Origin of the sequence: Alteromonas sp. KS69 (assembly GCF_003989595.1) — a bacterium.
GTDB lineage: Bacteria > Pseudomonadota > Gammaproteobacteria > Enterobacterales > Alteromonadaceae > Alteromonas > Alteromonas naphthalenivorans.
On the sequence record NZ_PYHU01000017.1, the window covers coordinates 115344 to 173014 of the forward strand.

Here is a 57671-nt window from a genome sequence, read left to right on the forward strand (position 1 = left end):
CCTGTGAAGTAGGCTCCATGTCTAAGCTTCTACATCAAGCTCGCACCTATTCGAAGGTAAGAATGCTGCATCAATCACGTATGGTTGAAGTGGCAGAGGTAAAACCAATGATTAAAGAACAAGAATATCCATCAGGTGCATTGGAAAAACTAAGATCTGTTGATATTTTCACCCTTCCTTTATCAAGGGAGGAAGAAAACAGCTAATTTTTTGTGGATATTCATGCAAATTAGCCAAATATCTCCTTTTACCCTCATTTGACCCACGCCAGATCAACGCGCTCTGGCTGTGAGATTACACACCTAATTCACCTTTTAATTACACTATTCCTAAACAATATGGCTTAGTAGTAAATAGTTATTCACTTTTCCTGCAAATTAAGCCAGAGTCCTTGTATATAAAGGGCTGCAGCCATTCACAAACAAGACAACTCCTTAAAAAAATGGCATACTCTCCGGTAATTTCGTTTATTTTTCCGCCTGCTCGAGGTCTATTGTACCGACACGGGCGCTTAAAACAGAGGTAACAAAAATGACAGTAACTCGCGCAACGTTTGATGAAGTGATGGTGCCTAACTACAATCCTGCGGGCATGGTACCCGTACGCGGAGAAGGTTCGCGTGTATGGGATCAAGATGGTGCTGAGTACATCGACTTCGCTGGCGGTATTGCCGTGAACGTACTAGGTCATTGTCACCCTGAACTCGTTAAGGCGCTTAACGAACAAGGCAGTAAGTTGTGGCACTTGAGTAACGTATTCACCAATGAGCCAGCCCTTCGCTTAGCCTCTAAACTGGTCAATGCCACGTTTGCAGAGAAAGTGTACTTTGCTAACTCAGGCGCAGAAGCCAATGAAGCCGCATTAAAATTAGCACGTCGTTTCGCATTAGATAACTACGGTGAAGATAAAAACCAAATTATTGCCTTCAACAAAGGGTTCCACGGCCGTACTTTCTTTACCGTAACCGTTGGCGGACAGGCCGCATATTCAGATGGTTTTGGTCCTAAGCCTGGTGCTGTTGAGCATTGCGACTATAACGATTTAGCCGCTTTCGAAGCATTAATCTCAGACAACACATGTGCCGTTATGATGGAACCCCTTCAAGGCGAAGGCGGAATCATCTCTCCTGATATTGAATTTATCAAAGGCGTGCGTGAGTTGTGTGATAAGCACAATGCCTTGCTCATTTTTGATGAAGTGCAATCGGGTGTTGGCCGTACTGGTCACCTGTATGCCTATATGGGCTTAGATGTGACACCTGACATTTTAACTACCGCAAAATCGTTAGGCGGTGGCTTCCCTATTGGCGCTATGCTAACCACTACTGACATTGCCGCGCATTTAAAAGCAGGTACGCATGGAAGTACCTACGGCGGTAATCCACTAGCCTGCGCTGTAGCTGAAAAAGCCTTTGATATTGTTAACCAGCCTGAAGTACTTGAAGGCGTGCTACACAAAGAAGCCTTGTATCGTGAGCTTTTAACAGCCATCAACGACAAGTACGAGGTATTTTCTGAAGTACGTGGGCAAGGTATGTTGCTTGGCTGCGCGTTAAACGAAAAATACCAAGGCCGCGCTCGCGACTTTATGATGGCCGCAACAAAAGAACACCTTATGTGTTTAATTGCTGGCGCTAACGTTATTCGTTTTGCTCCTTCTTTGGTTATTCCTGATGAAGATATTAAAGAAGGTCTAGCCCGCTTTGAACGTGCCGTTGCCGCTGTTGTGAACGCCGAATAAACGCCAATTTAGCGAGTAGCGAACATGAATATAATTCGCCCTATTACACAAGCTGATTACCAGGCTTTGTACGACATTGCAGTAGAATCAGGTATTGGGTTTACCTCGTTGCCGGTTAACGATGATCTGCTGCATAGAAAAGTCGACCGTGCGCAAGAAGCTTTCACCAAAGCTAACGTGACCCAACCCGGTGATGAGTCGTACCTGTTTGTTATGGAAGATACGACCACCGGCGAAGTAGTGGGCACTTCAGGTATTGAAGCCGCCGTAGGCATTGATGATGCGTTTTACCACTATCACTTGAGTAAAGTGGTACATGCCTCTCGAGAGTTAAACATTCACAATACGGTTGAAATTCTGACCTTTTGTAATGACTACACTGGGGTTACTGAGATTTGTACGCTGTTTTTAAGAGAACAAGCCCGAGGCGGAATAAACGGGCGTTTTCTCTCGAAAGTACGCTTCTTATTTATGATGGAGCACCGTGAACGCTTCTCTGAAACGATTATTGCCGAAATGCGTGGTGTAAGTGATGAAGAAGGCCGTTCGCCTTTTTGGGAATGGCTTGAAACCCACTTTTTCTCAATGGACTTTCCTACTGCCGACTACTTAACCGGTATTGGTAATAAGGTGTTTATTGCAGAACTGATGCCTAAATACCCTATTTACGTCAATCTATTAAGTAAAGAAGCACAAGCGGTTATTGGTCAGGTTCATGACAAAACCCGCCCTGCCCTGCAGCTACTTGAAGGTGAGGGATTTAGCTGTCGCGGTTACGTCGATATTTTTGATGCAGGTCCTACGGTAGAGGCCAATCTCAGTCATATCCGAACAGCACAGTCTAGCTTAAAAATGCCAATTGTTATTGATGACGCGGCGGCGGCACAAGGCCAAACCCACTACATCATTAACACCTCTGTTGCAGACTTTCGCGCGGTAGCCACCGAAATAGGGGTTAACGAAGAGCAAAATATTGCCGTGCTTTCGCGTCAGGCTGCAGCCGCTCTGAATGTGCAGGAGGGCGACCATGTTCGTCTTGCACCTGTAAAATTCAGAGACTAATTGAAGGACACTTTTTTATGTTACATACACACTTTATCGACGGTCAATGGGTGACCGGTGAAGGGCACAACCTAGCCTCAATCGACCCCGCTAAAAACCAAGTTATTTGGGAAGGTAAGTCAGCCTCTCCTAGTCAAATTGACTTAGCAGTGAAAGCCGCTCGTGCCGCTGCCCCTGCATGGGGAATGATGACGGTTGAAGAACGTTTAAGCATTATTAAGGTATACGGCGAAAAGCTAGGCGAAGCGAAAGCGCACCTAGCTAAAGTGATGGCAAAAGAAACCGGCAAACCTGAGTGGGAAACGGCCACAGAAGTGGGCGCCATGATGGGTAAAATTGCTATTTCTGAAAAAGCATATTTCGAACGTACCGGCAATGTGGAAAACCCTATGCCTGTAGGTAAAGCCTTCATTCGCCATAAAGCCCATGGTGTTGTAGCCGTATTCGGCCCGTATAATTTCCCTGGTCACTTACCCAATGGTCACATTGTACCTGCGCTTATTGCAGGTAATACCGTGGTATTTAAACCAAGCGACTTGACCCCTATGGTTGCCGAAGAAATGGTTAAACTATGGGAACAAGCAGGCTTACCAGCTGGCGTACTAAATTTAGTACAAGGTGAAGTTGAAACCGGTAAAGCGCTAGCGTCACACAATGGTATTGATGGGTTATTCTTTACCGGAAGTTCACGTACGGGCAAAATTTTACACGAACAGTTTGCGGGTCATCCAGGTAAAATTTTGGCCCTTGAAATGGGCGGAAATAATCCGTTAATAGTGAAAGACGTAGCCGATATTGATGGTGCGGTTCACGATATCGTGCAGTCGGCCTTTATTACGTCGGGACAACGCTGCACCTGTGCACGCCGTTTGTTTTTGCCTGCCAATGCACAAGGTGATGCCACATTAGCCCGTCTTCTTGAAGTCACTAAAAACATCAAAATTGATGACTATGACGCAGAAGATCAGCCTTTCATGGGCGCAATGATTTCAGCCAATGCTGCAGCATCTATGGTTAAAGCGCAGCAAGAACTTGAAGCTCTAGGCGGCAAGGTGTTGTTGCGATTAGAACAGCCTGATCCCCAAAAGGGTTTCGCCACCCCAGGTATTATTGATGTCACTGACATGCTATCTAAATTGCCTGATGAAGAGCACTTCGGCCCATTGCTTAAGGTTATTCGCTACACCGACTTTGATAGTGCAATTGAAGAGGCGAACAATACCAGCTTTGGCTTATCAGCAGGATTGCTAGCTGATAACGAAGAAGACTACCGTTACTTTTTTGCACGTATTCGTGCAGGCATTGTTAACTGGAATCGCCCTATTACGGGTGCAAGCAGTGCAGCACCGTTTGGTGGCATTGGTGAAAGTGGAAACCATCGCGCCAGTGCATTTTATGCCGCCGATTATTGCGCATTCCCTGTCGCCTCGGTAGAGCTTGAAAAAGTGACCTTGCCGGGCAAGTTAAGCCCTGGCCTAACACTTTAAATAAACCAATACAGACAAAGCCGCTATCAATAGCGGCTTTATTTATAGGACACACCCCATGCATAACAATATCGATACGCTCTTTGCCAATATGTGGGACGATTATGTTGCAATTACCCCTTCAGCTCACAAAATTCATGCCCTGCTTGCGGATGAAGAAAGCACAAATAACATTGTTAACGACCATGTTGCTTTTAGAACCTTTGCATTAGATAAAACTGCGCTTGAAAAATTGGCCGCTCACTTTCTTGCCCTCGGATATACCGAAATGGGTAATTATAATTTCGAAGCGAAGAAGCTAACCGCCAAGCATTTCGAACACCCTGATGACACAAAACCAAAAGTCTTCATCAGCGAGTTGAGAGTGAACGAACTGTCCGACAATACGCAGGCCATAATTCAAAAGCTTGTAGCGCAAATGGATGCCAATGTCGTGACTGCTGATAACTTCCTTTATTCAGGCCGTCACTGGGATATCAGCAAAGCCGATTACGATGCTCTGCTCAATGAATCAGAATATGCAGCGTGGTTAGCGGCATGGGGATTTCGCGCTAATCACTTCACAGTTAGCGTGAATCATTTAGGGCAAACTGATGAGCTTTCAGATGTAAACGCGCGCCTTAAAGAAGCCGGTTTTGTGCTAAACACCTCTGGCGGCGAAATAAAAGGCGGGCCTGAGGTCTTCTTAGCGCAGTCGTCTACTATGGCCGATCGGGCTCCTGTGAATTTTTCTGATGAGACCGCTGCCATTCCAAGTTGTTTCTACGAATTTGCTCAGCGCTATAACATGCCTAATGGCAAACGCTACCAAGGCTTTGTGGCAGCTTCCGCAGATAAGATATTTGAAAGCACTAACGCCAGTTAACGTTTTGATGCGTTGAATCGGCGCAGTCTGAACAAAAAAGAATTTAAATGCGATGAATAAAGGGGCGAAAGCCCTTTTATTTTCTGCTAGGGAACGTATCTGACACGTTTGTGTGCCTTGCAAGGAACTGATCATAAGGCATAGGTTTATCGAAATAAAAACCCTGCATGAGGTTCACGTCAGCATTTTCCATAAAGGGTAAGTAAGACTCCTGCTCTACCCCTTCCACCACAATTTCAATCTGCAACCTATTGAGCATGGCCACCAAACCACAGAAAAGCGCATTCGCTTTACTGTTGTTATGGATATCCTTAACCAAGCTCCTGTCCACTTTAACGACTTCAAAATGAAAGTTTCGAAGGTAACTTAAGGAAGAAAAGCCACTGCCAAAATCGTCAAGTGAAAGGCGGAAGCCAACTTCACGCAGACTATTTAGCGCGGCAAGCGCGGCTTTTTCATCACGGATAAAAATAGACTCGGTGAGTTCAAGTTCAATCATGTTGGTTCGCACCGAACTATCATTACAAATTTTCGTGGCTTGGGCGGGGAAATCGGTGTCTAGCATTTGGTTAACACTGATATTAATTGAAAGCGGAATGCTCTCCCCTTGCTGCGCTTCCATCATAGCAATGTAGTCACATGCAGCTTCCAGCGCTTGCACGCCAATCTGGCGGTCAAGGTCGTGCGCTTCAGCGATGGGGATAAATACCAGAGGAGGTACAACACCGTGCAAACCAGATATCCACCTGCAAAGCACTTCTCCGCCTTTCAAATTGCCCTGTAAGTCATACTTGCCTTGAATATAATAATCGAGCAAGTTATTTTCGATAGCTTTACGCAAGTCGTTAACCATACTGACCTGTTGCGACATTCTCTCATAAAGCCCATCCTCATAGACATTCACTTGGCCTTTACCAAGTTTTTTGGCGTGATACATTGCCGCATCTGCGCATTGTACAACGCCTTCAATACTGTCATTGTGTTCGGGAAATTTGGCAATACCGATACTTGCGGACAGTTTCAATTCGACCTTTTTAGTTACCACAACATCTTCTTCGATGAGCCGAATGAGCGCTTCGGATTTCTCCACCGCCCATTCAATATTTTGTCTTGAAAGTACCGCAATAAACTCATCGCCTCCCCACCGCGCCACATCACCAAACGGACCAAATGAAGCGGTTAGCAATGCGGCAACACGCTGAAGCTCAACATCGCCTTTCTCATGACCCGCGGTATCATTAATCGCCTTGAAACCATCAAGGTCGATGAACACGACTAAAAAGTCGCCGTGGCTGTCGAAAAGTTGTTGGAAAATATCACGCAGGGCGCTGCGATTATTTAACCCAGTTAATTCATCGTACAGGGCAAGTTGCTTTAACCGAGCTTCATTGCGTTTGCGTTCACTAATATCCCGCATAGTGGCAATAAGCGATGATGAGGCTTCTAGGTAATTGTCAAACACCGATACGGATATATCAACCGCGGTATTCTCCCCCACTCTGGGTACAATAACAGACTCAAACCTAAGCTGTTTTTTATGCTCCAAGCTATTGGTATTTACCTTTTCACCCTTCAACAAATCATTAAGATTAAGATTGATACAGGCCATTTTATCTGGCGCACCCACCAGCTTCACAAACGCCTCATTGCATTCGTTTATGCTTAAGCTAGGAGATAATACCAACATGGGTTCGCGAGAATTCGCAAAGGCTGATGCCATGAGTTGAAAGGATTGCTCTGCTTCCCTTTGCTGCGTTATATCTCTCGTGGTTCCCACTATTTGTAAGGCTTCACCACTACTACCACGCTTAAGTACACGCCCTCTTAGGCGCACCCACTGCAACTGGCCTTGTATGCTCATACGAAAGGAAAGTTCTATGCGTTCGCGCCCACCATGAAGCGCCATCGACCATTGAAACTGTAAGTTTTCCAAGTCACCTTCATGCACTAACGCCATTAAGTCGATTGGGGTTCCGGACCAGGTAGACTCACTTTCTGAATTAAGTGAAAACGCACGAATATCAATGATGTCGTGGCTCGCCTGCCAATCCCAAAACGACTCTTGCGATGCCCATAATGCGAGTTCTAACTTTTTCTGGGATTGCTGACTGAAAAGGAGTGAATTGTATAGCTCGTCAGCTTTTAGCAACAGCAAGGATTCTGCATTTTCTCTTGCTGTTTTTTCACGCTGAAGCCGCCTTTCTAAGCTTTTTAATTTTTCTTCTAGAGGATCTAGATCGGCGCCCACCGGCTACACAACCTGAATACTAAATTCGTAAGTATGAGGGAATGACATTTGATGAGTTTCGCGTTCTAGCGTGCAATCGAAGTACGCAGCTGCTGCATCCATCAACCCTTCAGCAAGGGGATACAATTCTCGTTCCGAGAAGTAGCGCAAGCGCATACTATTATCGGTTCTAGATATAACGGTAAACCTAGGCAAATCAGCATCTGGATAGAGTTTGCGCACTTGAACATGAATGTCACCATCAAGGTGTTCTAGCAACTGTAAAATGTCTTTCGTGTCTGCAAGTACATTGCCATGTACTGCCGCTAGCTTACCAAAAAGATAAACCCCAAAATCGTACAGCAGTTCATTAACCGACTTACCGGTTTTCGCGGTAAGGATAGTTAATATTTTCTGCATTTCTTCAAAAGGGTAATAGCCGACCGCAGTATAGGCTCCATCATTTGTTAACTCAGCTTCAACAATCACTTCGTCAGCAAATTCAGGCGATACCTTTTCTTCTAGCATGTCTATGAGCGAAGTAAATACAATCCCTAACATACGGTCTCCTTATACAGTTAATAATAGTGTAGTTCAGTCACACCCAACGACAACCATTGTTTAGGAAATATCATTCTCTTGGGCGTCTGAACTATCGTCACTTGAAGCGCTTTGATTTTGCACCACTTCAACACTATCCACCCGCTGTAAACCTCGAGGTAACTTGTTTCCTCTTCGTCCTCGCTCTCCATAATAGTGTTCTAAATCTGAAGCAGACAAGGTCATATTACGTTTACCCGCGGTCACTTTTAATGAAGCGCCATCAGGCACTACCGCCAATACAGTCACAAACTCTTCGCGGGATTGCGCTTTGGCACCAGGAATATTAATCAGCTTATTCCCTTTTCCTTTACCTAGGCTTGGCAAGTCTTTAAGTGGGAACAGCAACATACGCCCCTCGTTCGAGATGGTTAAACACCAATCTGACTCAGGGTTAGTGACAGGTTTAGGCTTCATTACCTTGGCGGCCTTTGGCAAAGAAAGATATGCTTTCCCCGCCTTATTTTTGCTCACCATATCTTTGAATGTGCCTACGAAGCCGTAGCCAGCATCGGAGCCAACCAAAAACTTAGCCTCGTCGGATGCCATAATAACGTGTTCAAACGACTCACCACCTACCAAGGCAAAACGCCCTGTCAGCGGTTCCCCCTGACTCCGCGCCGATGGCAATCCATGGGCATCACAGGAGAAAGTACGTCCCGAGGTATCCATGAATACCGCAGGTTGATTACTTTTCCCTTCTGCACTTGATAGATAGCCATCACCCGCTTTGTAGCTTAATCCCTCTGCATCAATGTCATGACCTTTGGCGCAACGTGCCCACCCTTTTTCTGATAACACCACGGTAACTGATTCAGCTGGCACGAGTTCTTTTTCAGACAATGCTTTCGCTTCGCCACGCTCAACAATGGGTGAACGTCTATCATCACCATACTTTTCAGCATCGGCGAGAATTTCTTTCTTGATCAGGGTTTTTAAGCGGCGATCTGAGCCTAGCAAGGTTTGCAGTTTGTCACGCTCTGCAGCCAACTCGTCTTGCTCGCCCTTAATTTTCATTTCTTCAAGCTTGGCTAAATGACGAAGCTTTAATTCTAGTATTGCTTCTGCCTGCTTATCGCTAAGCGAGAACCGCGAGATTAACTCTTGCTTGGGTTTTTCGTAGGTACGGATAATCTCGATAACTTCATCGATATTCAAAAAGGCAATGAGCAAGCCTTCTAAAATATGTAAACGAGCCAGCACTTTGTCTAATCGGTACTGAAGACGACGGGTAACGGTCTCTTTTCGGTAAACCAACCATTCAGATAGGATAGTTCGAAGATCTTTAACCTTAGGACGACCATCCAAACCAATCATGTTTAGGTTTACGCGATAGTTCTTTTCTAAATCGGTAGTCGCAAACAAATGCTGCATTAACTGGGCAGTATCGATACGGTTTGAACGCGGCGTAATAATTAATCGGGTAGGGTTTTCGTGATCTGACTCGTCGCGTAAATCGCTAACCATTGGCAGCTTTTTAGCCTGCATCTGCCCTGCGATTTGCTCTAAAATTTTACCACCTGATGCCTGGTGAGGCAGCGCAGTAACAACAATATCGCCATTTTCTTCGTGGAACACCGCACGCATTTTAATTGAGCCGCGGCCGGTTTCGTAAAGTTTACGAATATCAGCTTTAGGCGTAATAACTTCAGCTTCGGTAGGATAATCTGGCCCATTAACGTGCTCTAGCACATCGCTAAGCTCTGCTTTGCTGTTGTCGAGCAACATGGCACAGGCATAAGCCAATTCACGCACATTATGTGGTGGAATATCTGTTGCCATACCCACAGCAATACCGGTAACGCCATTAAGCAAGATATGCGGCAAACGAGCGGGTAGCACACAAGGCTCTTCTAATGTGCCATCGAAATTGGGGGTCCAATCGACGGTGCCTTGACCTAATTCATCCAATAAAACTTCTGAAAAACGAGAAAGTTTAGCCTCGGTATATCGCATGGCAGCGAAAGATTTAGGGTCGTCTGGCGCTCCCCAGTTTCCTTGCCCATCTACCAAGGGGTAGCGATAAGAAAAGGGCTGCGCCATCAATACCATGGCTTCATAACACGCGGAATCTCCATGAGGATGAAACTTACCTAATACATCCCCTACCGTTCTAGCTGATTTTTTGTACTTAGCATTAGCGCTCAGTCCCAAGTCAGACATGGCGTATATAATGCGTCGTTGTACGGGCTTTAGGCCGTCAGCAATATGAGGTAGGGCACGGTCCATGATGACGTACATGGAATAGTTTAAGTAAGCGTCTTCGGTAAAGCGCCTTAAAGGCAGTTGTTCTACACCGTCGCGGTTAATAATAATCTCGTCGCTCATGATAATTTTTTCGTTTTGTTATTTTCACAATACAGCGTTAATGCCAAGCATTTAGTTTATTTAAACAGGTAGCAGCGTTAACGAACGGCGTGTTTATGTGGAAGTGTTTACCCACAAAATAGGACTTTTTATTAAGCCTTCAATGTTTCTATTGTGGGGCAAACTAGGGGCTAGTGCAATAATCACTATTAGGTTAACTCAGTATAGCGATAGACGTAAATGCCTCAATCTTTTGTACAATTGTCCGCCAGAGTGGTTTAATAAGAATAGAAGAAGATTAAGAAGCTATTCAGGATGTATTTGTTTCGAATTTTTACACTGCTGTGCGCATTACTTTGGCTTATCGCCCCTCAATCAACACACGCTCAGCATATTGAGCAACTTTTCGATGAAGATGCTTCTTTAGACCTCTCCGACTCCCTGTACTATTTATACGAAACCAATCTGCCACTCACAATAAACGATGTGAGTAGACGGCGCAGCGACTTTCGAATGCATCCCTATAGTAATCCCAATTTTGGATTCAGAGATAAAGGAATGTGGTTATTAACGTCATTTTCCAACGTGTCAAACCAAGAGAACTGGGTATTTTCTATCAATTTTAGCCAACTCGACAAAGTCGATTTCTATTTGGTTAAAAATGGAGAAGTATTGCAGCAAAGCCATCAGGGGAAATCTCAAAAAGAGCAAATTTTTCGCATTCCTACATTACGGGTAAAGCTTGCCAACGCTGAACGGGTAGATTTATTCATACGTGTTGAAAGCCAATCATCAAGTCTTATTACGCCACTACGAGTGCAACCTGAGCCAGTTCATAGCAGTTCGTTCCAAATGGACAGCCTAATGTGGGGTTTGTTTTACGGGGGGTTGCTGATACTGGCGGTCTATAACCTTGTGCTGTATTTCGGGGTTCGCGAGCGCAGTCTTATTGCCTACGTGGGCTATATATGCGCCGTTATTCTTTGGCAATTTATTTGGGGCGGCCATATCCACCTGCTGTTTTCAGGGGGAATACCCTATTGGCTTGTTGGCCACACTGAACTGATATTTGTGATCATAGGTATCTCATCCGGGTTATTTACCGTGAGCTTTCTTGAGACCAAAAAGAACGCCAAGGCTGCACATCCTGTCATTGTTTTGTTATTGGCAGTACAAATAGTTATTGGGGTAGTTTGTTTTCTAGGTGTGCTTCCCTCAATCTGGAAGAATAATCTGGTGTACGGTGTGGGTCTAATCGCAATTTGTAGTTATATATTTGCCGGTATAGAAGCCTTCATTAACCGCTTCCAACCTGCCCGATACTTTATATTTGCTTGGGGAATGCTGGCATCAGGTGCCATTATTGGCATGCTAAGTTTAATTGGCGTACTCCCCTCAAACGACTTCACCACTTACTGTTTCCAAGTGGGTGTGTTCTTAGAGTCTGGACTGTTTTCATTCGCGCTAATGGAAAAAAGTAGAAGCCAACTTGAGCATGAGGTTGAGCAAGCCACCGATGATTTACGCAATAATATGGAACTCATTGAAGAGCAAAATGCGCGCTTAGATATTGCCCGTAAAGACGCAATTAAAGCCAGTAATGTGAAATCTCAATTTCTTGCCAATATGAGCCATGAGATACGTACGCCTCTTAACGGTATTTTAGGGTTTAGCCGAGAGCTTACCCATGCTTCTTTGCCGTCTGATCAACAAGAGCAAGTGCGAATTATCAATACTGCCGCTGATAACTTGCTGACTATAGTGAACGATGTTTTAGACTTCTCTAAGATTGAAGCCGGTAAGCTGCAAATCAACAACCAACCATTTTCACCCAATACTTTATTGGAAGAAATGGTGACAATTATGGCGAAGTCCTCCCACTCTAAAAAGTTAGAATTTGTTTTCGACCTAGCGCCCTTGCCAGAAAAGTTAATAGGTGATGTGTTCAGAATAAAGCAAATTTTGAACAATCTGCTTGGCAACGCCTTAAAATTTACCCCTTCCGGTACGATTACCCTGGCAGTTAAAGGCCGCCCGCTGTTGCACGGAATCCATGAAATTGAAATCACCGTTGAAGATACGGGTATCGGTATAAACCGGCAGGACAGAAAGAAACTCTTTAATGCTTTTTCTCAAGTAGATGACTCGATAAACCGAAACTACCAAGGGACAGGATTAGGCTTGGTTATTAGTCGAGAGCTAGTTCGACTCATGCGAGGCGACTTAACCCTCAAAAGTACGCCAAGACAAGGTTCCACCTTTGTGGTTACCCTTAGAACCAATCACTTAAGCCAGAAATATGCGTTGAGTGCTGATACCGAGTGGCATGGAAAAAATGTGGTTATCTTCGACCCCATTCCGGCTACACGCCGTGCCAGCGCCTCTATGTTGAAGCAACTGGGTGCTAACGTAACCACGGTTGAATCCGTTGATTACCTTTCCAGACTATCGCTACAATCATCTTCCACTGATTTCTTTATGGCAACAGTGCCGGTATCAAAAATGGACAAGCGGGATGAATTCTTAAGCCGCTTTGTACAGTTTAATGCCACCAAGCGCGTGCTTTGGTATTCAGGCCCAGAGCCTTTTACTCAATACCCAAGTTTGTCTCAGCACTTTCATACTCAAATACGCATGCCGATGACGCTAAGTAAGCTCGATGGCTTAGTGAATAATAAGAAAGCGGTGCCAAGAAATCCGCTTCAAGATAAGTTGAATTCCCTTCCACCGGCAAGAATTCTAGCCGTGGATGATATGGATATGAACCTCAAGTTACTGCATACCTGGCTTGATAACTCACCTATATCATTAGTGACCACAACCAGTGGCGAAGACGCGGTTAATCAGTGCCAAACCCAAGAGTTCGACTTGATATTAATGGATGTTCAAATGCCTATTATGGATGGGCTTCAAGCGTCTCGAGCGATAAGAAAAACGACGCTGAACATGGGCACACCTATTATTGCGGTAACCGCCCATGCCTTTAAAGAAGAGCAAGAAAGATTACTCGCTTCGGGCATGGATGACTATTTGCCCAAACCCATTGAGATAGGTTCTCTAGTAGACCTTATTCGTTCGTGGTGCCATGCAGCTGAGCCTGGGCACATATTACTTCCTTCTTTAGACTGGCAGCTTGCGCTAAAACGCGCACACCAGAACCATGAAGCAGCAAAAGAATTACTTGAAGACTTTATTACTATGGCGCCAGAGATGCTAATGAGCTTGAAGGCGCTGTGGAATAAAAAAGATTACGCAGAGCTTAAACTCGAAATTCATAAGTTACATGGGGCATGCTGTTATATAGGCGCCCCGCGATTGCAAAGCTTGGCAGATGAGCTCGAAAGCGCCCTTAAACTAGGGCAACATTTTCTAGTTGCTGAGAATCTGCCGTTGTTACTTGATGAAATTGAGCGAGTCTGCTCTGAAGGGCAGACGCGCACAGGCTAGCTTAACCTAGGTTATTGGACGTTATTGGTTCTGCGGGCGGCTTGGCATTGAGAAATGAGCGCAGCAAATTCTTCTGGGGTTCTATCTATGTCAGAGGTAGCAATAAACACGTCATAGCCTAGGCGCTTGCGAAGCTCTGCCATACGGTTTGCCAACATGGCTTTTACCCCAGTCAGAACCGTGCCATCGTTCAACGTGAAATGATTGTCATCGAACATAGACTCTTCGTAGCAACTTCCCGTTGCACACCCTTCATTTGTGTTATGCAGCAACAATGGTCGCTGTTCCATAAGCAAATGGGTGGCTAAACGTGGCGATATACTGGAGAGAAACTCGGTATAGTCTTTTAATTTGAAGCCTACGGTTTCAAGCCCTACATGATCTAAACCTTGTCGTACTCTAGGGCAGTCTGCCCGTTGTAGGTTTTCCCAATGTATTCGCCAACTGCCCAACCGGTGGCGATAGGTAATTACCTCTGTGGTCATTTCTAGGCTGAATTCAGGCTCTCGAATTTTAAAGTAGCCCACCAGCAAGGTAACTAATGCGGCACTGGTGATCAGAATACCCGCAAGGAAAAGCCAATCAGGGAGCAATACAAACCAAAGCGCTGCAAACACTAGCCCTGCACAACCAATAACAATACTGGTTATGCCATTACTCTTTGACGCGGCTCGAATAAGAATAGGTTCAGGACTATTGCCAGACATACAGGTACACAACCACCATAATTAAGGCCCACAGCACATAAAGTCGAATACGCTGGCAGACGGCACAGCCTGTCTTCCACCAGCTAAAATGGCGTGTTGGCGCATTTTGTTTATTCTGATTTTTACGCATAAGCAGGCAAACAGATTAATAATAAATACAGTTTACCTGTTTATAACGCGTGTTGTTAGGCCATATGTCGATAGCGGTATCGCTGAAATGCTGCCACCAAGGTGGGGGTAAACACTAACGATAATATGACAGAAAAACCCACACCACCGGCCAGCACGACAGCAAGAGGCGGCCAGAAGCTTCCTTCACTGAAGAGCAATAACGGGATTAACCCACCCACCGTGGTAAAGGTGGTGGAAAGTATGTGTCGACTACACCCCATGGTTTCTTGCACGATTGCAGCGATATTTCCATGTTTAGCCTCTGCGTTTGCATTTATCGCCGCAATAACCACGATGGAGCCATTTATCGCGACCCCGATTAACCCCGCAGAGCCTAATAGGGGGTTAAAGCCAATCGGTAAGCCCGATAACCATAAACTAAACATGCCAAGCCCTACTGACAGTATAGCTACCAATACAATCACCCCCGCCATACGCAAGCTCGTAAAGGTTAGAATGAGAGTAGTCAGCATGAGTACAAGGAGCACCGGTGCATAAGTCCCTAACTGCCCCATTGCGCGTTGTTGTTCATCTGCATCACCTGCAAGGTGAATACGATACCCTTCTGGCAACACTAAGCTGTCGTTTAGCTTCTGTCTTAACGTGTTACTGGCATCAACGGGGGGCACATTCGGCAAAAGGTAAGCCTGAATACGATTGACCCGCTCGCCATCTTGTCGAGTAATGCTGCTGATAGACGGTGCTAGTGTTAACGAAGCCACTGCACCTAACGACGACCAGTTTATAGCGCTATTTGCCGAACCGTCTCCTGCCACCGGAATAGGCATGGAGTTTATGCCCGCCACATCTTGTCGGAAACTATCTGATAATCTTACGCGCACAGGAATTTCTTCCGTGCTTTCCAAAACTGAACCACCAGCAAGCCCTGAAAAGTTAATTTGCATCTGACTCGCTAAATCGGAAAGGCTCAAGCCAAGGTAAGACAATGTATCGCTTGAGGCATCTACATTAAGTTGTGGCTCCCCCATGGTGATACTGGCTGTAGATTGGGAAATACCGGGCACTGATGACATTAAAAATCGAACTTGCTGACCTAATTCATTCAATATGTCTAAATCGGGCCCGAAAATTTCTACTTCTACCGGCGCAGCAATAGGCGGACCTTGTCCAAATGCACGCACCACAATTTGAACTTCAGGGAAGGTATCATCAAGATGATGTTGCAAACGGCCAATTAATTTGGCCGCCTCTTCTACCGTATGCGTTGTAACAACGGCGTTGGAAAAGTTGGGTAAATTATCACGTGTCATGATTTGGTTGTAATACACTGAAGGAGCAGAACCTCCTACTAACCATGTCACCTGTTTAACCCCTTCGCTTTCGCGAATAACATTGTCGACTTTGTGGGTGTAAGCAAGGGTATTACCTATGCTACTACCCTCTTTCGTCCACATATAAACTTCGAACTGATCTCTATCAGCGCTGGGGAAAAATACGTTTGCCAACGTGCCTGAAAGCACAAAACCAGAGATACAAAACACTAGCACTAGGGGTAGGACTAAAATCGGTCGAGCAATCCACGCGGCTAAATGTACGCGAAACGCTTGGCTTAATTCAGGGGCTTGTAACCCCACTTGCCACCAATGTTTATTCGCGATATTTTCAGCTTGTTCACCTTTAGGCAGAAAGCGAGCGGCTAATGCCGCTATTACTGTCAACGATATAAACAACGAGCCGATTAGTGCCATCACCACGCTAATAGCAATAGGCCCAACAAAATCCCCAATGTTGCCGTTCAGCAGGAAAATAGGCATGAAGCCCAATATGGTAGTAAGTGTAGAGGCCAATAAAGGCGCGAAAAGGTGAGAAACACTTTTGGCCATTGCACCAACCCGAGTAGCTGATGGGTCTTGTAAATTGATCCTAATTTCATCGGTAATAACAATGGCGTTATCGATTAATAGTCCGATGGCGATGATCATGCCGAAGATGGACATTTGGTGAATTTGCTCGTTGTAAAAGTTAAGAGAGAACAACGCAAAAGACGCACATAACGGAAGCGCCAACCCCACTATCCAAGACGCTTTAAAACCCATAAAGAGTAATATAACTAACATGACTACCGCACAACCCATTAATAGGTTGCCTGATAGTTCGGCTAAGCGATTGCCGGTATATTTATTTTGCTCAAAAGCAATGTTGGCTGTTACCGTGCCTTTAAATTCCCGATTGAAACTATCAACCACGGTTAACGCATCGTTGGTCCACACATCGGCACGTAGCGAGGTTTGCATTCGGGCAGCAACGAAGATAACTTCTTCTCCGTCAAGCACGCCAATGTCAGAACGAGGGGTCACATACCCACGAATTACCGTTGCAACGTCTTCTACACGTAAATAACGACCATCTTGATTAACCAACGGAATAGCAGACACCATCGCCACCCCATCCAACCCTTTCGCGACAGTGAAGCGTAAATTTGTGCTTTCAGTGTCCAGCACACCTGCAGGAAGTTTAGGATCTGCGTTACTAATAATATTGCTTACTTGCCCAAGGTTTAGGCCAGTTGCCGCAAGTTTATCAGGGGAGATACTTACGCTAATTTCTTCTTCGGGGGCACCATAAATACGTACTAACTCGGTGCCATGTACATTCCGAAGTCTATCGGTGAGTTCTTCCGCTAAACGCCCCGTAAGAGTAAGTGATGTGGTATCAGGGTGCGACGCTTTTAATGCCAACAATAATGTAAATGCAGTGGCACCGCGCTTTTCATCGAATATAGGCGAACCTGCGCCTTCTGGGAAACCTGCTGATGCTTCGCCTATAGCGTCTCGTATTTCACTGAATAACTGTTCGTTACTGCTGCTATCAATCCAATCTTGGGTTTCAATATTAATGACTGAAATACCAGCTCTTGAGGTAGATTTAACTTCCTTTATTTCAAAGATTTCTCGTAGCTTATCTTCTATTACATCACTGACAAGCGCTTCCACCCGTTCAGCCGAAGCCCCTGGGTAGGACGTGATCACAAGGGCATTTCGGGTATCAATTCTAGGGTCTTCTAAGCGCGGTAAATTACCTAACGCAGACATACCCGCAACGAGCAATATCACTAAGCTTAAAACGAGTAAGTGAGGTCGTCGGTAGAATAAGGTATACCATGGATATTTTTTATCGGTATCAAATAGCATAGGGTTCATCGCGTTGCTCCATCAGCGCTATTCACATCACCCTCACTCAATTTAACCGCTTGCCCTGGCGATAGCTTATGCGTTCCACTTGTGACTAAGCGGTCGCCTTCACTTAATGCGCCGCGTACAAAGGCACGCTCACCGTCGGTATAAATAACTTCAACGGTTCTACTCTCAAGGTTAAGCCCTTCTTGTTCTGACACTACGAACACGCGCCATAGCCCTCGTAAACCATTGCTAAGTGCACTAGCAGGTATCCAACTGCCGTTGCTATCGCCGTGACGTTGCCCTATCAAGGTGGCAAGATCGCCCGGTCTTAAGCCAGCATTACTCGATAAATTAACCAAGATATCAACAGTACGGGTTTGTCTGTTGCGTACAGGAGAAAGTTGGCTCACCATCGCTTCAATATTTAACGCATCAACATTCAGGGCTACCTTTTCACCTACACGAAATAGAGAAACCATATCCGCTGGCACCGCAAAGCGGGCTTGTAAAGGGGCATCGCTGGTAAGACTAAGCAAAGCAGCCCCTGCAGCGACAACACTACCTTCATCAAAGTAACGCGCACTGATTGTGCCTGAAAAAGGCGCGAGCAATGCTGTTTTAGTTTGCTCTACATCTAAACTTTCAATACTCGCTTCAATTTCTTTTACCTGTGCGCTCGCTGCAGCCGTATTGGCTTTCACTTCATCTAAACGTTGCGACGATTCTAGTTTTTTCTCTACCAGCACAGTCACCCGTTTTTCACTGAGCTCTGCTAACGTTAAATCTGCACGGGTACGTTCTAACGTTGCGTTTAATTCCACAAGACGCGCAGACAACCTGTCATTGTCTAGCTTCGCGAGTACATCACCTTTTTGAACCCTATCGCCTTCATCAGCGAAAATTGCTATGACTTGGCCACTGGTATCAAAAGACACATCCGCCGCTTTGGGAGATTCAATGAGTCCATAAATTTTTACCGGCATTTCAAAACCGTTTTGTAGCGTGACTCGCTTAGTTGAAACCGCAGTAGGTGGATGCTCAGCAAGTTTTTGTGTCGCGCCATTAAGCCCGGCAGCAAACAGCAGAAGCGTTAATCCAACAACGAAGATAGCGATAGCAGCATACAATGCTGTCGATGCCCCTTTTCCTTGTTCAGTAGACTCAATTGTCATTTCATTTTCCTTGCTTCTGCAGGCTTATTCGCCTAGGCATATTTGGTATACTATTTTTACTATGCTAGATTATAAATACTAGACCGTCTAGTTTGATATTAAAATTTAAGTGAGATTCCATTGCCCGAACAAAAAAGCAAACGACAAGGCCGCCCAAAAAGCGAAGAAAAACATAACCTTATTCTTCATTCAGCGTCGTGTTTATTTATCGAAAATGGTTTCGCTAATACCTCAATGGACAATGTTGCTAAGGCGTCTGGGGTATCAAAACAAACGGTTTATTCCCACTTTGATAATAAAGATGCCTTGTTTAAGGCCGCTATTACGAAGAAATGCCAATCTTACCAACTAGATACCAATCAATTGATGCAAGGCACGAATGCTAACCTTCCGCTAAACCATTATTTGAAGCAGGTAGGTACGCAGTTCATCAGGTTGATACAAGATCCAGAGGCAGTTGCTGTTTTCCGATTGGTCATTGGTGAAGCGCAAAGCACACCTCATGTGGCAAAACTATTTTATGATGCTGGACCTGGTGCATCGATAGAGGCCTTCTCTGAAGTGTTCTTCTTTTATGGTAAAGGCGCGCTAACGAAAGCTAACAGTGTGCAGTTGGCCATAGACTTTTGCTCATTGCTACAAAGTGAGTTTCACAACAAATTGCTGTGCGGTGTTCAAGAGGCAATGCTTGATGAAGCAATTAGCGCTCATGTAGAAATTGCTGTCGAGAAAACCTTACTGCTATTTAATACTTATTGTACAAATAAAGACGAATAACTCACCATCTAGACGGCGACGAAGGATTACTTATTTCCTCGTTTGTTATACACTACAGCCGTTTTCGTTGATGATTGAGTGACACATGTCTGACTTTACCGGTAATCATATTCTTTCGGTTAATCAATTCGATCGTGAGGCTATTGAGAAAGTATTCTCAGTTGCTGATTCCATGCAGCCCTATGCGAAACGCCAAAAGCGCACTACTGTGCTTGAAGGCGCCATCCTTGGTAATTTATTTTTCGAACCTAGCACCCGTACCCGCGTCAGTTTCGGTACTGCGTTTAACCTTTTAGGTGGCGAAGTGCGTGAAACCACCGGCATGGCCAGTTCAGCCTTAGCGAAAGGCGAATCACTTTATGATACCGCCCGTGTACTTAGCGGTTACTCAGATATTATTGCTATGCGTCACCCTGCTGCGGGTTCGGTAGCCGAGTTTGCAGAAGGCAGTCGTGTTCCAGTGATTAACGGTGGTGACGGTGCTAATGAGCACCCCACTCAAGCCTTACTCGATTTATTTACCATTAAACGTGAATTGGAATACCATGGCCATGGGATTGATGGTTTGCATATCGCAATGATTGGCGACCTTCGTTACGGTAGAACCGTGCACTCGTTGTCTCGCCTTTTATGTTTGTTTAAAAATGTGCGCTTCACGCTAATATCGCCTAAAGAATTAGCCATGCCACAACCAATTATCGATGCGATTGAAAATGCGGGGCACCAGCTTAATATAACCGAAACATTTGAAGGCAGTTTAGATGCCGACATTTGTTACCAAACCCGTATTCAGGAAGAGCGTTTTCCTTCTCAAGAAGAAGCCAATAAATACCGTGGGAAGTTCCGTTTAAACCACTCTATTTATACTCGCCATTTTCAGTCCAAAACTGTCATTATGCATCCACTTCCTCGGGATTCTCGTATAGAGGCTAACGAGCTAGATAACGACCTAAATTTAAATCCAAACCTTGCCATATTCAGACAAACCGACAACGGCGTTCTCGTACGCATGGCGTTATTTGCGCTTACGTTAGGCGTTGAAGAGTTATTGACCAAATATGAACGTGAAGTGGTATGGTTCAGCAACAAGAGCAATGAATTACATGCAAAAATCTGAAGTCCTTTTTACCCGCGCCCAAAAAACCATTCCTGGCGGTGTTAATTCTCCCGTTCGCGCTTTTAAAGCTGTGGGTGGCACACCTCGTTTTATTACCAAGGCTGATGGCCCTTACATGTGGGACGCCGATGGTAAACAGTATATCGATTACGTGCAATCGTGGGGTCCCATGGTATTGGGCCATAATAATCCACAAATTCGTCAAGCAGTCATCGATGCCTCTGAATTCGGCCTTTCATTCGGTGCACCTACCGAAGCTGAAATTATTATGGCTGAAACGGTAAGTAAATTGGTGCCGTCAATGGAAATGGTACGCATGGTAAATTCAGGCACTGAAGCCACCATGTCCGCTATTCGTTTATCTCGCGGCTACACGGGTCGCAATAAAATCGTTAAATTTGAAGGCTGTTACCACGGTCATGCAGACTCGTTGCTAGTAAAAGCGGGGTCAGGGGCATTGACCATGGGTGTGCCGAGTTCTCCTGGTGTACCTGCTAACGTGGCCGAGCACACCTTAACGGTTGAATATAACAATATAGAAAGTGTAAAGAATGTGTTTAAGGCACACGGAAACGACATTGCCTGTATAATTGTTGAGCCAGTTGCTGGTAATATGAACTGTATTCCACCTGTTGAAGGCTTTTTAGAAGGTCTTCGTGATGTGTGTGACGAATACGGTAGCCTTCTGATTTTTGATGAAGTGATGACAGGTTTTCGGGTATCACGCGGCGGAGCTCAAGAACGTTACGGCATAAAACCAGACCTAACTTGCTTAGGTAAAGTGATTGGCGGCGGAATGCCAGTTGGCTGCTTTGGTGGTAGAAGAGACATTCTTACTCATATTGCTCCTACAGGCCCTGTTTACCAAGCTGGTACACTTTCTGGCAACCCCGTGGCGATGGCAGCAGGTTTAGCCGCCATGGAGCAAATTCAAGAAGAAGGCCTTTACGAAGGCATCTTTGAAAATACCCAAGCACTTGCTGATGGCATGCAAGCCCTTGCCAACAAGCACGGTATTAAACTAAGTACTAATGTTGCCGGCAGTATGTTTGGGATATTCTTCACGGACATTGAGCGCGTGACTAATTATCAGCAGGCCATTAACTGCAATACAGAGCAGTTCAACAAATTTTATCACGGCATGTTGGAGCAAGGTGTTTACTTGGCACCTGCCTCATACGAAGCTGGATTTGTATCTAAAGCGCATGATAAGGACATCATTGCGAAAACTTTAGAAGCCGCTGACAAGGTGTTTGCAATGCTTAAATAATAACAATGGATAGGTATTTTGACGTCGACGGATTGGTTACTACTAAGTGTATTATTTTTAGTTTTTGCTTACAGTGTTGTCGTTACCGCTGTGCTGGTAAAGTATCGCCGGCACAGACTTAATAGACTTATTTACCGACAGCGACGTAAAGCAAAGTTAAAATCAGATTCCTCAGCCGAACAGCATAATCAACACGTTGCTGATGAAGCGTTAAGATTATCTCAAGCCTTTCAAAAATTTGTTCCTCAACAGTTTATCGACCATATCACTAAAACCGGCTCAGGCCATATTGAGCTTGGTTATGCCGATGAGCAGGATGTAGCTATCCTTTTCTGCGACATTCGCGGTTTTACCGGCTTATCAGAAAAAATGCGCCCACAGGAGCTTATGGGGTTTCTCAACTCGTATTTCCTACGTATGAATAAACCAATTCACGAGAACGGCGGGTTTATTGATAAGTTTATCGGCGATGCCATGATGGCATTGTTTGATCATCCAGGTGGTACCCCGCAAGATAAAGCTATTGACGCAATTAACGCTGCGATGGAATTACGCAAAACCCTCGATTTTTACAATATTCGTCGTAAGCGTAAGGGCTTTGTTCCCATTAATGTGGGTGTGGGAATACACTATGGGCCTGTGGTAATGGGAACGGTAGGTTCTGATGACAGAATGGATACCACTGTTATTGGCGACAGCGTTAATATTGCTTGTCGTTTAGAAGCACTAGCGCCAAAGTACGGGGCTGACATTATTGTCAGTGCACAAGTACTTGAAGGAATGGGGGACAAGTTCCCTGTTAAAACGCGGCTTCTTGACTGGGTTCGGGTAAAAGGCCGCAAAGCCCCAATCCAAATTTATGAGGTGCTAAGCCATTTACCACATCAACAGCAGGAAGAACGGTTTTCAGTTCAATCTAAAATTGCCGCCGGCCTAGCCTGTAGAATTGATAAAGAGTGGGATTTGGCTATAGCGCACTTTGAAGCGGCGTTAGCTATTTTTCCTCAAGACTCCTTGGCGAAGCACCATATCGATGTGTGTCGTATATATCAAAACATGCTGCTGCCAGATGACTGGGATGGCGCCTTAACTATACAGTAAAGCCTCACCGACCCTATTCAGATTCTATATTTTTCGCCTGTTCGCGAATAAAGGTAACGGATGGCGCAAAAAAGGCAGCGCCAGTTTCCGCGTTGGTGAAATCTAACCAGCGGTCATAATCTCCATCACCATTGCCGTATATTTGGCTATGTAGCATGGCTTTAAAGGGCCTAGCACTGGCCGAACAACTCACGAACATTAGCCCTTGCGACACCATATCGCCATATGGCATACCTTGTTTAATCAGCCCCGCCTTACCACTTTCAGTGGTAATTATATTGGCGCGAACACTATGAGAAGATTCAGACTGTTCAGCACTCACCAAGTTATGCTGCTGAGTGGTCCCCATCACCTGTTCTTGCTGCCGTGATGAAAGACTGTGCCAACGGCGTAAGTCATGCTTGTAGCGCTGTACGTGTAGATAACTTCCACCGCTAAAATCAGGATCGTTTTCATTGACGATGGCAACCTCTCTGCGCTTCATTCCACGAGGGTTATCTGCGGCATACAAGTACCCGGTAAGATCCCGTCCATCAAGGTAACGAAAACCACGAATTTGCTCTACCATTTCTACATGTAATCGGAGTAAATCCATGACCTCGATGCCGATAGCATGGCAGATATCTAAACGGTCAGCCCTAATTTGAATAAACAAATCACAGGGCATAGTAGGCGCACTTCTATCTTCACATTGCATATCAGGGAAAGGCATCAATTCTACTGGAATTAAGCCTGGGTACACTTCAGTCCAATAGCCAGTTCCAATAGCCACAACACCGGTCACCATAGCTTCGTAATGCTCAGACTCAAAGTGTTCGAATATATCTAACACGCGGGCAAGCTTCGCCCTTACCGCCTCACTATCGTCATCAATAACGTTAAGCAGTAAATATTGCGCATGTAAATTAGGTTCTGCGCAAATCCCTTTTTGTGGTTGTGTCATGGGCACTCTTATTGTTATTTAACCATGGCGAACAATGATACGAGTGTGTATTAGTAACCCGCAGCTTGTCCATCTTTTCGGCTTTCAGAAGCCCCAAAGTAAACGTTGCGCTTATCATCCCACATAATTGCCTGATAGCCCCCAAAAGCACCAACAACGCGACGCAATGTGTGACCTCGCTCCATTAACTCTCGCTGTACTGTCTCATCAAATCCTGATTCTAGACTGATATAACCGCCATCAAGCATTAACTTACCTGTTGGCGAACTAGAGCCGCTGTGCAAAATACGCGGAGCATCACCCGCTTCTTGTAAATTCATACCAAAATCGAGCATGTTCACAATAATTTGCGCATGCATTTGAGGCTGAGTACCTCCGCCCATTACACCGAAGCTTAAAAATGGTGCACCATTACGAGTAACAAATGCAGGGATAATGGTGTGAAATGGACGCTTTTCAGGCTTAAGTTCGTTGAAATGACCTTCTTCTAAGGTAAACATTTCACCACGATTTTGTAGTACAAAACCAAGCCCTGGGGGTGTCATTCCTGACCCCATACCGCGATAGTTACTTTGAATTAGCGATACCATATTACCGTCTTTATCGGCTACCGTTAAATAAACTGTATCGCCATCGTAAATACCTGCGTCTACACGTTCTGCGGCTTTAGCGCCGTTAATAAGCTGCTGACGTTCAGTGGCGTAATCTTTGGAAATTAACCACTCAACTGGAATGTCGTTAAATGCGGGATCAGCATAGAACTTTGCGCGATCTTCAAATGCTAACTTTTTCGCTTCCACAAAGGTATGAATATACTCGGCAGAATTAAAGCCCATGCCTTCAATGTCATAGCGCTCTAATATATTGAGTATTTGTAATGCCGCAATACCCTGCCCATTAGGGGGAAGCTCCCATACATCGTAGCCGCGATAATTTGCTGATACCGGCTCTACCCATTCTGACGTATGCGACGCTAAATCAGCATAAGAAAGGTAGCCACCTTGCGACTTCATGTAAGCGTCAATATTTTGCGCAATGTCACCCTTATAAAAAGCATCTCGCCCGCCGGTGGCAATTTTTTCGTAGGTTACCGCGAGACCAGGGTTCTTAAAAACATCCCCTTTTTTGGGGACTTTCCCATTAATAAGAAACGTTTCTGCAAACCCATCGTAATGACCTATTCTTTCGTTGTTCATTGCTAAATAATAAGCAACCAGTTCAGAAACAGGAAAGCCATTTTTGGCATATTCAATGGCCGGCGTGAGCAACGCTGTCATAGGTAACTTGCCAAACTTTTCATGTAGCATAAACCAGCCATCTACGGCCCCAGGCACAGACACAGGCAGTGGCCCAAATTTAGGTATTAGCGCTAAACCTCTATCGTTAAACACTTGTTTGGTCAGCAGCTTAGGAGAGCGACCCGATGCGTTTAACCCAACTAACTTATTTTCCTTAGCATCCCATACTATTGCGAATAGATCGCCGCCTACACCTGCCCCTGTAGGTTCAACAAGCCCCAACATCGCGTTTGCAGCAATGGCGGCATCTACAGCACTACCGCCGCGTTTAAGAACATCGAGAGCCACTTGGGTAGCAAGAGGCTGGCTGGTCGCAGCCATACCATGTTGAGCAATAACTTCTGAACGACTCGCAAACGGCGCGCCGGTAACCCTATCGTACCCATAAGCCATTTGACTGACACACAGTAGTAACAAACATCGCAACAGCATGATTTACTTTCCTAATAAAAGAACAAACCTAATGTAGCATTATTGCTAACTAAGTAAATTATCAATAGTTTAGCGTTATTTTTAACTTTATGAAAAACGAAAAAAGCCCCGCAGATGCGGGGCTTAAGATTGGTGATACAGGCATTATCGTTATTATAAGTAATTTTGCCTGTTCAGACTTCCTTACGTACGGCCGTTGGTGAAGTCAGGATAAGCTTCCAGACCACATTCACTCATATCAACACCGTCGAATTCTTCTTCTTCAGTTACACGAACACCAATAACGGCTTTAATCGCTAACCAAACAACTAGGCTTACTACAAACACCCAAACAAAGATGGTAGCAGCACCAATTAACTGACCCACAATGCTTGAACCGTCGTTAGTGAATGGAACAAGGATAAGACCAAGTAAACCAACCACACCGTGAACAGAGATAGCACCTACTGGATCATCAATTTTAAGTTTATCTAACGCTACAATGCTTAGTACTACTAAGATACCACCAAGGCCACCGAATAAGGTTGCTTGTAGTGGCGTAGGCGTTGAAGGCTCAGCGGTAATTGCTACCAAACCAGCTAGTGCACCGTTAAGGGCCATAGTTAGGTCAGCTTTGCCAAACATAATGCGTGCTAAGATAAGCGCTGCAATACATCCGCCAGCGGCTGCGGCGTTAGTGTTCATAAATACAATCGCAACCGCGTTTGCACTTTCAACTGTAGCAGTAGCAAGTACTGAACCACCGTTAAAGCCAAACCAACCCATCCATAAAATGAATGTACCTAGCGTAGCAAGTGGAAGGTTAGCACCTGGAATAGCGTTAACTTTACCGTCAGCAGTATATTTGCCTTTACGAGCACCTAGTACTAATACACCAGCTAATGCTGCAGCAGCACCTGCCATGTGAACAATACCAGAACCTGCAAAGTCAGAGAAACCAAGGTCACCAAGGGTGTACATGCCAAATACAGCTTCACCGCCCCACGTCCAAGCACCTTCCATCGGATAGATGAAACCAGTCATCACAACAGCGAATGCTAAGAAAGCCCAAAGCTTCATACGCTCAGCCACTGCACCAGAAACAATAGACATTGCCGTTGCAACGAATACTACTTGGAAGAAGAAATCAGCAGAAGGTGCATACGTTGCCGCATCTTCAGCAACACCTGTTGCGCCGTCACCCATAATTCCACCAAGGAACGGGCTCCACTCGCCGCCACCATACATGATGCCGTAACCGCAAATCATATACATGGTGCTAGCAATGGCAAATAACGCGATATTTTTAGTTAGAATTTCTGTCGTGTTTTTAGCGCGTACTAAACCAGCTTCTAGCATGGCGAAACCTGCCGCCATCCACATAACTAGTGCACCGCAGATTAAGAAGTAAAAGGTATCTAGTGCATACCCGAGTTCAAATGTAATTTCCATTATGCTTTTCTCCGCAAATTAATCGTTGTGGCTTACAACGCGTCTGTGTCTGACTCGCCAGTTCGAATACGTACGGCTTGTTCAAGGTCGTAAACAAATACCTTACCGTCACCAATCTTGCCAGTCTTGGCTGCGCCAACGATGGCTTCTACCAAGCGATCTACCTGGTCGTCCTGAACGGCAATTTCCAGTTTGACTTTAGGTAAGAAATCCACTTGATATTCCGCGCCGCGGTAAAGTTCAGTGTGGCCTTTTTGACGTCCGAAACCTTTCACTTCGGTAACGGTTAGACCGTCAATTCCGATTTCTGAAATGGCTTCACGAACATCATCTAGCTTGAACGGCTTGATGATAGCTGTGACTAGTTTCATGAGTTGCTCCAGTTTTTTTAATGGTTGTTTTGCACATTTCGTGTCTTGTACAGGGAAGTAAACCAAGAGATGTGCCACAAATAATTAACGATTAAAAACAACGGGTTAACTAATACGTGATGCATTTTGTTTACATTTATCGCACCAGACTGGTGCATAGCGCCATCAATGCCCAACTTTAGAGCGCGGTGAGTTAAATTAACTGAAAATAGCGATGAAATTAGGATGGAACTAATTAGTAATGCTGCGGGTCAGTTACTAGGTATGACAATTATCACTCCTATTATAGAGCCTGAGTATGTGCCTGAACGTGCGCAGGTTTTTCATGCGAGCAAGAAGGGTAAACTCGCAAAAGGCCTACTTATCTCAACCCTTTTACACCTAATTGGGTTAGTAATAGTGATTTTCTTTACTACGTTTGAAAGCGGTGTAAAACCAGCACACAAGCCTGCACCCATTAGTGCAACCTTGTATTACCCCCACGTTAGCGTAGAAAAAACCATTACTGATGCACCTGAGCCGGTAGAAGTTACTCCTCCCGTTGTTGAGCCTAACGTACCAGAAAGCCCCAAAGCAAAAGTGACTGACACTGCCGAGCAAATAAAAGCGGTAGAGACTAAGCCAGTAGAAGCTAAACCCACAGAAGTAAAACAAGACAAGACTGCACCAAATACAGAAAGCACAATTACAGAGAACTACTCAACTGAAACACCCTTGCCTGAAGCACCCGCGCCTACGATTTCCAATACCCAAGCTACTATCAACGCCTCAACGAGGAACCAGAAAGCTGGTAGTTTAAACTTGTCTCCACGGGCCAGTGCCTCGCAATTTTTTAATCGAAGAGAGCAAGAAGAAATTGCTGAGGAAGGCTTAAGAGCGGCTGAAGCACATAGGCGGAAAATAGAAAGCCCAGATATTGTTGATACTCGAAAAGGTGAGGAGGACACGTCATATGAAGAACGACCAGTGAAAAAAGTAAATTGCTCTGGCACCACCAACAAAGCGCTTACCGTTTTAAGTGGTTTTGCCGGCGGTACCCTTGAATGTAGCAAGGGCAGCGACTACGACCGCTTTATTGAGGCTCGCGTCGCTAAAGAGCCAGTGAAAGACTAGCCGCTTAGACTCTAAGACCCTTTGAGTCCTTCTGATTAATTAGGCATTTGCCGCTTGGCGTAGACGACGTTTCATGATGAGCGCTGGCACAGCATTGCTAATTAGCGCGCCTACCATAATAAGTACAATTGCTATTGAAATGGCGGTGGACAGTGTACTTATTCCAAACAAAAATAGCGCAATACTGGAGATAACAGGTGTAGCAAAGCTTAGGCTCGCCAACAACTGGCGATTACCAAATTTAAGCCCAATATCCCACAAGTAAAACGCGCCACCTACAGGCCCAAGTCCTAGTAATATTGCACTTGCCCAAGCGTTAAATGAAAGGTCCCAATGGCTCGACTCTAGAGTTAGGTGGGAGCCCAGCGCTAGCACTGCTACTGCAATAGATATCCAGCCAATGTCTTCAACATCGCTTTTTGTGCCCGCCATAAACCACGAATAGCCCGACCAAATTAAGGCGCAAATAAATGCCAACCCGTAACCCAGTGTAAATTCGCTATTAAACTGAATGCTTTCCCCCCCTGTAACTAAAATTCCGCAACCAATAAAACCTAGTGCACCTCCAATTACAGCAAACAACCGTTGGTGCGCGTTAGCCACTGCAATACCCAGCAGTAACGGCCATAGATAGGCAATAAGACTTGCTTCAATAGGCGGTGCATAACGAAGGGCTAGAAAATAGCAAAAGTGAAATCCGAAGAGACCGCTGGTAGCCACTATCCATTGGGTAAGTGTTAGTTTAGGTAATGTAAATAACGGCTCTCGCTTAATTAATCGCTTTAAAAAAAGCAATAGCGCAGAAACTGAAAAACAGATAAAAAGCAGCTGAAAAGGCGGCACTGACGATGCGTAAACACCCAACACAGCTAATACGCCCCACGAAATTATGGCCACAAGCCCTATAAACGTTGCCATTACTTGCCTATTTTTAAAATTCAAGAAGCCTAAGCATAACTGTAATTGTATATTCTATCTGTGCAGAAAAGACGGTGTGGTTGATTTAAAAGCCTGATTTTCAGTTAAACTTTGCTGCGTTAATGAATACTGCGCTTTCACATATTTTGCGGGCCATTATTTTTCGGGCAAATACTACGGGAATAAATACTTAGCTTATGAAAGGAACTGATCATAGTTACCTTCCTGGCTATCGACGCTTAAAGTGCGTGGGTGGCATACCCACATGGTGTTTAAACCGACGGGTAAACGCAGACACATCGTCATACCCCACGTTTACCGCCACGGCAATAACAGGCATATCTGTATTGCTCAGTAAGGCCCGTGCTTTCTCCATACGCACATTAATGAGGTATTCCCTTAGCCCCATCCCAGTAGCGGCTATAAAGCGCTTTTTAAATTGTGTTGCGCCCACACAGGCAATTTTAGCAAGGGACGTGATAGTGTGTGGGTAGGCGACATCTTGGTGAATGCAAGAAAGCACTGGGATTATACGCTTATCAGTGGCGACACCGCGTTGCTGCTGGGCTAAAAGTGCCGAGAACAAACTTAACATGGCGTCATTCTCATCATCAGTGATGTGATGCGTTAATTGCACTTCCACATACGCTAAAAACGCCTGCATGGGTGTGCTTATTTGAAAAATGGGAGCGCCTTTAGCGGGGTCAGAGGCATTAGCGGATAAGGAGCCTTTAACGGATAAGGAGCCTTCAGCGGGTAAAGAGCCTTCTTCAAATAAATTGCCGCCAGCAATATTGTCCGGCACCGATTGCAAGTCCGCTACAATGAACTTCGCCTGCTCATCAGCAGTAAAGCCATGAATGGCACCAGGTGCTATACAAATCCCCTCTCCTACTCCAACGCACCCACTGAAAGTATTAAGCGATATATCGATATGCCCGTTAAGTGGCAATACTAACTGGTAATAGTCATGAGCGTGCATACACATAGTGCGAGTATAAGAACGAATAGATAATGACGGCTTCACGATACCTCACAGTCATACATAGTGCTTTAAGCTTACGTGCCTCTTATAAAAGTCATTAGGGCGCAAAAACTCAATACGTTAAAAATTAGCTATTACTTTTTATACCTTAACATTGCCAACCTATGACAGTGCAACGTATGCTGCATTTTTGGTTTTTGAAAGGAATGTGACGTGGCCGCTGCGAACTTATTAGCCCTTCTCGATGATATCGCAACATTAATGGATGACATTGCTGTTATGTCGAAGGTGGCAGCAAAGAAAACTGCTGGTGTTTTGGGGGATGATTTGGCGCTTAACGCTAACCAAGTACAGGGCGTGAAAGCTGACAGGGAATTACCCGTTGTGTGGGCCGTAGCAAAAGGCTCATTGCTAAATAAAGTTATATTGGTTCCTGCCGCCCTTCTTATTAGCGCTTTTGTGCCCTCGTTAATCACCGTACTTCTTGTACTAGGTGGACTCTATTTGTGCTTTGAAGGGGCTGAAAAGCTGCTTCATAAATATTTACCTCATGATGATGAGTCAGCAGAACGTGAAGCCAGAATAAACGCCCTTGCTGATGAAAAAGTGGATATGGTCGCGTTTGAAAAAGAGAAAATTAAAGGCGCTATTCGTACCGACTTTATTCTTTCAGCGGAAATTATTGTGATTGCACTAGGGAGTGTAACGGATGCCACTTTTACCACTCAAGTAGGTGTATTGGTGGCGCTTAGCATTGCTATCACATTAGGGGTATACGGGCTGGTTGCTGGTATTGTCAAAATGGATGATGTAGGGCTGTATTTACTGCGTAAATCACTCACGGGTACCATGAACACCCTCCAACGCTTCTTTGGCCGTGCACTGTTAATAGCCGCGCCCATTTTGATGAAAACCCTTGCAATAGTTGGCACCATTGCCATGTTTTTGGTGGGCGGCGGCATTCTTACTCACAACATTGGTTTTCTGCATCACGCCGCAGTGTGGTTCAGCGAACTCGCGCCATCAATAACGACCGTAATGGCGATTGCTGCCGATGGTCTTGCAGGTCTAGTCGCTGGCGCCGTTTTAGCCATCATCTTCACCCTAGCTTCTCGCTTACGCAAAAACTAAATGGTGTGTTTAAGGGGTAGAATCACTGCCCCTTACGTTTATTTAGCCAAATATGTATCTACTTACCTTATCCATATTCTCTGCTTTGCTGTGTCCCGCTTTAATTTTCATTTCACACAATGATCAGCGTTAGTTATTTTGACCAAAACACATCTACAAACTAACTAAATATTAGTTAATTCGTTAATTGCGAAAACCTACCTTAAAAACAATGAAAATAAAATATAATAACAATCAACAACTTAACTAATTATAAAAAGATGGCACATCCCTCGCTATAAACTAATTGTTAATTGATAACGACTTAATAAATAACTGCCAAGCAGTCCGATTTAGTGCAGTGACTTACTTTTACTCATAGGAGATGAACCATGTTTACCAACAAAAAATTACTTACTGCGCTGATTCTAAGTACTGCATTTACAGCCACCACTGCAATGGCGGATGAACCAACAAGTAACCTACTATCGCAAACCGATTATTTAGTGGCTAGTGCAATGGCTGATGTAAAACAAGATATGACGATAGGCATCACGTATGACGTATTAACGGCCAGTCATACTTTTGAACCGGATGCGGCAGAAGCCAGCACTTTAATTGCAGATATTACGATTACGCCAATGAAAAGTGATGAGTTTCAAAACGATAACGACGCGTAAGGAGGCAGGTATGCTAACCGCTAGCGCATTATTTATGTTGGTCTTGGCACCCGTAGCAGCATTTGCACTTAGCGCTGTAGTGTTTTCAACAGCGCGATATATGTTAGACCAGTTTTAGTACTAATTTTAAAGTTTAGCCTACTCCCTGGGGCTTTTTCAGGAGGCAATAAAAAGCATATTGAGTTGGATGCTTTTTACTGCCTACCTGTTTTTTTATCCAAATATTCTTTCCCACCAGCTTTTCTTTTCGCCTTCTTTTTCTCCATCAGGCTTCACTGCTTTACCAGAACAATCTTGTTGCGCAGGCGGTAACGCATCTAGAATAGCAGGTACACTCATGCTTCCGGCACAACCGGCAATCACTACCGCGCCGGTCTTCGCGTCAAAGTGCGCAATACCCAAACCATCTGGAAAGCGGCGAGATAAAGACTTAGGTGACTGAGACTTCATATAATTAATAAACACCGGTAAGGCACCACTGGCACCGGTTAAATTTACTGGCAAGTTATCATCATTGCCGACCCACACAGTCACCACGTTGTTACGGTCAAAGCCGCTGAACCAACTATCACGATAATCGTCAGTAGTACCGGTTTTACCCGCCATATTCACGTTACCAAAGTTGGCACCTATTTGTTTTGCGGTTCCATCTATCGTGACTTTGTAAAGTGCATAGTTCAGTAAGTAAGTAGCAGCTTCATCGGTTCGCTGCGCATAAAATTCGGCCTTTTTCCATAACAGTGCATTGTCAGCGGTTACGACTGAGCTCACTGTATGAAGGGGAACATAGCGCCCGCCGTTCGATAATGTTTGGTACATTTGGTTGGTAACAAACGGCGTTAACTCTACCGCCCCTAACGTAAGAGAAGGCACTAAATTGACCTGAGAGGTAACGCCTAGTCGTGCAATCGTGTCAGCAATAACATCCAGCCCCACTTGCATGCCTAAATTAACGGTAGGCACATTCAAAGATTCAACCAATCCTTGAATAAGCGGCACTTGCCCTCTGAATTCTTTATCGTAATTTAACGGTGACCATTGCTGCCCATTACGGCTTTCTAGCGTAATAGGCTCATCTTCAAGTGGCGTGGCTAAATTAAACTGGGTTGGATCTTCAAGGGCTGATAAATACACCGCAGGTTTAATTAATGAACCGATTGGACGCTTCGCTCCTAACGCTCGGTTAAACCCTTTAAATGAGTAGTCTTTACCGCCAACAATGGCGCGCACTTCGCCTTTGGCACTGTCGGTCACAACCATCGCGCCTTGAAGGGGATTTTTTCTGTTCGTTTGTAAACTTGCAATCGTGCCAGAGAGGGCTTTTTCTGCCCGGCGCTGAGCCACGATATCTAACGTGGTAAACACTTTTACACCGGAGTCACGCAAGCTTGAGTCGGCTAGAATATCTGCAAGCTCTCGTCTTACCTGCTCCATAAAAGCAGGATGTTTGCCGCTGGCCAAACTAGCGCCACTGGCCAAACCTAACGGCATATTAATCGCCCGCTCATATTGGCTGCGGTCGATTTCATTTTCGTCAAATAACATACGCAACACCAAGTCTCGGCGCTCTTTGACGCGCTCGGGGTGTTTACGTGGATTGTAATAAGAAGGGCCTTTGATAATAGCCACAAGCGTTGCTATTTCAGTTGTGCTTAGTTCATTTGCTGGGCGGTCGAAGTAGAAATAACTAGCCAGCCCGAAACCGTGCACCGCCATGTCTCCATTTTGTCCTAAGAAGACTTCATTTAAATAGGCTTGAATGATTTCCGACTTGGAATACCTGGCGTCTATGATCACCGCCATAATGGCTTCTTTCGCTTTACGCACAATCGAGCGCTCACGGGTTAGAAACATATTTTTGACTAATTGCTGGGTAAGCGTGCTACCACCTTGTACGGTTCTGCCCGCCGCAATATTTGCTAATAGCGCCCGTAGTATTGATAAAGGCGCTACACCGTGGTGATTATAGAAATTGCGATCTTCCACCAGCGTTAACGCTTTTGGCAGCATATCGGGAATAGTATCCAGTGTGACCAACATTCTGTCTTCCTGACTACCGCTGACCATGCGCGTAACTAACCATGGCTCAAGTTTTACAGTGCCAAATGGGCGAGTTTGCGTTCTGTCTTGAATCAGACTAATCCGACTGCCTTGCCAAGTTATCTCTAAGTGACGAAGCCCTTCTGCCCCTTCAGGGAAATGAAACGCACGGCGCTGAATATTTAAAATGCCATTTCGAAAACTGTATTCACCGCTACCATCTGCTTCATTAACTTTGCGATACCCCAACAAGGTTAATTCATCAATTACTTCGGTGGGGGTAATTTCCTGCCCTTTACTGAGTTCTAAGGGGCGGGCAAAAATCTGTGCCGGAACTTCCCATTTATTACCTGAGAACTCATGTTTAATCTGCGCATCTAAATAAAAAGCATAGGCTCCAAGTACCACAACGCCTACTAAGAATAAACGTAAGAAGAGTTTCATTATTGAAAAAGATTTAGGCTTGGATGCCGCTTTAGTCTGTTTTTTTGCCACTTTTTTAGCCACTGAAAATGCCATGATACGAAGCTGAAAAATTGTGCAGCTTTCTGCGCACAATTTCCAGCGAATGCTGAAGAATATTGGTGAAGCATATAAACAACTGCATGCTACACACTCTGAAGTTAGCGAACACTACCACTGCTCCTTCTTGGCAACAACTACAAAAATAGCGCCACGTTAAAATCAATCGTTTCAATGACGCCATACGTAGTAATGTTGAATATCTACACTCAAGGAGAAATTATGACATCTGAAAATAAGGCGAGCTCTATTGCCAATATGGAAGGGTTACAATCGGCTATCGTAGCGGGAGAAAAGGCCAGAGTGAAAGAGCTGTTAGAGGGTCGTTCGTTAGATGAACTTCAAAAAGGGTATTTAATCGAGCTTGCTGAATTAAACAACGATGGCGACATTGTTGGTATTTTAAAACAAGCGCCTACAGCATAACGCCCCAAGGTAGGTTTACATATTGTTACGTATCATCTGCCATAAACCTTAGCGCATCATTGAATTATACTCGCGTTTTACAGTCACATTGAGATAGCATGTGTGCTCGCAATACAGGAATTGAATTATGGGTTTAAAGGGTAAAGGGAATCAGTGGGTCACTGCAGCATCAATGATGTCAGCACTGCTATCAGGGCTTTGCAGCACGACTGCAATGGCCGATGAGGCGTTTTCCGTGTGTACCTCTCAACTTGCCAACAAAGCACTTGAGCAAGGTGTCAGTCAAGACACTGTCGATACCATTTTCCCCTCATTAGTATACCAAGCTCGTGTAATAGAGCTTGATAGAAGCCAACCAGAATTCGTGCAAACCTTTCCGGGCTACTTTAGTAAACGTGTAACCGATTGGCGCACGAATAAGGGCAAGGAAATGTACGAAAAGCACAAGGACTTGTTGCACAAATTAAGTGACAAGTACGGTGTGCCGCCGCACTATTTGCTTGCCTTTTGGGGGCTTGAAACTAATTTTGGTAATTACAAAGGCAAAATGCCTGTTCTTGATTCATTAGCCACGCTTGCTTGCGATCCCCGAAGAAGCGAATACTTTACCCAAGAGCTTTTGGTTGCAGTGAAATTATTTGAGCGTGAGTCACTCACCCGTGAGGAAATGGTAGGTTCTTGGGCTGGCGCTATGGGTCATACCCAATTTATGCCGTCAGCTTATACCCATTACGCGGTAGATGGCGACAATGACGGTCAAATTAACTTATGGAATAGTGAAGAAGATGCACTAACCTCTGCGGCCAACTTTCTTGCAAGTTTAGGCTGGCAACGAGGCTTTCGTTGGGGTCGGGAAGTGCAGCTTCCAGAGAACTTTGATTATCAACTCTCTGGTTATAAAAACCGCCGTACTCTAGCCCAGTGGAATGAACTTGGCGTGAAACAAGCCGATGCTAGCCCATTAGGCGACGACGATACCAAAGCATACGTGGTGGTTCCTGCAGGACATGCCGGCCCCGCGTTTGTGGGTTACCAAAATTTTCGCGTGATCATGCGTTGGAATAATTCAGAGTTTTACGCTATTGCGGTAGGCGTATTAGCCGATAGAATTTCAGGCGCATCCGGGATTATTGCTCCCCTTCCTGATTTACCCGCTTACAGCCGCAACGATATTATTGGCTTACAGAAAAAACTGAATGACCGTGGCTTCGATGTTGGTACCCCCGATGGAATAATTGGCCCTGCTACCCGCGAAGGTATTCGCAACTATCAAATAGCAAACGATATGATTGCTGACGGCTTCCCGGGCCTTAACGTGATGCAGTCTTTAAACTTAGTTGATAAGAGTGCTTAGCCGCTTTTAAAAGGCTTTACTTGCCCCCGTTAGCCCATCGCCTTCTTTGTTTTGGCGGTGGGTTTAGCGGTAGCTGGTTCGTCTGGCCAAAAGTGCTTGGGGTAGCGTCCTTTCATTTCTTTTTGAATCGCTAAATAACTGCCTGTCCAGAACCCCGCTAAATCTTTAGTGGTTTGAAGTGGTCGTCCTGCTGGCGACAATAGCTCATAAACAATATTGGTTCTGCCACCCGCCACCGTCAGTGTGGCAGTTTGGCTATACATCTCTTGCATCCTAACGGCTAACACCACATCACCGTTATCGCGATACTCAAGTGCAGCATCACGCCCTGTGGGTATCGGTAAATGAGTTGGTAATAGTGAAGCAAGGGCATCTTGCTGCGGCCAACTAAGTGCATTATTTAGCGTATTTTTCCATGGCAACTTTTGTAGTTTCGCCAAAGACTCACATCGACTTAAAGGCTCAATTAATGCCTCTTTTGCATTGTGCATTAATGCCGGCAAAGACTGAGGCCACGGGTCTGGTTTATCGAACGCCTGCGGCTGAGGTAAATTCAACGAAGCAGCAAGTTTAAGTCTGTTCCACCATTGCCAGTCACCTTCAGTGAGTGGCCACTCACTTACTGGAATGTTCTCTAAATATTCAAACCATGCATAAGCAGTCTGTTTTTTCCAAAAGCGATTATCTTGCTGTTTCTCTTGCCCTGATACGGGCTCACTGGCTAAGTCGATGGCATGAAAACCGGTAATCACCCGTGCTTCCATAGCCTTTTTTGCCACGTTGTAACGTACTTGCTTTTTGCTAGTAAACTCATTTGGGAACACGGCACGAAGCAGGGCTTCATTAATCGGCTGGACTAACCTGAACTTCACCGTATTTCCGGTTTGCTGACCATGTAAAACGGCCAACCACTGTTCAGGGGAATGCTGCTCTAATTCGCCCCCCTTGCCACTGGCGAGCTTATATCCACTTTGCTGAGGCTTTCCTTGCATATTTCCTTGCAGGGTCCCTCGTATAGCACCTTGTGTAGCCCCTTGTCCGCTTTGCTTTCCATTTACTTTTCCGTTGGCCTTATCAGGTGCTTGCCCCCGATAAAACGCCACCCGCTGAGGAAAGGCAATGGCAATACAAAGCGCCAATGCTTCTTCGTCTATACCGTTAATGTCCAAATCGTTCGCCGTAAGACCAACATATCTTGCATATTTAGATGCTTGCTGATGAAGCTGTTTGCGCGCTTGACCATCAAGATTCAACAGCGCATCAATGACATAGGTTTGTGTAAACTGTCCAGCTAGGTTTTCGGCCAATGCCACCACAAAAGGCGCAGCACATTTAAGTTTCCTTTGCAGTGCAGGCTCTACCCCTTCAACACCTTGCTCGCAGCGTATTAACAAATTCGCCAAATTCGGATGGCAGGGTATGTCGGACAGTTTACGCCCATAGGAGGTAATTATTGGGTTGTCATCAAGATCTCTAAGAGCATCTATGGCGGTTAAGTTATTACTAGCCACCTTCAGCTGTGCATTAGTTGGCTGGGTTAACATCGCCAACGATGAGGGCGTAGCGCCCCATTGCAAGGCATCGAGCAATAAGGACGAAACATCTTCTCGTAATACTTGCGGAGCATTATGCTGCGCCATACGTTCAAAACTACTTTGGCTACATAGACGGTAGCAATCGCCCGCGCTAACGCGTCCCGCTCGCCCAGCCCGTTGAATAGCCGATGCTCGGGATATACGCTGTTGCATTAACTGGGTAAAACCACTGGAAGGGTTATATTGCGCTTGATTCTCCCACATACTGTCTACCACCACCTTAACCCCTTCTATGGTTAAGCTTGTTTCGGCAATATTGGTGGCAAGAATAATTTTACGTCGTCCTTGTGGATCAGGGTTGATAGCGGATTGTTGGGCTTCTTTGCTCATCGCCCCAAAAAGTGTGTGCAATGCCACATCATATTTATCTTCCAGCGTAGAAAGTCGTTGTGCCACCCCTCGAATGGCTCCGCTTCCTGGCAAGAAGACCAGTACATCACCTTGGTGTTGAGAAAACGCTCGGGTAGTCATTTCTGCGGTGGCGCTAACCACCTCATGGGCGAGCACATCTTTGCTGTAATGCATAGTAACGGGGAAAGTTCGCCCTTCTGCATCGAGGTTGATTGCGGGCACAGCCCCGTGATTATTCATTAATGCAGTAAGCGGCTCTACATCAAGGGTGGCCGACATCACCACTAGGCGGAGATCTTCTCGCAAGCCAGCTTGTACGTCGAGGGCTAGCGCTAAACCGAAGTCGCTATGAATGCTGCGCTCATGAAATTCATCAAATATAATGGCCGATACCCCAGCAAGTTCAGGGTCAGACTGAATCATTCTGGCGAGTATACCTTCGGTAATGAGTTCAAGGCGGGTGTTCTTTCCTACCTTACTTTCACCTTTAATACGGTAACCTACTGTGTCGCCCACTTTTTCATTAAGTATGCCTGCCAGATAATTCGCCAAATTCCTTACGACTACGCGGCGAGGCTGCATCAACAACACTTTGCCCTGTGGTATCGCGCTTAACAGAGAAAGTGGTAGCACCGTAGACTTACCTGCACCCGGCGGTGCACCTATGATAAGGTTGTTTTCACTAATCGCCTTATTAACGGGTTCAATAAGCTGGGCGGCGGGTAAATGTAATAACGGCTGTAACATAAAGGTTTGCAATACCTAGATAAACTTCTCACACTATTGTACTTGAATTTACCTGTAGCAGAAGTTTTGCATTGCGTTAAAACAAGCACTGCTAGACTAAGCACAGCTAAATAGAGACACCTGACGATATGTCCATTTGGGTTTAAACAATTTTCTATTAACTAGGGCGTGTTGACTTCATTACACGTAGATAGAGGAGTGGGTATGCGTTGTTTCATTGGTTTAGATTTACATTCAACAGAAAAGTTAGCCCTTGATAGTTGGCGGCAACAAGCCCTCCCAGAGGTGACAGCCCGCAACATGTTCAATCTTTCTGAGGGCCGAGCCCACAATGAAGTTAGAGGGAGCGAAAGCAGGCGAAGCAAGGGTAAAGAGAGCAAAGGTAAAAGGCGTGACTCAGGCGCATCCCAACCTTATGCGGTTAACGCAGCCAATTACCATATGACCTTAAGTTTTCTCGGTCACATTACTCACCGACAACATGAGGCGTTAGTCGCCGAACTAGATACGCTAGTTCATGCACCTTTTTCACTAACGTTAGACACTACAGGTATTTGGAACGGCCCTAAGATTCTCTTTGCCGCACCACAATCACCGCCAGCAGAGCTCATGGCCTTAGCAAAATCTACCCGCAAGGCCGCCAGATCAGCAGCTATAGAGGTTGATGGTAAAGCTTTTTCGCCCCATGTTACTGTTATTCGAAAAGCCACGGCAGCGCTTCCTGTGCCTTTGTATACACCTCATATAGAGATGCACGCCTCGGCGTTTCACCTTTTTGAATCCGTCTCTACACCGCAAGGGGTTACATACCCCGTTAGGCAAAGTTGGAATTTAAAGCACAATATGTCAGTGCGTGAGAAGCTACGCCGAGGGATTAATGATGAGTAGTTAGTTAACGATCATTCATCGGGTGATATTATTTATAGCTAAATAGCCTATTTCAGTTAGGTTTTTTCACCCCAAAAACCTTTACTTCACTGGCGTAGCTGGGTAAAAAGGGGGTCTTATTTAGTGAGACCTCAATTCCATGCAACAAACGTTTCGATTAGTAATAGATTGCCCTGACCAAATTGGCTTAGTTGCCAGTGTTTCTCAGTTTTTAGCTAGCCATGGTGCCACCATCGTTGAAGCTAACCATCACACCGATTTACAAACCGGTAGATTCTTTATGCGCCATGAAATTGGTGCCGATTCTATTGGGTTAGATTACGACAGCTTTTTAGCAGAATTTGCGCCTTTGGCGAACGAATTTCAAATGAATTGGAAACTCTCTGATTCGGGTAAGAAGCAGCGCGTTGCCTTACTGGGTAGCGTGGAATCTCACTGTATGGTTGATTTACTGCATCGCTGGCACACCGGTGAGCTTGATTGCGATATACCGTGCATTATTGGCAATCATCCACAAATGAAGCAATTTGCCGATTGGTATAAAGTGCCGTTTCATTGGGTAGACTTTAAAGCGCTGGGTAAAGAAGCGGCTTTTGCGCAAATCTCAACCTTATTGGAAGAGTATAAAATTGACCTGACAGTACTTGCCCGCTTCATGCAGATTTTGCCAGATACGCTATGCCAACAACTCCAAGGTAAAGCAATTAACATTCATCATAGCTTCTTACCGAGCTTTGCAGGGGCTAAACCCTATCAACAGGCATACGATCGCGGCGTTAAGTTAATTGGGGCAACCTGCCATTACGTCACCAAAGACCTAGACGAAGGCCCAATTATTGAGCAAAGCGTTAAGCGCATTAGCCACAGTGATAGCGCGGTTGATATGGTTAGAAAAGGAAAAGACTGTGAAGTAACTGCTCTTGCCCATGGCGTGCGTTACCATTTAGAAGATCGCGTAATTATTCATCGCAATAAAACCGTGGTGTTTGCGTAAGACACTGCTTTATAAATATCGCAGCAAGATAAAAAAGCCAGACGAGAGTGACTCGTCTGGCTTTTTTAATTCTGACAGGCATGAACACGTTTACTTTGTGCGCTGTAACCTGCGTACAGAGCTCAATTTCAGCCTTTAGCGCTCACCCTCTTTTGTAGCCCAACTTGGCCGATTGTTTTGCTTTATACCGACAATGCAGCAAGTTGCTTGCGTAACTTAACGTAATACCACGCATTTGAAATAGCGAATAAGGCTTCGGTAATCGCCAGACCCCATGTTTGAGTAGCCACGCCGTATACCGTAAAGTTTACTGAGCCAATTATCATACAAGTACGCAGCCCTGCTTCTTTACAGTGTAACTCACCAAAGCGATATACCATGAAAGTCAGTACTGGCATAAGTTCTAGTAGCCCAGTCTTACCCGTAAGGGTGTTAATACTCGCCACTAGCACGGTCATCAGCGTCAGAATAATATAAGTGGCGTACGCGGGTAAAAGTTTCTGAGTAACAATACGATATGTTGTGCTTAAGCCTGCCACCGTAATAACAACCGCCCCACCCCATGCTTGCTCGAAGGCAAGTAAACTGGCAAGTGCTACACACAACCCTAAATTCAATAATAAAAGCTTACGCTCTGTATTGGACCAAAACGAACCAATAGCAAACAATACAGGGATTGTATGAAGCAATAATTCAAACACGCCAATGCTCCTTTATAGATAACAAATGAGGCAAAAAGTAACCGTTAATTAATGGCGCGAAGTGTAGTGATTAACTTAAAACTTTCAATGGTTTTTTTGGGCTTTTCGATGAATGCCATTTAGGTGCTACGACTCGCATTCTCGTTGGTCTAGCGGGTTATTACGTTAAGAGACATTTAAGTTAGTTTTACAATGGCATAGTATTGATTGTGTGAGATTTTAATTAACGCTTCAATCGCTAGTATTGATCTGCGCTACTAGGGCGGGTTGACCTAACGACAAGAAAAATAAAAGAAATCATAATAAGACAGGAAATAATAATGGGAAAATTTAAAACGTCGCTTACCGCGATGGCGGTAGTGCTTGCACTCGGTGCTTGTTCTGAGCAAAAAGCGCCTCAGACAACGTCAGTAGATACTACTGAAGCCCCCGCAATGCAGGAAAAACAACAGTTCGACAACGTACTCCTTCAAGAATTCAAAGGCCCCTACGGCGGCGTTCCGGCTTTCGATAAAATGAAACTGGAAGATTTGAAACCGGCCCTTGAAAAAGCAATGGAGCTAAATCTTAAAGAGATTGATGAAATTGCGAATAACCCCGAGCCACCTACGTTTGAAAACGTAATTGTGGCTATGGAACGTTCAGGTAGCGAGCTTAGCCGCGTATTTCGCTACTACGGCATTTGGAGTGCGAATAAATCTAGCCCTGAATTTCGTGCTATCCAAGTAGAAATGTCGCCCAAGTTATCCGCATTTTCTACCAAAATCACACAAAACGAAAAGTTATTCGAGCGTGTTAAAGCGGTTTATGAATCAGAAGAACTATCGACATTAACCGAAGAAGAACAGCGCATTACTTGGATGACTTATAACGACTTCGCCCGCAATGGCGCGACGTTGGACAGCGAAGCGAAAAAGCGCTATGCAGCCATTAACGAAGAGTTAGCAACCCTCTATACGTCGTTCTCAAATAACGTACTGGCGGATGAAGAGAACTACGTAACCTATATTACTGAAGACCAATTAGGTGGCTTGCCTGAATCTTTCGTAAAAGGCGCTAAATCTGCCGCCCAGAGCCGTGGTGAGCCGGATAAATATGCAATAACAAACACCCGTTCTTCAATGGATCCGTTCCTAACCTACTCTACTAACCGTGAATTACGCGAAAAAGTATGGAACACCTATTACAGCCGTGGCGATAACGCTGATGAGTTCGACAATAACGAAACCATTAAGCGCATTTTAACCTTACGTGATGAGCGCGTTGAATTACTCGGGTATGAAAACTATGCCCAGTGGCGCTTAGAAGACCGTATGGCAAAGAACCCTGAAAACGCCATGGATCTTATGATGAAGGTTTGGCCCGCTGCCATTGCACGTGTTGAACAAGAAGTGGCCGATATGCAAGCCATTGCTGACGCTGAAGGCGCTGATATCACTATTGCCCCGTGGGACTATCGTTTTTATGCCGAGAAAGTTCGCCAAGCCAAGTACGACCTAGACTCAAACGAAGTGAAGCAATACCTGCAGCTAGATAAACTGCGCGATGCTATGTTCTACGTTGCTGGTCGTTTGTTTAATTTCAACTTTACCCCAGTGGAAGAAGGTAAAGTGCCTGTATTCCACGAAGACGTTAAAGTATGGGAAGTGACCGATAAAGATTCCGGTGAACACATTGGTTTATGGTACTTAGATCCGTTTTCTCGCAAAGGTAAACGCTCTGGTGCATGGGCCACAACCTATCGCTCGTCAACAACCTTCGACGGCAAAAAGACGGTGTTGTCTTCTAACAACTCTAACTTCGTAAAAGGGGCTGAAGGCGAACCCACTCTCATTTCATTTGATGATGCAGAAACCTATTTCCACGAATTTGGTCATGCACTGCATTTCTTATCTGCTGATGTGAAATACCCTTCTTCACACTCAGGCGTACGTGATTACACTGAGTTCCAGTCGCAACTATTAGAGCGCTGGTTAACCACCGACGAAGTTATTAATCAATTCTTAGTACACTATGAAACGGGTGAACCTATTCCTGCTGAACTTGTTGCTAAGATTAAGAAGGCATCAACCTTTAATGAAGGCTTCAAAACCACTGAATATATGGCTTCTGCTATCATGGATTTGAAGTACCATACCACTGATCCAGCGACTATTGAGCCCGATACCTTTGAACGTGAAGAGCTTACAAAACTCGGTATGCCCGAAGAGATTGTTATGCGTCACCGCACACCTCACTTTGGTCACGTGTTCTCGGGTGAAGGTTATGCCGCCGCGTATTATGGTTATATGTGGGCAGAAGTGCTGACCGCTGATGCATCAGAAGCCTTTATGGAAGCACCGGGTGGATTTTACGACGAAGAAGTGGGCAATCGCTTAGTGAAGTACCTCTTTTCGGTTCGTAATGCGATGGATCCAGCTGAAGCTTATCGTAAATTCCGTGGCCGCGATGCCAAAGTTGACGCATTAATGCGCGACAGAGGTTTTCCAATCCCCGAAGATAAAAGCAAAGACAAAAGCGAAAATTAATCGTTAAACCTACCTAAACAAGCCGCGAAGTTGAGAAATTCACCTCATTTCGCGGCTTTTTCTTGACCTTTCGGTCAATTTAACTTCAAAATCAATTTATCGGTTTTATACGTCGATAGTATAATACTTCGCGTTTTTCTGCCGATACAAAAACATAATAAAAATAAAGCTAGTGCGAACTACCTCTCCTCGTGTTTCATCACGTGATTAATAACCTGCAACTAAGCAGTAAAGTAGACGCTAACAGTAATAACCCAACGCCCAAGACGTGACTGTGCCTGCAGTGCAGCGTCGTTATTTCAGCAGTCCACATATGGTCGGAAGTTATGACTTTGAGTATTAAACAAAAATTAATTATTTCACTAATGGTCGCCGTGCTGGCTGCCTCAATCTTGGTGGGTTCAATTAGCCAGTGGATAGCCCGAGACTTAGTTAAAGAAAACATGGAGCAGCTTCAACTTCCTTCACTGTTGAAGCAAATAGGGAATCAGGTCGATAGAGAAGCCAGTGTGATGCTTTCTGTTGCCCATGGTATTGCATCCAATCCTGACATTTTAGCTTGGTCAGCCGCTGGCGCTGATAGTTCAGGTGAAAAGCGACTTATCGCTTATCTGAACGATATCGTGAATTTCAACGACTTAACCGTAGCCTCTTTCGTCGATAGAAAAACCACTAAGTATTGGAATCAAGACGGTTTTTTACGAGTGCTGAAAAACGATGAATTCGATGGATGGTTCTTTGCTTACCGTGATAGTGGTACGCCAATTTCACTTAGCTTGTATAACGAACCTGGCCAAGGTTATAGATTGTTCGCTAACTTCCAACAAACCGCAGGCCGAGGCATGTCTGGAGTTGCGAAGTCTGTTGACGAGCTATTAGATATTATTAACGCGGTAAAAATTGCTCAAACCGGCTTCGTGTATTTAGTTGATGGCGAGGGCACTATTATTGCCCACCCTGATACTAGCCTTTTAGGAAAATCCAAACTAAGCGCCATTAGTGGCACAAATGCTTCGCGGACTTTACTGCAACAACGTGATTTTGCGATGGCAACCAGTGAAGTAAACGCCGATGACGTCCTTTTTGCTAGTACGTATGTAGAAAAATCCGGTTGGTACGTGGTGGCGCAAGTACCCGAGCAAGAGCTTTATGCCTCATTAAATGCAGGCAGTCGTCAGATCATTTTATGGTCTATTGCCATCGCGGGCCTGTTTGCGCTGCTTGGAATTTGGCTGGCATCGTCTCTCACCAAACCTATCGAATCTCTAGCTGATATTTTCCAGCAACTTGATAAAGGACAAGGCGATTTACGTTCAAGAATTGACGTACCAGAACAAAAAGAAACCGCTCGACTGGTTGAAGGCTTCAATAGTTTTATCGATCATCTTCACAGTACTATTGCATCGGTAGCTAAAACTAGCCAAGCCCTTAAAGCCTCAGCTCAAGAAGTGGCCAGCCAATCTCAGCAAAATGAACGTTCTACTCGTAGTCAGCGAGACCAAACCATGCAGGCCGCAACAGCGTTAACTGAAATGGGCAGCACGGTCACTGAAGTCGCACAGTCTGCTACTTATGCTGCGCAAAATGCGAATCGTGCGACTGAAAGCTCGCAAGAAGGCCGCCTATTTACTCAAAAAGCGGTGCACGCAATATCGAACCTTTCTTCCCAAGTAGAAAGTGTGTCTGAGGTTATCCAGTCTCTTGATGAGCACACTGCGGCTATCGGCGGCATACTTGATACAATTCGCAGCATTTCAGAGCAAACTAATTTACTTGCGTTGAATGCAGCGATAGAAGCCGCTCGGGCTGGCGATCATGGCAGAGGCTTCTCGGTTGTGGCCGATGAAGTTCGCACACTGGCTCAGCGTGCAGCTGCCGCCACCGATGAGATACAGATCAAGATTGATAAGTTCCAACTCGACTCCAAAACGGCAGTTTCTCAAATGCAAGATAGCAAAGCTCAAACCAAAGACGTGGTTGGCGCTACCGATGATATCGATAAACTTTTGCAGAAAATTGCCGAGGAAATCGTGCTGATTAATGATGTGAATACCCAAGTGGCCACCGCTACAGAGCAACAAGCGACCGTCGTTGAAGATATTAGCCGGAGTATTAATGAGATAAGTTCATCGAGTGATGAAACCCTTAATGCCACACATGTGTTAGTAGGCGTTAGCGAGAAGCTAGACGAACTAGCAAACGAACTGGCTCAAGAGGTTAGTCAGTTTAAGTTATGAGATTAGTTTTATTTCAATACTGCTTGGCTAGAACGCAATAGCGTATTGCAGTTTAACTTGGTTGTCGTGGGCTTTGCTCCACGGCAACTGGATTGTTGCGCTGTCCGACTTCCATGACTCTCTAGAAGCCGCAACCGTGAGCGTGTGTCTTTCTTCCATTAGAGGAACTTCAAAATACACACTAGCCGTCGTACTAGTAGGGAGTTGAATCACTTCGGCAACGGGAATGGAAATTTCATGTTCAGGACGAATTTTGTGGCTTAACCCAACCCGGTAACTTCCTTTATCCCACCAACTCACCACCTCAAATTCATGGCTTTTAACCCGCTGAGCGAGTACCCCATAATCGAGTAAGCCTTTGTTATAGTGAACAATGGCTTCCACATTGAAGCGTTTAGTGAATTGCTGATTGACCACTAACTGATATTGCTTCTGCTTACAGCCTTTAAATCTAATTTTGTTTTTAGATAACGCGATGGAAAAAGTATCATCCAAACTTACATATTCACTCAACCACTGTTCAGCATCTTCTATCGCTGAGGCAGAGACAGATATCGATACCCATGCACTTTGAAGCGCTGTAAGCATCACTATAAGCTGAGAGAATCTACGCATTAAACCGGTTACCTAATATGCAAAAGCAGAGTAGAACCTTATATAACCACGAAGTGTAAAACGTGGGAATTAGCCATTATGCTAACTCCCGTCAAGTGATTAAAATATAGACTAATTTATTTTTGAATGATTTTAACTTCGGTAAGCGATGCCTTGCGATGCCCAGCAGCTTCTTCTGAAAACCAGTAATTGCCGTTGTCATCAACACATACACCCTCTACTTGTTTATAAGCAGGTAACGGCCAGATATTAATAGGAACAAACTGATTATCAACCTGGGCCATGAAAGTATCAAAGTTCCCAAAGGGGTCAGATTTATAGCCCACAATGACGTATAGATTACGAGCGGCATCGTAATCTGCGCCAGTAATAACACCCGGTAAACCTTCGATATGCGCAAACGCGGTTAGTGTCTGGGGCTCTGTAGATTCATTAACTTCATACACTTTAGCCACACCGGTACGCCAGCTTTTCGAGAACAGTATTAACTTTCCGTTGGCATACGTCATGGCCTCTGAATCAAAGTCATGGGCATAAGGCATGTTGCTACTTGGATTGTTGCCTTCATAGGCTACTGTCATTGTGACTATATCGTTAAGGTCATTTTTATTGACCTTATATATAGTAAGACTCTCACGACGGCCCTTGTTGTTGCCAACATCCGCAACATACCAATGCGTTGAACTTGCTGTAACCGCTTCCCAATCGATATTGTCTAACGCCATTCTATCGGTTTTAATCACCTTGCCTTCATAAGATAGATGAAACAATTCCGGTTTGTTTCCAGAGTCGTTCAAACTAACGAGCGTTGAGGCATTACAAAACAGCCCCGACGTCTCTTCTAATACGTCAGGAAGCACCGTTAACTTACCCACAGATATTTTAGTCTGAGCTTCAGGGTATGAAGCAGCACAACCAGTAAGTAACGAGAGCGAAAAAAACGTAGCAACTGCTACAGGTAAAAATGAGTGATTAAGCAACGTAGATAGTCCGTTGATAAGGCGCTCTTTGGCGCGTAATTAATGAAGTCTTAAAATACTATGCTTCCCCTTCCACGACAACGTTGAATATAAGCGAATTGATCCCTTATAGGCTAAACTCTGTTTTAATTACATGGCGCTTATACGAAAGTCTCTGTCGGCTTGTAGATAAGTTGCTATATGATGGAACCGCATAACAAGATGAGTATGGCTACATACTCACAATTATATAAATAAGGGAACACGCATTGTCAGATCCACTCATGTCTTTGGTTGCCGTTGGCTTATTGTCGATTAGCTGCCAATATCTCGCGTACAAAGTTCGTTTACCTGCCATCTTACCGCTTTTAATTGTAGGTATTGTGGTTGGCCCTGTATTTGGCGTGCTTGACGCAGACGCGCTTTTTGGCGACCTTTTGTTCCCAGTTGTATCGCTTTCCGTTGCTATTATTCTGTTCGAAGGTTCCCTTACCCTTAAGTTTGGTGATATTGCTGGTCATGGCAATATGGTTCGCAACCTATGTAGTGTGGGTGTGTTAGTTACCTGGGTTATTGCCGCTGTGGCGGCTCATTACAGCCTAGACTTGTCGTGGCAACTCTCTTTTTTATTCGGCGCTATCGTGACGGTAACCGGCCCCACCGTGATAGTGCCCATGCTGCGTACTGTGCGGCCTAAATCTAATTTGGCAAGTATCCTACGGTGGGAAGGCATTGTCATCGACCCCATTGGTGCCCTGCTGGCCGTACTCGTCTTTGAGTTTATCGTCGCCTCTCAAGGCAATGCTATTTCCCACACTTTTATCACCTTTGGAAAAACCATCGGAATTGGTTTCCTGCTTGGTTTTAGTTCAGGTTATTTGCTAGGGCTTTCTATCCGCAAAGATTGGATCCCGCATTACTTATTAAACACCGCGGTTTTAACCATTATTCTCGGCGTGTTTGCAGCGTCAAACTATGTTGCACATGAATCTGGACTATTGGCCGTTACCATTACCGGCATGGTATTAGCCAACATGAAGAACGTGGAAGTAGAAGACATTTTAGAGTTCAAAGAAACCTTAAGTGTGCTGCTCATCTCAGGCTTATTCATATTACTTGCTACCCGTCTTAGCCTTCAATCTATTGCGGATGTGGGCTGGGGAGCACTTATTGTCCTTGGCGCAATCATGTTCATCGCTCGTCCGTTATCGGTAGCAACGTCTTCTATTGGTACTGGTCTTAAACTTAATGAGTTGGCCTTGCTGAGCTGGATTGCACCTCGCGGTATTGTGGCCGCAGCCGTATCTGCATTGTTTTCTTTAAAGCTTGAAGAAATTGGCTACGAGGGTGCTGGCATTATCGTGCCTATGGTCTTTCTTGTGATTATTGCTACCGTCGTTGTACAAAGCCTTACTTCTCGAAGTGTCGCACAATTGCTGAAAGTTCGAGCCCCTGCCCCTACCGCTTACCTAGTATTCGGTGGCAGTAAGTTTAACCGTATGCTTGCTGATGAAATGATTAAGCAAGAGTTGAGCGTTACCGTTGCAGATACCAACTGGGATGCCATTCGTGAAGCCCGAATGATGGATATTCCTGTGTATTTTGGTAACCCCATGTCAGATCACGCAGCTCGTCATCTTGATATTGCCAGTTTTGGTACGGTGTTGATTATGTCACCTTACAAACAGCTCAATCCTCCCATCGCGTATCATTTTGAAAATACCATGGGCAAAGACAAAGTGTGGGCACTGACAAGTAACGAACAATCTACCCGTCCAAGTCACCAAGTCAGTGAACAATACGCCAAACGTCTTACCTTATTTGATGAAGGGGTGACTTATGGGTATTTGGCATCAGCGATTGCTCGTAACGCCAGTATTAAAACAACACGGCTTTCTGATGAGTTTACCTTCGCGCAATATAATGAAAAATATGGTGATAGAGCCACACCATTAATAGCCATAGATGTTGAAGGAAAAAGCTTCACGTTCGTGAATGGGAACAGCATTCATCCAAAGGCTGGGTGGCGAGTAATAAGTTTGATTTTACCTGAAGGTGAAGCAGTGTAAGAAGATGCTTGTGGGTTAAGATGGCACCCTGCCTAAGCAGGGTGCATCTCCCTGGAGAACGCGTAATCCAGTGCTTCTTCATGAGAAGCATAATTGTTTATATTTTACCGTAACTACGCTGTCGGCGTTATAAAAGCAAAGAGTAGACCACTTTGCATTTTCGAAATATTTTCAATAGTTTACGTATTTTTTAATAAAATAGCTGGCTTCCAAAGGGGGGCAAAGAAAAACCTTGGTGCAATGTGCGCACAACTTTGGTGAGCTAAAATTAACCAATTGATATTTATAAGTAAGGCTAAGCTACATTACGTTTTATAACCGCTAGCGTTTTATCTAATGCACCACTGTTTTCCTCTAAAACTTTCCGGCCGGCTTTTCCAGCTTCCTCACGTTTCATCGGGGCATTAATCCAAGCTTCACATTGCTGAGCAATTTCTTGTGCATTCGCTATTTTTGTAAGGGCTCCACGCGCTTCCAAATACTCACAAATTACTGGATTGTTATAGGTATGTGGCCCCATCATGATGGGAATAGAAAAGGCGGCTGGCTCTAACGCGTTATGCCCACCGCGATTTGCAATCGAGCCCCCTACAAATGCAAAACTAGCCACGCTATAAGCACTATTCAATTTGCCCATTTCATCGAGCAAAATAACTTTCGTCTCTGGCGATATAGCATCAATGTTACTTGTTCGAACGTATGCAAGTTCGTTTTGCTCTAATAGCTTAGCAACGGTATCAAACCGCTCTGGGTGACGAGGTACTAACAGCAAGCGAAGATTAACTGCGGTTGACGAGCCAAGTAGCTTCACGGCATCAATCATGGCTTGCTCTTCAAGATCGTGGGTACTGCCAGCAACTAATATTGGGCCGTCTGTGAGTGAAAGGCCCATGAACCCTATACTTTGATGCGATGTAGACGCAGCTTGGTCAAACTTAATATTATTAGTTTGAGTCATACGTGCTTCAGGCATACCTAGCGCAAGATAATTATTGTAATCACGCTGACCTTGAGTACATATATGAGAAAGTTTGTTTAGCATGGGTTTAAACAGTTTACCTATTTTCATGTAACGCTTAGCTGACCTATCTGTCATACGCGCATTAATCACCATTATCGGTATGTGGCGCTTCCAGCAAGCATGGATAAAGTTAGGCCATAATTCGACTTCGGTAATAAGCACCGCTTTAGGTTTAATGCGCTTTATCATTGCGGCCATCGCCGTATGCAAATCATAGGGCAAGTAAAAATGGTGTACCGTATTACCAAAAATATCCCGCACCCTTGCCGAGCCTGTGGGCGTAGTGGTAGTCACCGTAATCTGGGTATCTGGCTCAGCCTGAATGATGCGCTTTATTAAGCAAGATGCCGCCACCACTTCACCAACCGAAACACAGTGAAACAGGTAACCACCCGTTTTATGGGGTCTCGCAACAAAACCGAATCGCTCAAACCGGCGTTGGTTGTATTCTTTATTTCTTGTCGCACCTCGGCGCATTAGTTGGATAAATGCAAAAGGGATAATGCAAAACAATACACAGGAGTAAAGCCAGCGACACACATCTTCTAGTAATGTAGGTCTGTATTCGGCTTCTTTACCGCCTCTTATCATTAGTAATTCCTATTGTAATTCTTTGGTAGCCTGACTGGCTCACTACACAATAAATGAAATGCATAGCACTATGCTAGGTCGTCATCAAACTGACGTTATTATGTGTTTTACTCACCCATTATAACTCGTCTACATGTAAGTTTTATGTGCTCTACTGCAACCCAGCCGAACGTACTTTTAATCAGGCTTAGCGCTATTGGTGACATTGTAATGGCCTCAGGGCTTCCGTCCAGCATTAAAGAGGCTCTTCCTAATGCTCGAGTTACCTGGTTAGTTGAAAAACCGTATGCAGGACTAGTACAACACCACCCTTTTGTTGACGACATTCTCGTGTGGCCCAAAAGCGAATGGAAAGCGTTTGGTAAGAAGCGCGCCTATTGGTCTTTGTTCAAATCCGTTTGGGCATTTAGGCGACAACTCCGCGATAAAGGCTTTACCCACGCCATTGATGCCCAAGGCTTACTTAAAAGTGCCTTTTTAGCCTATCTCAGTGGTGCAAATGTCCGAACTGGTTTTAATAGTAAAGAGCAAAGCCAACGTTTCTTAACCGATACAATAGATAAACCGATATCAAACCAAATCAGCAGCGAGTATCGATATTTAGCAAAGCATATGGGAGCGCATTCTTACGAACTGCATATTGAAATGGGGGTAGCTGCAGCACAAAAGCTTCAGGGCACGCTAGGTGCACTGTCGGTAAATGACGATTATATTGTACTTGCCCCTTTTACTACTCGCCCGCAAAAGCACTGGCCAATTAATCATTGGAAGCAACTTATCACGCTTCTCCGTCAGCACAGTGATATCTCTATCGTTATTCTAGGCGGCCCATCAGATAGCTGTGATGCAGAGGCACTGACCTTCAATGAAGATGATGTTTACTCATTAGCGGGGCATGTATCGTTAGCTGAATCAGCCGTGGCGGTTAAACATTCTTATGCATTTATTGGTGTGGATACCGGCCTGACACACATGGCGGTTTCTTTTCTTCGCCCTACAATTGCGCTTTTTGGGTCTACATGTCCGTATACTTATACTGATAATGCCAACACTCATGTATTATATAAAAAGCTAGTCTGTGCGCCATGTAAGCGTAAACCAACGTGCAATCGTACATTTGACTGTATGGCCTTAATTCGCCCAGAAGAAGTTTTTACCACTGTGAAGGAATATCTGTGAGCTTAAAGATTTTGCATATAGAGTTGGGAAGAAACCTGTATGGCGGCGCTAAACAAGTTGTTTACTTGTTAGATTCATTGAACCGCCAGTTTGATTACGAAAACCACTTAATATGCCCAGAAGATAGTAAAATTGCATCGCTGTCTCTTTCAGGTTGCCAAACGCATACTATTGCTTATCGCGGAGAAACAGACTTATTTGCCGTGAAACGCATGGTTAATATCGCCCGTAAAATTAACGCGGATGTCATTCATGTTCATAGCCGTCGTGGGGCAGATGTTTTCGGCGCTATGGTAGCGAAGATCACTGGCATTCCTGCTATATGCACACGACGAGTAGATAACCCAGAATCACTGTTTGCCACTTATAAATACAGTCAGTTTGCGGCTGTCGCGAGTATTTCTGAGGGCGTGTTTAATGTGGTGAGTCATCACTGTGAAGCAGTGAAACACCAACCGGTTATTCACTCGTCAGTAGATTTTAAAGAGTTTTCGAAGCCTGGTGACAAAGCGTGGCTAAGTGAAACCTTCTCCATTCCTTCAGATCATACCGTTATTGCTAACTTTGCTCAGCTTATATCTCGTAAAGGCCAAGCTGATATTATTTTAGCCATGGAAAAAGTGGTTCAAAATAACCCTAAAGTGAGTTGTTTACTCTTTGGCAAAGGAAATCTTAAAGAAAGCTACGAAGCGCTTATCGACCGGCATTTACTTACCGAACACGTTCACCTGTGTGGCTTTACCGATGAAGTCAGTAAAATTCTTCCCAGTGTTGATATTGTGGTCCACCCCGCTTATGCAGAGGGTTTAGGCGTTATTCTTCTTCAAGCTGGAGCGTGTAAGCGTGCGGTGGTATCGACACCGGTAGGCGGTATTCCTGAAATTATTGAGCACAATGAGACAGGACTAATGGTAACGCCAGGAAATATCGATGAGATTGCCGATGCATTAATTACGCTGGTAAATGATAAGAAAACCCGAGACACCTTGGGCAATCAGTTGTATCAACATGTAAAAGGGCATTTCAGTACTGACGAAATGGCTGCCAGTTATAGCGAGCTGTACGTAACTGTGACACAGCCATCATAAGTATTGCATTGTTAAATTTTAGACAATAAAAAAGCCGCTCGAGAGCGGCTTTTTCAATTGTAAGAAAAGTTAGCGATTAAACGCCAGCTTTTTCTACAACGCTAACCAATGTCCAATTTTTGCTTTTAGACAATGGACGACATTCACTAATAGTGACTACGTCGCCTTGGTTACATACGTTTTCTTCATCGTGGGCGTGAAGTTTAGTAGAACGTTTGATGAACTTCCCGTAGATAGGGTGTTTTACAAAACGCTCAACAACAACAGTAATGGTTTTATCCATCTTGTTGCTAACCACACGACCTTGCACTGTACGAACTTTTTGTTCAGTCATTACGCATCAGCCTTTTGAGTCAGAATGGTTTTAACACGCGCGATGTTACGACGTACAGTTCTCAATTGATCAGTCTTTTCAAGTTGACCAGTTGAGTGCTGCATGCGCAAGTTGAACTGTTCGCGTAGCAGGTTAATCAACTCTGCGTTCAGCTCTTCTACGCTTTTTTCTTTCAGTTCAGTCGCTTTCATTACATCACCGTCCGAGTTACAAAGGTTGTCTTAAATGGCAGTTTAGCCGCTGCCAATTCAAACGCTTCGCGTGCTAGAGATTCAGGAACACCTTCCATCTCATAAAGAACACGTCCAGGTTGAATTTGGCATACCCAGTACTCAACGTTACCTTTACCTTTACCTTGACGCACTTCAAGAGGCTTCTCAGTAATTGGCTTGTCAGGGAAAACTCGAATCCAAATTTTACCTTGACGCTTAACGTGACGAGTCATAGCACGACGCGCTGCTTCGATTTGGCGAGCGGTCATACGACCACGGCCAACTGCTTTCAGGCCATAAGTACCGAAGCTTACCTTGCTCCCCGCAATGGCAAGACCACGGTTACGACCTTTATGCATTTTACGAAATTTCGTACGCTTTGGTTGTAACATGATTTAGCCCTCACGCTTAGAGTTGCGGCCTTTCTTCTTAGGTTGAGCAGGCGGAGCTTGCTCTTGAGTTGTAGGCAAACCGCCCAGAACTTCACCTTTGAAGATCCATACCTTCACACCAATAATACCGTAGGTAGTTGCAGCTTCTGAAGTTGCGTAATCGATATCTGCACGGAAAGTGTGCAGAGGTACGCGACCTTCACGGTACCATTCAGAACGAGCAATTTCTGCTCCGCCCAAACGGCCGCTTACTTCAACTTTAATACCCTTAGCACCAAGACGCATTGCGTTTTGTACCGCGCGCTTCATAGCACGACGGAACATTACACGACGTTCTAGCTGGCTAGAGATACTGTCGGCAACCAGTTGTCCGTCAAGCTCAGGCTTGCGAACTTCTGCAATGTTAATCTGAGCTGGCACACCGGCTAGCTTAGAAACATAGGCGCGAAGCTTCTCTACATCTTCACCTTTTTTACCGATTACAACGCCTGGACGAGCAGTGTGAATAGTCACACGGATGCTCTTAGCAGGACGCTCGATCACGATTTTAGAAAGTGAAGCGCTTTTAAGCTGTTTAGTCAGATACTTACGTACCTGATGATCGTTATACAGGTTATCCGCATAGTCACCAGTATTAGCGTACCAGGTAGAAGTCCATGGTTTACTGATACCCAGGCGTATACCTGTAGGATGTACCTTCTGTCCCATTATCTACTCCTAGTTATCCGCTACAACCACAGTGATGTGACTGCTACGCTTAAAGATACGATCTGCACGGCCTTTGGCACGTGGCTTGATACGTTTCATAGTTGGACCTTCGTCAACGAAAACTTTGGCAACGACTAATTCGTCGATGTCAGCGCCTTCATTGTGTTCTGCATTTGCAATCGCAGATTCCAAAACTTTTTTAACCAGCGCTGCGCTTTTCTTCGGGCTGTACGTAAGTAGCTCAAGAGCTTTCTCAACGTGCATACCGCGAATTTGATCCGCTACCAAGCGTGCTTTTTGAGCAGACGAGCGGGCAAAACGGTGTTTAGCTAATGCTTCCATTTATCCTACCCCTTATCGTTTGCTTTTCTTATCCGCGACATGGCCGCGGTAAGTACGCGTTGGCGCAAATTCGCCCAACTTGTGGCCGACCATTTCATCGCTGATGATGACTGGAACGTGCTGGCGACCGTTATGGACCGCAATGGTCAACCCAATCATATCTGGGATGATCATAGAACGACGAGACCAAGTCTTAATTGGTTTACGTTCGTTCTTTTCCACTGCAGCCTCTACCTTCTTCAGCAAGTGAAGGTCAATAAATGGACCCTTCTTGAGAGAACGTGGCATGGTGAATCCTCGCTGTTACTTATTACGACGACGTACGATAAGTTTATCGGTACGCTTGTTACTTCGGGTTTTCTTACCTTTAGTAGGAACACCCCAAGGAGATACTGGATGACGACCACCCGACGTGCGTCCTTCACCACCACCGTGTGGGTGGTCTACTGGGTTCATGGCAACACCACGAACTGTAGGACGAACACCACGCCAGCGGGTTGCACCGGCTTTACCCAGTGAACGCAGCATGTGCTCTGCATTGCCTACTTCACCAATGGTGGCGCGGCAATCAGATAGTACTTTACGCATTTCGCCAGAGCGTAGACGTAAGGTAACGTAGTTTCCGTCACGTGCTAGGATCTGAGCATAAGCACCGGCAGAACGTGCAATTTGTGCACCTTTACCAGGCTTCATTTCAATTGCGTGTACAACAGAACCTACTGGGATATTACGCATTGGTAATGTGTTACCAGACTTGATCGGAGCATCCGAACCAGACTGGATTGCATCACCAGCTTTCATACCCTTTGGAGCCAGAATGTAACGACGCTCACCATCTGCATACAATACTAGTGCAATGTTAGCAGAACGGTTAGGATCGTATTCTAAACGCTCAACAGCGGCTGGAATGCCGTCTTTGTTGCGTTTAAAGTCAATCAAACGGTAGTGTTGTTTATGACCACCACCAATATGACGAGTTGTAATACGACCATGGTTGTTACGACCGCCAGATTTGCTGTTCTTTTCAAGCAAAGGTGCGTAAGGCGCGCCTTTGTGAAGGTCAGGGTTAGTAACCTGAACAACGTGACGACGACCGGCAGAAGTTGGCTTAGCTTTCAATAATGGCATTTCTAATCCCCTTCTTACTCAGCGCCACCGACAAAGTCGATGTCCTGACCTTCTTTAAGAACCACGTAGGCCTTTTTCCAGTCACTGCGTTTACCGAAAGACTGACCGTGACGCTTGGTTTTACCCTTAACGTTTACAGTACGAACACCTTCAACCTCAACTTCAAACAGTTTTTCAAC

48 protein-coding genes (2 of these 48 cut by a window edge) are annotated in these 57671 nt (G+C 45.0%); 22 read left to right on the forward strand and 26 right to left on the reverse strand.

Going from position 1 to position 57671, the window contains the following annotated elements; translation table 11 throughout:
- The 5 genes from C7Y69_RS12650 to C7Y69_RS12670 all read left to right on the forward strand — a co-directional run.
- Positions 1–206: the 3' portion of an HDOD domain-containing protein gene (locus tag C7Y69_RS12650; protein ID WP_126872951.1), read on the forward strand. It extends 961 nt beyond the left edge of the window; the window shows 206 of its 1167 coding nt (coding positions 962–1167); its start codon lies off the left edge, out of view; its stop codon occupies positions 204–206.
- A 325-nt stretch (positions 207–531) separates the two neighbouring features.
- On the forward strand, positions 532–1740 hold the full coding sequence (locus C7Y69_RS12655; RefSeq protein WP_126872952.1) for an aspartate aminotransferase family protein: 1209 nt from the start codon (positions 532–534) through the stop codon (positions 1738–1740).
- Positions 1741–1764: 24 nt separating this feature from the next.
- Positions 1765–2802, forward strand: a complete 1038-nt coding sequence (astA, locus tag C7Y69_RS12660; RefSeq protein WP_126872953.1) for an arginine N-succinyltransferase — start codon at positions 1765–1767, stop codon at positions 2800–2802.
- A 17-nt stretch (positions 2803–2819) separates the two neighbouring features.
- The gene (gene astD / locus C7Y69_RS12665) at positions 2820–4289 is read left to right on the forward strand and encodes a succinylglutamate-semialdehyde dehydrogenase (RefSeq protein WP_126872954.1); all 1470 of its coding nucleotides are present in this window, start codon (positions 2820–2822) and stop codon (positions 4287–4289) included.
- A gap of 58 nt (positions 4290–4347) precedes the next feature.
- Positions 4348–5154: a DUF1338 domain-containing protein gene (locus C7Y69_RS12670; RefSeq protein ID WP_126872955.1), complete on the forward strand. Its 807-nt coding sequence runs from the start codon at positions 4348–4350 to the stop codon at positions 5152–5154.
- A gap of 76 nt (positions 5155–5230) precedes the next feature.
- Here C7Y69_RS12670 and C7Y69_RS12675 read toward each other — a convergent pair whose 3' ends face one another.
- The 3 genes from C7Y69_RS12675 to parC are packed head-to-tail and all read right to left on the reverse strand — an operon-like array spanning position 5231 to position 10309.
- Positions 5231–7402 (reverse strand): putative bifunctional diguanylate cyclase/phosphodiesterase, encoded by a 2172-nt coding sequence (locus C7Y69_RS12675; protein WP_126872956.1) that lies wholly within the window; start codon positions 7400–7402, stop codon positions 5231–5233.
- Between the two features lie 3 nt (positions 7403–7405).
- Positions 7406–7942, reverse strand: a complete 537-nt coding sequence (locus C7Y69_RS12680; protein ID WP_126872957.1) for a heme NO-binding domain-containing protein — start codon at positions 7940–7942, stop codon at positions 7406–7408.
- 60 nt (positions 7943–8002) lie between these two features.
- Positions 8003–10309 (reverse strand): DNA topoisomerase IV subunit A, encoded by a 2307-nt coding sequence (gene parC / locus C7Y69_RS12685; protein WP_126872958.1) that lies wholly within the window; start codon positions 10307–10309, stop codon positions 8003–8005.
- A 294-nt stretch (positions 10310–10603) separates the two neighbouring features.
- On the opposite strand from parC, the gene C7Y69_RS12690 reads away from it, so the two are divergent.
- Positions 10604–13735, forward strand: a complete 3132-nt coding sequence (locus C7Y69_RS12690) for a hybrid sensor histidine kinase/response regulator (protein ID WP_126872959.1) — start codon at positions 10604–10606, stop codon at positions 13733–13735.
- A gap of 11 nt (positions 13736–13746) precedes the next feature.
- Here the strand turns inward: C7Y69_RS12690 and C7Y69_RS12695 are convergent, their stop codons facing one another.
- From C7Y69_RS12695 to C7Y69_RS12705, 3 genes are all read right to left on the reverse strand, one after another.
- Positions 13747–14442, reverse strand: a complete 696-nt coding sequence (locus tag C7Y69_RS12695) for a DUF2982 domain-containing protein (protein WP_126872960.1) — start codon at positions 14440–14442, stop codon at positions 13747–13749.
- A gap of 185 nt (positions 14443–14627) precedes the next feature.
- Complete coding sequence (locus tag C7Y69_RS12700) at positions 14628–17774, reverse strand: efflux RND transporter permease subunit (RefSeq protein ID WP_126872961.1); 3147 nt, start codon at positions 17772–17774, stop codon at positions 14628–14630.
- Positions 17771–18925, reverse strand: coding sequence for an efflux RND transporter periplasmic adaptor subunit (locus tag C7Y69_RS12705; RefSeq protein ID WP_126872962.1), 1155 nt, complete (start codon positions 18923–18925; stop codon positions 17771–17773). The genes C7Y69_RS12700 and C7Y69_RS12705 overlap by 4 nt, the downstream gene beginning before the upstream one ends.
- Positions 18926–19045: 120 nt before the next feature.
- On the opposite strand from C7Y69_RS12705, the gene C7Y69_RS12710 reads away from it, so the two are divergent.
- From C7Y69_RS12710 to C7Y69_RS12725, 4 genes are all read left to right on the forward strand, one after another.
- The gene (locus tag C7Y69_RS12710) at positions 19046–19702 is read left to right on the forward strand and encodes a TetR/AcrR family transcriptional regulator (RefSeq protein WP_126872963.1); all 657 of its coding nucleotides are present in this window, start codon (positions 19046–19048) and stop codon (positions 19700–19702) included.
- 85 nt (positions 19703–19787) lie between these two features.
- Positions 19788–20819 carry an aspartate carbamoyltransferase gene (locus tag C7Y69_RS12715; RefSeq protein ID WP_013785689.1) on the forward strand — a complete coding sequence of 344 codons (1032 nt, stop codon included), beginning with the start codon at positions 19788–19790 and terminating at the stop codon, positions 20817–20819.
- Positions 20806–22089 carry a glutamate-1-semialdehyde 2,1-aminomutase gene (gene hemL / locus C7Y69_RS12720; protein ID WP_126873001.1) on the forward strand — a complete coding sequence of 428 codons (1284 nt, stop codon included), beginning with the start codon at positions 20806–20808 and terminating at the stop codon, positions 22087–22089. The genes C7Y69_RS12715 and hemL overlap by 14 nt, the downstream gene beginning before the upstream one ends.
- A gap of 18 nt (positions 22090–22107) precedes the next feature.
- Positions 22108–23190, forward strand: a complete 1083-nt coding sequence (locus tag C7Y69_RS12725) for an adenylate/guanylate cyclase domain-containing protein (RefSeq protein ID WP_013785691.1) — start codon at positions 22108–22110, stop codon at positions 23188–23190.
- Positions 23191–23203: 13 nt separating this feature from the next.
- Here the strand turns inward: C7Y69_RS12725 and C7Y69_RS12730 are convergent, their stop codons facing one another.
- The 4 genes from C7Y69_RS12730 to glnK all read right to left on the reverse strand — a co-directional run bounded on the left by C7Y69_RS12730 (position 23204) and on the right by glnK (position 27665).
- Positions 23204–24133: a Dyp-type peroxidase gene (locus tag C7Y69_RS12730; protein ID WP_013785692.1), complete on the reverse strand. Its 930-nt coding sequence runs from the start codon at positions 24131–24133 to the stop codon at positions 23204–23206.
- 50 nt (positions 24134–24183) lie between these two features.
- A complete protein-coding gene (ggt, locus tag C7Y69_RS12735) occupies positions 24184–25863 on the reverse strand; it encodes a gamma-glutamyltransferase (RefSeq protein ID WP_126872965.1) in 1680 nt (559 codons plus the stop codon).
- Between the two features lie 183 nt (positions 25864–26046).
- The gene (locus tag C7Y69_RS12740) at positions 26047–27294 is read right to left on the reverse strand and encodes an ammonium transporter (RefSeq protein WP_013785694.1); all 1248 of its coding nucleotides are present in this window, start codon (positions 27292–27294) and stop codon (positions 26047–26049) included.
- 32 nt (positions 27295–27326) lie between these two features.
- A complete protein-coding gene (gene glnK, locus C7Y69_RS12745; protein WP_013785695.1) occupies positions 27327–27665 on the reverse strand; it encodes a P-II family nitrogen regulator in 339 nt (112 codons plus the stop codon).
- Between the two features lie 225 nt (positions 27666–27890).
- On the opposite strand from glnK, the gene C7Y69_RS12750 reads away from it, so the two are divergent.
- Positions 27891–28778, forward strand: a complete 888-nt coding sequence (locus C7Y69_RS12750; RefSeq protein WP_126872966.1) for a hypothetical protein — start codon at positions 27891–27893, stop codon at positions 28776–28778.
- Between the two features lie 39 nt (positions 28779–28817).
- Here the strand turns inward: C7Y69_RS12750 and C7Y69_RS12755 are convergent, their stop codons facing one another.
- Together C7Y69_RS12755 and C7Y69_RS12760 are read right to left on the reverse strand one after the other, a co-directional pair.
- Positions 28818–29696 (reverse strand): DMT family transporter, encoded by an 879-nt coding sequence (locus C7Y69_RS12755; RefSeq protein ID WP_126872967.1) that lies wholly within the window; start codon positions 29694–29696, stop codon positions 28818–28820.
- 229 nt (positions 29697–29925) lie between these two features.
- Entirely contained in the window at positions 29926–30723 is a 798-nt protein-coding gene (locus tag C7Y69_RS12760; protein ID WP_126872968.1) for an AraC family transcriptional regulator, read from the reverse strand.
- A gap of 171 nt (positions 30724–30894) precedes the next feature.
- Here C7Y69_RS12760 and C7Y69_RS12765 point away from each other — a divergent pair, with 171 nt between their 5' ends.
- Both C7Y69_RS12765 and C7Y69_RS12770 read left to right on the forward strand, forming a co-directional pair.
- Positions 30895–31812: a DUF808 domain-containing protein gene (locus tag C7Y69_RS12765; protein ID WP_013785699.1), complete on the forward strand. Its 918-nt coding sequence runs from the start codon at positions 30895–30897 to the stop codon at positions 31810–31812.
- Between the two features lie 371 nt (positions 31813–32183).
- Entirely contained in the window at positions 32184–32471 is a 288-nt protein-coding gene (locus C7Y69_RS12770) for a hypothetical protein (RefSeq protein WP_126872969.1), read from the forward strand.
- Positions 32472–32684: 213 nt separating this feature from the next.
- On the opposite strand, the gene mrcB is transcribed toward C7Y69_RS12770, so the two are convergent.
- On the reverse strand, positions 32685–35030 hold the full coding sequence (gene mrcB, locus C7Y69_RS12775; protein ID WP_409513430.1) for a penicillin-binding protein 1B: 2346 nt from the start codon (positions 35028–35030) through the stop codon (positions 32685–32687).
- A 225-nt stretch (positions 35031–35255) separates the two neighbouring features.
- On the opposite strand from mrcB, the gene C7Y69_RS12780 reads away from it, so the two are divergent.
- Together C7Y69_RS12780 and C7Y69_RS12785 are read left to right on the forward strand one after the other, a co-directional pair.
- A complete protein-coding gene (locus tag C7Y69_RS12780) occupies positions 35256–35459 on the forward strand; it encodes a hypothetical protein (RefSeq protein ID WP_013785703.1) in 204 nt (67 codons plus the stop codon).
- A gap of 127 nt (positions 35460–35586) precedes the next feature.
- Positions 35587–36813, forward strand: coding sequence for a lytic murein transglycosylase (locus tag C7Y69_RS12785; RefSeq protein WP_126872970.1), 1227 nt, complete (start codon positions 35587–35589; stop codon positions 36811–36813).
- 29 nt (positions 36814–36842) lie between these two features.
- On the opposite strand, the gene C7Y69_RS12790 is transcribed toward C7Y69_RS12785, so the two are convergent.
- Positions 36843–39506: an ATP-dependent RNA helicase gene (locus C7Y69_RS12790; protein WP_126872971.1), complete on the reverse strand. Its 2664-nt coding sequence runs from the start codon at positions 39504–39506 to the stop codon at positions 36843–36845.
- A 204-nt stretch (positions 39507–39710) separates the two neighbouring features.
- Between C7Y69_RS12790 and thpR the strand changes: the two genes are divergently transcribed.
- Positions 39711–40394 carry an RNA 2',3'-cyclic phosphodiesterase gene (thpR, locus tag C7Y69_RS12795; protein WP_126872972.1) on the forward strand — a complete coding sequence of 228 codons (684 nt, stop codon included), beginning with the start codon at positions 39711–39713 and terminating at the stop codon, positions 40392–40394.
- A gap of 139 nt (positions 40395–40533) precedes the next feature.
- The gene (gene purU, locus C7Y69_RS12800; RefSeq protein ID WP_126872973.1) at positions 40534–41388 is read left to right on the forward strand and encodes a formyltetrahydrofolate deformylase; all 855 of its coding nucleotides are present in this window, start codon (positions 40534–40536) and stop codon (positions 41386–41388) included.
- A 182-nt stretch (positions 41389–41570) separates the two neighbouring features.
- On the opposite strand, the gene C7Y69_RS12805 is transcribed toward purU, so the two are convergent.
- Positions 41571–42089, reverse strand: a complete 519-nt coding sequence (locus tag C7Y69_RS12805; RefSeq protein WP_126872974.1) for a YgjV family protein — start codon at positions 42087–42089, stop codon at positions 41571–41573.
- Between the two features lie 320 nt (positions 42090–42409).
- Between C7Y69_RS12805 and C7Y69_RS12810 the strand changes: the two genes are divergently transcribed.
- Both C7Y69_RS12810 and C7Y69_RS12815 read left to right on the forward strand, forming a co-directional pair.
- A complete protein-coding gene (locus tag C7Y69_RS12810) occupies positions 42410–44617 on the forward strand; it encodes a M3 family metallopeptidase (protein WP_126872975.1) in 2208 nt (735 codons plus the stop codon).
- Positions 44618–44943: 326 nt separating this feature from the next.
- A complete protein-coding gene (locus tag C7Y69_RS12815) occupies positions 44944–46854 on the forward strand; it encodes a methyl-accepting chemotaxis protein (RefSeq protein ID WP_126872976.1) in 1911 nt (636 codons plus the stop codon).
- 27 nt (positions 46855–46881) lie between these two features.
- Here C7Y69_RS12815 and C7Y69_RS12820 read toward each other — a convergent pair whose 3' ends face one another.
- Positions 46882–47469 (reverse strand): hypothetical protein, encoded by a 588-nt coding sequence (locus C7Y69_RS12820; protein WP_013785720.1) that lies wholly within the window; start codon positions 47467–47469, stop codon positions 46882–46884.
- 116 nt (positions 47470–47585) lie between these two features.
- Positions 47586–48449 (reverse strand): hypothetical protein, encoded by an 864-nt coding sequence (locus tag C7Y69_RS12825; protein ID WP_126872977.1) that lies wholly within the window; start codon positions 48447–48449, stop codon positions 47586–47588.
- A 248-nt stretch (positions 48450–48697) separates the two neighbouring features.
- Between C7Y69_RS12825 and C7Y69_RS12830 the strand changes: the two genes are divergently transcribed.
- Positions 48698–50497: a cation:proton antiporter gene (locus C7Y69_RS12830; RefSeq protein WP_126872978.1), complete on the forward strand. Its 1800-nt coding sequence runs from the start codon at positions 48698–48700 to the stop codon at positions 50495–50497.
- A gap of 295 nt (positions 50498–50792) precedes the next feature.
- On the opposite strand, the gene C7Y69_RS12835 is transcribed toward C7Y69_RS12830, so the two are convergent.
- On the reverse strand, positions 50793–52109 hold the full coding sequence (locus C7Y69_RS12835; protein ID WP_126872979.1) for a 3-deoxy-D-manno-octulosonic acid transferase: 1317 nt from the start codon (positions 52107–52109) through the stop codon (positions 50793–50795).
- 144 nt (positions 52110–52253) lie between these two features.
- Between C7Y69_RS12835 and C7Y69_RS12840 the strand changes: the two genes are divergently transcribed.
- The gene (locus C7Y69_RS12840; RefSeq protein ID WP_126872980.1) at positions 52254–53288 is read left to right on the forward strand and encodes a glycosyltransferase family 9 protein; all 1035 of its coding nucleotides are present in this window, start codon (positions 52254–52256) and stop codon (positions 53286–53288) included.
- Entirely contained in the window at positions 53285–54376 is a 1092-nt protein-coding gene (locus C7Y69_RS12845; RefSeq protein WP_126872981.1) for a glycosyltransferase, read from the forward strand. The genes C7Y69_RS12840 and C7Y69_RS12845 overlap by 4 nt, the downstream gene beginning before the upstream one ends.
- A 76-nt stretch (positions 54377–54452) precedes the next feature.
- Here the strand turns inward: C7Y69_RS12845 and rpsQ are convergent, their stop codons facing one another.
- The 8 genes in view from rpsQ to rplW are tightly spaced (at most 15 nt apart) and all read right to left on the reverse strand, a layout consistent with a single transcriptional unit that may run on beyond the window.
- The gene (rpsQ, locus tag C7Y69_RS12850) at positions 54453–54710 is read right to left on the reverse strand and encodes a 30S ribosomal protein S17 (protein ID WP_013785726.1); all 258 of its coding nucleotides are present in this window, start codon (positions 54708–54710) and stop codon (positions 54453–54455) included.
- Positions 54710–54901 carry a 50S ribosomal protein L29 gene (gene rpmC / locus C7Y69_RS12855; protein ID WP_013785727.1) on the reverse strand — a complete coding sequence of 64 codons (192 nt, stop codon included), beginning with the start codon at positions 54899–54901 and terminating at the stop codon, positions 54710–54712. Before rpmC ends, rpsQ begins: the two co-directional genes overlap by 1 nt.
- Positions 54901–55314, reverse strand: a complete 414-nt coding sequence (gene rplP, locus C7Y69_RS12860; protein ID WP_013785728.1) for a 50S ribosomal protein L16 — start codon at positions 55312–55314, stop codon at positions 54901–54903. The genes rpmC and rplP overlap by 1 nt, the downstream gene beginning before the upstream one ends.
- 3 nt (positions 55315–55317) lie before the next feature.
- The gene (rpsC, locus tag C7Y69_RS12865) at positions 55318–56022 is read right to left on the reverse strand and encodes a 30S ribosomal protein S3 (protein ID WP_013785729.1); all 705 of its coding nucleotides are present in this window, start codon (positions 56020–56022) and stop codon (positions 55318–55320) included.
- A 9-nt stretch (positions 56023–56031) separates the two neighbouring features.
- Positions 56032–56364, reverse strand: coding sequence for a 50S ribosomal protein L22 (rplV, locus tag C7Y69_RS12870; RefSeq protein ID WP_013785730.1), 333 nt, complete (start codon positions 56362–56364; stop codon positions 56032–56034).
- A 12-nt stretch (positions 56365–56376) separates the two neighbouring features.
- A complete protein-coding gene (gene rpsS, locus C7Y69_RS12875; RefSeq protein ID WP_013785731.1) occupies positions 56377–56652 on the reverse strand; it encodes a 30S ribosomal protein S19 in 276 nt (91 codons plus the stop codon).
- Between the two features lie 15 nt (positions 56653–56667).
- On the reverse strand, positions 56668–57492 hold the full coding sequence (rplB, locus tag C7Y69_RS12880; RefSeq protein WP_013785732.1) for a 50S ribosomal protein L2: 825 nt from the start codon (positions 57490–57492) through the stop codon (positions 56668–56670).
- Between the two features lie 14 nt (positions 57493–57506).
- On the reverse strand, positions 57507–57671 hold the 3' portion of the coding sequence (rplW, locus tag C7Y69_RS12885) for a 50S ribosomal protein L23 (protein WP_013785733.1). 135 nt of this gene lie beyond the right edge of the window; 165 of the gene's 300 nt are visible here — the last part of the coding sequence; its start codon lies off the right edge, out of view — the gene reads right to left on this strand; its stop codon occupies positions 57507–57509.

Bases quoted from the DNA above. Each gene is read 5' to 3' on its own strand.
- purU (WP_126872973.1), top strand. From the start codon at position 40,534: ATGCAACAAACGTTTCGATTAGTAATAGATTGCCCTGACCAAATTGGC.
- thpR (WP_126872972.1), top strand. From the start codon at position 39,711: ATGCGTTGTTTCATTGGTTTAGATTTACATTCAACAGAAAAGTTAGCC.
- C7Y69_RS12670 (WP_126872955.1), top strand. From the start codon at position 4,348: ATGCATAACAATATCGATACGCTCTTTGCCAATATGTGGGACGATTAT.
- C7Y69_RS12810 (WP_126872975.1), top strand. From the start codon at position 42,410: ATGGGAAAATTTAAAACGTCGCTTACCGCGATGGCGGTAGTGCTTGCA.
- C7Y69_RS12835 (WP_126872979.1), bottom strand. From the start codon at position 52,109: ATGATAAGAGGCGGTAAAGAAGCCGAATACAGACCTACATTACTAGAA.
- C7Y69_RS12780 (WP_013785703.1), top strand. From the start codon at position 35,256: ATGACATCTGAAAATAAGGCGAGCTCTATTGCCAATATGGAAGGGTTA.
- rpsC (WP_013785729.1), bottom strand. From the start codon at position 56,022: ATGGGACAGAAGGTACATCCTACAGGTATACGCCTGGGTATCAGTAAA.
- C7Y69_RS12785 (WP_126872970.1), top strand. From the start codon at position 35,587: ATGGGTTTAAAGGGTAAAGGGAATCAGTGGGTCACTGCAGCATCAATG.
- rpmC (WP_013785727.1), bottom strand. From the start codon at position 54,901: ATGAAAGCGACTGAACTGAAAGAAAAAAGCGTAGAAGAGCTGAACGCA.
- C7Y69_RS12740 (WP_013785694.1), bottom strand. From the start codon at position 27,294: ATGGAAATTACATTTGAACTCGGGTATGCACTAGATACCTTTTACTTC.
- ggt (WP_126872965.1), bottom strand. From the start codon at position 25,863: ATGCTGTTGCGATGTTTGTTACTACTGTGTGTCAGTCAAATGGCTTAT.
- rplB (WP_013785732.1), bottom strand. From the start codon at position 57,492: ATGCCATTATTGAAAGCTAAGCCAACTTCTGCCGGTCGTCGTCACGTT.
- C7Y69_RS12705 (WP_126872962.1), bottom strand. From the start codon at position 18,925: ATGACAATTGAGTCTACTGAACAAGGAAAAGGGGCATCGACAGCATTG.
- astD (WP_126872954.1), top strand. From the start codon at position 2,820: ATGTTACATACACACTTTATCGACGGTCAATGGGTGACCGGTGAAGGG.
- C7Y69_RS12700 (WP_126872961.1), bottom strand. From the start codon at position 17,774: ATGAACCCTATGCTATTTGATACCGATAAAAAATATCCATGGTATACC.
- rpsQ (WP_013785726.1), bottom strand. From the start codon at position 54,710: ATGACTGAACAAAAAGTTCGTACAGTGCAAGGTCGTGTGGTTAGCAAC.
- C7Y69_RS12790 (WP_126872971.1), bottom strand. From the start codon at position 39,506: ATGTTACAGCCGTTATTACATTTACCCGCCGCCCAGCTTATTGAACCC.
- C7Y69_RS12840 (WP_126872980.1), top strand. From the start codon at position 52,254: ATGTGCTCTACTGCAACCCAGCCGAACGTACTTTTAATCAGGCTTAGC.
- parC (WP_126872958.1), bottom strand. From the start codon at position 10,309: ATGAGCGACGAGATTATTATTAACCGCGACGGTGTAGAACAACTGCCT.
- C7Y69_RS12815 (WP_126872976.1), top strand. From the start codon at position 44,944: ATGACTTTGAGTATTAAACAAAAATTAATTATTTCACTAATGGTCGCC.
- rplV (WP_013785730.1), bottom strand. From the start codon at position 56,364: ATGGAAGCATTAGCTAAACACCGTTTTGCCCGCTCGTCTGCTCAAAAA.
- C7Y69_RS12690 (WP_126872959.1), top strand. From the start codon at position 10,604: ATGTATTTGTTTCGAATTTTTACACTGCTGTGCGCATTACTTTGGCTT.
- hemL (WP_126873001.1), top strand. From the start codon at position 20,806: ATGCAAAAATCTGAAGTCCTTTTTACCCGCGCCCAAAAAACCATTCCT.
- C7Y69_RS12695 (WP_126872960.1), bottom strand. From the start codon at position 14,442: ATGTCTGGCAATAGTCCTGAACCTATTCTTATTCGAGCCGCGTCAAAG.
- rplP (WP_013785728.1), bottom strand. From the start codon at position 55,314: ATGTTACAACCAAAGCGTACGAAATTTCGTAAAATGCATAAAGGTCGT.
- glnK (WP_013785695.1), bottom strand. From the start codon at position 27,665: ATGAAACTAGTCACAGCTATCATCAAGCCGTTCAAGCTAGATGATGTT.
- C7Y69_RS12750 (WP_126872966.1), top strand. From the start codon at position 27,891: ATGGAACTAATTAGTAATGCTGCGGGTCAGTTACTAGGTATGACAATT.
- rpsS (WP_013785731.1), bottom strand. From the start codon at position 56,652: ATGCCACGTTCTCTCAAGAAGGGTCCATTTATTGACCTTCACTTGCTG.
- C7Y69_RS12770 (WP_126872969.1), top strand. From the start codon at position 32,184: ATGTTTACCAACAAAAAATTACTTACTGCGCTGATTCTAAGTACTGCA.
- mrcB (WP_409513430.1), bottom strand. From the start codon at position 35,030: ATGGCATTTTCAGTGGCTAAAAAAGTGGCAAAAAAACAGACTAAAGCG.
- C7Y69_RS12820 (WP_013785720.1), bottom strand. From the start codon at position 47,469: ATGCGTAGATTCTCTCAGCTTATAGTGATGCTTACAGCGCTTCAAAGT.
- C7Y69_RS12715 (WP_013785689.1), top strand. From the start codon at position 19,788: ATGTCTGACTTTACCGGTAATCATATTCTTTCGGTTAATCAATTCGAT.
- C7Y69_RS12655 (WP_126872952.1), top strand. From the start codon at position 532: ATGACAGTAACTCGCGCAACGTTTGATGAAGTGATGGTGCCTAACTAC.
- C7Y69_RS12680 (WP_126872957.1), bottom strand. From the start codon at position 7,942: ATGTTAGGGATTGTATTTACTTCGCTCATAGACATGCTAGAAGAAAAG.
- C7Y69_RS12730 (WP_013785692.1), bottom strand. From the start codon at position 24,133: ATGACACAACCACAAAAAGGGATTTGCGCAGAACCTAATTTACATGCG.
- C7Y69_RS12755 (WP_126872967.1), bottom strand. From the start codon at position 29,696: ATGGCAACGTTTATAGGGCTTGTGGCCATAATTTCGTGGGGCGTATTA.
- astA (WP_126872953.1), top strand. From the start codon at position 1,765: ATGAATATAATTCGCCCTATTACACAAGCTGATTACCAGGCTTTGTAC.